This window comes from Parabacteroides sp. PM6-13 (assembly GCF_029892605.1).
Classification (GTDB): domain Bacteria; phylum Bacteroidota; class Bacteroidia; order Bacteroidales; family Tannerellaceae; genus QVMG01.
This window is the reverse complement of the sequence record NZ_JARXWF010000001.1, coordinates 115,343-173,013: the sequence shown is the minus strand read 5'-3', so window position 1 is coordinate 173,013 and position 57,671 is coordinate 115,343. Positions and strand designations below refer to the sequence as shown.

Below are 57,671 nucleotides of genomic sequence, written 5' to 3'. Positions count from 1 at the left end.
TCGATTCTTCCCGGTGGCACAACAGGCCGATAAGGGAAGTAGCTTGAATAATAACTTTGTAAACAGTCTTTATCAGGACGATAACGGCACCATATGGGTCGGCACCGAGAAGGGGGGCATCAACAAGATGATTCCTAAAGAGGTGATGTTTACCCAGTATGCTCACCACGATGCCGATCCGCGCTCCCTATCCGTTGGGCCGGCTAACTCTATCTATGAAGACTCGAATGGAAAGCTATGGATAGGTACGGTAGAAGGAGGGCTCAATAAGCGCGACGACCGCACGGGAGCTTTCGTTCATTACCGTCACGACTGGAACGATCCCCATTCGCTTTCTCACAATACGGTGAGCTATATCACCGAAGGGGGCGGCTATCTTTGGGTGGGTACCTGGGGACAGACCATCAATCGTATGCCACTCAACCGCGAGGGCTATTTCGACCGGGCGGAGGATTTATTAAGCGAAGGCTCCTTTCTTTCTCCGCTCATCTCCTGGATTCATTACGATGAAGTGTGGAACGGTCTTTGGATCGGTTCGCATACCGGCTTGGAATACTATGACATTGCCCGGCGAACGACCACGCCCGTCTTGCAGGATATGGAGTATGGAAAGCGGATCAAAGAGGTATTCGGGCTTTGCCTGGATCGCGAACGGCGACTCTGGGTCGGCACCGGATTTGGGCTCTATTGTCTTGATCTGAATAAAACGAATATCGAACAGGGTATTATCCATGCGGAGCGTTATAATATCCTTTCTGTGGGAACCAAGGGATCGGTGAACGAGAAGATCAACTGTATCTATGAATCTGCCCAAGGGGATATCTGGGTGGGAACCTACGGCTACGGGCTGGCACACCTGGAACGTGATGCGGACGGGAACCTCTTTTTTCGCCATTACAATATGGAGTCGGGTCTCTCCAATAATGTGATTTACAGCATCCAGGAGGGCGATAATGGTGATCTATGGATCAGTACCGATTCGGGGCTTTCCTGTTTCTCGCCGGAGAAAAAGAGCTCGATTAACTTTTACGCCTCCGACGGGTTTTCAACCAATCAGTTCTATTGGGTGGCTTCCTGTCGTCGACAAAATGGTGAGATGCTCTTTGGGAATCTGGATGGTGTCGTTGCCTTCCAACCGAAGATAACGAAAAACAATACGGATGCGGGACGGGTAACGATAACCAGGGCATCGCTCTACAACCAAAAGGTCAATCCGAAGCTCTTTGCCGATGGATGGCGTCTTCGGGAGAAAGATAAATCGTTTGCCTTGGAGTTCTCTTCGCTTTCTTATATCGCTCCCGAGAAGGTGCGTTATGCCTATCGTTTGGAAGGGTTTAGCTCGGAGTGGACAGAGGTGGATGCCAATCGACGCTATGCTGCCTATACGAACCTGCGCGCGGGTAAATATACATTCCAGGTGCGTTGTACGCTGCCGGATGGAGAATGGTCGGAACTTATTACGGAGCTGCCAATCCGGGTGATCCCACCATTCTACAAAGAGTCCTGGTTTCTGATCACGATGGCAATACTTGCTCTGTTGTTGCTCTATTATTTCAGTATGCGCCGGATGCGTTCCCTGCAAAAACAGAATATCCTGTTGGAAAAGAAGGTCGCCAAACGTACCGAAGAGATCCTGAATCAGAACCGACAGCTACAGGAACAAAACGATAAGATCACACGACAGAAAGAGCAGTTGGAGGTGTTGTCTGAACAACTTCGCCAGGCGACACAGGATAAGATAGACTTCTTTACGAATATAGGGCATGAGTTTAAAACGCCGATCACCCTGATACAAGGGCCGATCGAGCAGGCGTTGCGATTGAGTCAGAATCCCAAGGTGATCGATCAGTTGAATCTTGTTCACCGAAACTCGAAGTACCTCCTTTCGTTGGTTAATCAACTGATGGATTTCCGTAAGGCGGAGGAGATGGCGCTGAGGCTCTATAAGCGGCCGGGCAATCTGCAGGAGTTTACGGCCGTTCTGCTGGCGCCTTTCCGGGCGATGATGCAAAAGCGGGAGATCACTCTGCAGGAACGCTATCGGATCGGCCCGCGTATCTTCCGATTCGATTCCGATATGATACAACGTTTATTGACCAACCTATTGTCGAACGCGGTGAAATATACGCCCAACAAAGGCACGATCACGCTTTATATGGCTCTCTTCGATCGCGCGGCAGCCCAGGAGCAGTCCTGGCTCTATCTGGCGGTCAATGATTCGGGATGCGGTATTCCGGATGAGTATAAAGAAAAGGTGTTCGATAGCTTCTTCCAGACGGAGAATAAGGTGATTGCGCCGGTACAGGGACAGAGTGGTACGGGTATCGGTCTCTCGCTCTGTAAGCAGATTGTAGGATTACTCAACGGACGCATCTGGGTAGAGGATAACCCGTCGGGTGGTGCCTCTTTCCGTATCTTGTTGCCCTTGGCCGCGGAGGATATGGTCGCTGAGCCGTTGGCGGAGGAGGCGAAGCAGCCGGAGTTGATCGAAGAGGAGGTCGAGATAGAAGAATCGTTGGTAGACGACGATTCCAAACCGCGGTTATTGATTGTGGAAGACAATGCCGATATGCGTATCTATATTCGTTCGATCCTTGAAGATCAGTATTCGATTCTTGAAGCCTCGCAAGGTGTTTCCGGTTTTGAGAAGGCGTTGAAATATTTGCCGGACTTCATTATCTCCGATATTATGATGCCGGAGATGAACGGGTTGGAGTTCTGTAAGAAGATAAAACATAATTTCTCGACCTCCCATATCCCTGTGTTGCTATTGACGGCCAAGAGCTCAACGACGGTGCGGATCGAGGGCTATAAGGTGGGAGCGGATGGCTACATAGCCAAGCCGTTTGATGCCGATCTGTTGCGGGCACGGATCGAAAATATCCTGGAGTCGCGCTTACGCCTGCATAATGAGTTCCAAGACAACCTCGATGTGCGGAAACTGAAGATGGAAGAACGTTCGCCCGATAAGCTCTTTTTGGATAATCTGATGAATATCCTTCGGGATCATTACCAAGATGCCTCTTTTGATGTGTCGCAGTTGATGGATAAGATGAATATGAGCAAAAGTCTTCTACATTCCAAACTGCAATCGCTTACCGGGCAATCGGCGGTGAAGATTATTCGCAACTATCGCTTGAACAAGGCCAAGGAGCTGTTTGATAGTGCTGCCGACAGCGCCATGAATGTCTCGGAAATTGCTTACAAAGTAGGGTTTAATGATCCGAAATACTTTACGCGTTGCTTTACCAAATATTTCGGTATCGCCCCCAGCCAGTACATGAAAAAATGATCGAAGATCAATCCGCGGGGTGGCGGGATTGGTTGGTCAATTTTTATTCTCACCCGGATGAGAAAAAATTCTCACCCGCATGAGAATTTTTTTCCTGCTTCGGAGGGCAGGAAAAAAACGGAAAAAAATAGCGCGATCTCACCTAAATATATAACAGCAAAGGCGGCAAACTTGGAAATTATAGCTACTTTTGTGCTTCAAAAGAAATTTTTTATCAAAACGAACAGTGTAAATGACTACAACAAAGAAAATAAAACGCGCACTGGTATCTGTTTATTACAAAGAAGGTTTAGACGAAATCATTTTGAAACTCCATCGTGAAGGAGTTTCCTTTGTGTCTACCGGAGGTACGCAGGCGTTTATCGAATCATTGGGAGTGCCCTGTGATGCTGTGGAGGATTTGACCGGTTATCCTTCTATTTTGGGCGGACGCGTAAAAACATTACATCCGAAGGTGTTTGGTGGTATTTTGGCTCGTCGTGAGAATGAGCAGGATCGTGCCCAGTTGGAACAATATGAAATTCCTGAGATCGACCTGGTGATTGTGGATCTGTATCCTTTCGAAGAGACTGTTGCTTCGGGAGCGGAAGACCAGGCGATTATTGAAAAGATAGATATAGGCGGTATCTCGTTGATCCGGGGTGCAGCCAAAAATTATAAAGATGTGATTATTGTCGCTTCCAAGGCGCAATACGCTCCGTTGATGAGCCTGCTCAACGAAAAGGGAGCCAACTCCACGATCGACGATCGTCGTTGGTTTGCTAAAGAGGCCTTCGCGGTTTCTTCCGGCTATGACTCGGCGATTTTCAACTATTTCGATGCCGGAAATGGTTCCTACTTCCGCGCGGCGGTAGACGGACCGATCCCGATGCGTTACGGAGAGAACCCACATCAGGCGGCTGCCTTCTTTGGCCGTCTCAGCGATATGTTCGACCAGTTGCATGGAAAAGAAATATCTTACAATAACCTCTTGGATATCGATGCGGCGGTGAGCCTGATCGATGAGTTCGACGAGGTGACCTTCGCGATCCTGAAGCATAACAATGCGTGCGGTATCGCTTCCCGTCCGACAGTGCTCGAGGCTTGGAATGATGCCTTGGCGGGTGACCCGGTATCGGCTTTCGGAGGAATCCTGATTACCAATACCACCATTACCAAAGCTGCTGCGGAAGAGATGCATAAGATCTTCTTCGAGGTGGTGATTGCTCCGGCTTATGAAGAGGAGGCTCTGGAGGTATTGAAACAAAAGAAAAACCGTATTATCCTGGTGCGTAAGGACTGTCAATTGTCGACAACTCAATTCCGTTCGTTGTTGAATGGCGTATTGCAGCAGGAGAAAGACCTGAGCATTCAGGTGGCAACCGATCTGCAACCTTTGACAAAGAAGGCACCGACTGCCGAAGAGGTAGAAGATCTCTTGTTTGCCAATAAGATCGTAAAACACAGCAAATCGAATGCGATTACGCTGGTGAAAAATAAACAATTGTGTGCAAGCGGTATCGGTCAGACATCGCGTGTTGACAGTTTGCGTCAGGCTATCGAGAAAGCTCGCTCGTTCGAGTTCGATCTGCAAGGAGCGGTGATGGCTTCCGACGCCTTTTTCCCTTTCCCCGATTGCGTGGAAATAGCTTATGAGGCCGGAATCAGAGCGGTGATTCAGCCGGGCGGATCGGTAAACGATCAGTTGTCGGTTGACTATTGCGATGCGCACGACGTGGCTATGGTAAAAACAGGAGTTCGTCATTTTAAACACTAAAGAACAATGGGATTATTCTCTTTCACACAAGAGTTGGCGATGGACCTCGGAACAGCCAATACGATTATCATCAGCAATGGTAAGGTGGTGGTCGATCAGCCGTCGATGGTGGCTCTCGACAGACGCTCCGAAAAGGTGATAGCTATCGGGGAAATAGCGCGAAAAATGCATGGAAAAGCGCATGAGAATATAAAAACCGTACGCCCACTACGCGATGGTGTGATTGCGGATTTTTATGCAGCCGAGCAGATGATTCGTGGGATGATCAAGATGATCAACCCGAAAAACCGCCTTTTCTCTCCCTCTTTGCGTATCGTGGTATGTATCCCTTCCGGTTGTACGGAGGTGGAGATGCGTGCTGTGCGCGATTCGGCGGAGCATGCCGGAGGCCGCGATGTCTATATGGTTTATGAACCGATGGCTGCCGCGGTTGGTATCGGATTGGATGTGGAAGCCCCCGAAGGAAATATGATTGTGGATATAGGTGGAGGAACGACCGAAATTGCCGTGATCTCATTGGGTGGTATCGTTGCCAACAAGTCGATCCGTGTGGCGGGTGACGATCTGACGGAAGATATTCGCGAATATATGCGCAGACAACATAATATCAAAGTAGGAGAACGGACAGCGGAAGCTATTAAAATTAATGTCGGATCTGCTTTGACTTTCCTGGATAATCCTCCCGAAGACTATATCGTTCATGGGCCTAATCAGATGACGGCACTCCCGATGGAGGTACCTGTCTCTTATCAGGAGATAGCTCATTGTATGGAAAAATCTATTTCCAAGATGGAAGCGGCTATCCTGAGCGCCCTGGAGCATACGCCTCCTGAGTTGTATGCCGATATCGTGCGTAACGGTATCTACCTGGCAGGTGGAGGGGCGTTGATGCGCGGGCTCGATAAGCGATTGACCGATAAGATGAATATCAAGTTCCACGTGGCGGAAGATCCCTTGCATGCGGTAGCCAAAGGAACCGGTATCGCCCTGAAAAATATAGATAAGTTTAGTTTCCTAATGAGATAATAATGAATGAAGAATGAAGAATGGAGAATGAAAACTAATTCTTCATTCTTCATTCTTTATTCTTCATTTCCAAGAAATGCGTCAACTGATTGATTTCCTTGTTCGCAAACGTCACTGGCTTTTATTCTTTTTGCTGGAGGTGGTTGCTTTTCTGTTGATATATCAGAACAGCACCTACCAGCGAACCATACTGATCAGTTCAGCCAATGTGGTGACCGGACATATTGCCTCGTTGGCAGGATCAGTCATAAGCTATTTCAATCTGGGCGAGGAGAACCGGGAGTTGACCGTGCGCAACGGTGAATTGGAAATGGAGGTGATCGCCCTGCGTGATGAGATTGAGGCATTGCAGGCGAAAGAGCGTCCGTTTATGGGCTTTCTGCCCGACTCGACCGAACATTTTCCTTACTCGTTTGTGGCAGCCAAGGTGGTCAACAACAGCGTGACACACCTCTCTAACTATATCACGATCAACCGGGGACGCCAAGCTGGTGTCGAACCGGATATGGGGGTGGTGTCCGACCAGGGAGTGGTAGGCATTGTGACCAAGGTAGATGATTATTTTGCAGTCGTTATGCCGATGTTGAATCCTAAGTTCGGGCTGAGTTGTAAGCTGGCAGGAAATAATTACTTCGGTACCTTGAACTGGAACGGACGTGACCCGCGCCTGGTGCAGTTGAACGAACTGCCGCGCCATGTGGAATTCGAGAAGGGCGATACGGTTGTGACAAGCTCCTATTCGGGCATATTTCCTCCGGGCATTATTGTGGGAACCGTTGTGGATGCCCGTCGCCAGCATGATGATAATTTTCATGCCTTGGATATAGCTCCGTCGACCGACTTCCAGTCGCTGACAAATGTGCGCGTATTGATTAACCCGATGCAGGCGGAACAACGACGCCTGGAAAGCGAGATAAAAGAGAGATGATACAGGATGTTATACGAGGACTGATCTATTTTGTGGTGCTTGTACTTATACAGGTGCTCTTTCTGAATCACATCCATTTCCTACGGATGGTGACTCCTTTTCTGTATCTCTATTTTCTGTTGAAACTGCCTTACGATATCTCGCGTAACAATATGCTTCTGATTGCGTTTTTTACCGGCTTGGTGATAGACGCGTTCACCAATACACCCGGTATGCACGCCGCAGCCTGTACGCTGGCTGCTTTTTGTCGGGAGCCGCTGATTCGTTTCTGGGTGGGAAAGGATCTGCCGGATGGGGTATATCCCTCGTATCGCTCGTTTGGCTTCGGTAATTTCTTCAAATACACGCTCTCTTTTGTGTTGATCCACCATACGGCATTATTTCTTATTGAATCCTTCTCGCTTTTCGATCCGCTTTTCCTATCTTTACGCATTCTGGGAAGTAGCGTGATGACTATCCTGTTGATTTTAGCAGTAGAAGCATTTAATGTAGAGTCACAACAAAGTGAAGACAAACGATAAATTTAAGTTTGAAAACCGTAAATATATCATTAGCGGGGCTGTCGTAGTGGTGGTCCTTCTCTTTATTATTCGCCTTTTCATCCTGCAGGTATTGGATAACGACTACAAGATCTGGGCAGACAACAATGCCTTCCTGCGAAAAACCATTTACCCCTCCCGGGGAATCATATACGACCGTACCGGGCGACTGTTGGTCTATAACCAGCCGGCCTACGACGTGATGGTGGTGATGCGCGAGGTGCAACCCTTCGATACGCTTGAGTTCTGCAGTACAGTAGGCATCACCAAAGAGGTGTTCGATCGACGCATCGTGGAAATCAAGGATCGCCGCCTGAATCCGGGTTACTCCTCGTATGTCCCTCAGTTGTTTATGAACCAGCTTTCGGCGCAGGAGTATGGGATGCTGCAGGAAAAACTCTATAAATTCCCCGGTTTTTATATCCAGAACCGTACCCTGCGCGATTATGAATACCCGAATGCCGGCAATATCCTGGGTGATGTGGGCGAGGTAAACAAAAAAGATATCGAGAAAGATCCCTATTATGTGCAGGGTGACTATTCGGGACGCTCCGGCGTGGAGCGCTCGTATGAGCATGTATTACGCGGCGAAAAGGGAATTGAGATCCTGTTGCGCGATGCGCATGGGCGTATCAAAGGGAAATATGAAGAGGGTATTCACGATGTGCCTCCGGTGTCGGGAAAGAGCTTGAAATTGAGTATCGACATGGAGTTGCAGGCTTACGGCGAGAAGCTGATGCAAGGGAAGCTGGGCAGTATTGTGATGATCGAGCCTTCGACCGGCGAGGTGCTCTGTTTGGTGACCGCTCCTTCCTATGATCCTCGTTTATTGGTCGGCCGTCAGCGTGGTGCCAATCACATTATGCTGGAGAAAAATCCGCTGAACCCTTTGCTCGACCGTTCGATTATGGGCTTTTATCCTCCGGGCTCTACCTTCAAGCCATCGCAGGGACTTATCTTCTTGCAGGAGGGATCAACGACTATCCATACACATTACTCCTGTGCTATGGGGTATACGTTCCGGGGAGGAAAGCCTGCTTGCCATGCGCATGGTTCGCCGCTCACGCTGGTTCCCGCATTGGCCACCTCCTGTAACTCCTACTTCTGTTGGGGATTGCATGATATGTTAGACGACCGGAAGCTCTATCCTACCGTGCAGGAGGCTTTTGAGTCCTGGAAGAATCATATTGTCTCTATGGGCTATGGCTATCGTTTGGGTATTGACCTGCCGGGCGAATCCCGTGGTTTTATACCCAACAGTAAGTTCTATGATAAATATCATCCGACGCGTTGGAACTCCAGCACGATCATCTCTATTGCGATCGGACAGGGTGAGGTGACGGCGACGCCGTTGCAGATCGCGAACCTGGCCGCTACTATTGCCAACCGGGGTTATTTCTATACGCCGCATATGGTTCGGGAGATCGAAGATACCCCTTTGGATTCTATCTATACCACCCGTCGCTATACGACGGTGGATCGTCCGCATTACGAGGTTGTTGCCGAAGGGATGCGACAGGCAGTTGTGACCGGTACCTGCCGTCGCGCGGCTATTCCGGGCATCGAGGTGTGTGGAAAGACCGGTACGGCAGAGAACCCGCACGGGAAAGATCACTCCGCCTTTATCGGTTTTGCTCCTTATCAGAATCCGAAAGTGGCCGTTGCCGTTTATGTGGAAAACGGAGGCTGGGGTGCCAACTACGGGGTGCCCATCGGTCGTTTGATGATGGAGAAGTACCTGGAGGTGGAGCAATCGATCGAAAGCCGCTATATAGAAGAACAAATGATCCACTCTTCAACCATCTTACCCTATGCGCAACAGTAAAAAGAGCCTTTGGCAAACAGTCGACTGGATTACGATCCTCTTCTTTATCCTGTTGGTGGCAGCAGGGTGGTTTAGCATTTGCGGTGCCAGTTATGATTTTGATAACGCGGGACTGTTCGACCCCTCCGGTCGTCCGGGCTCTCAGTTGATATGGATCGGCTCCTCTGTGGTATTGATCTTTATCATTATGATGCTGGATGATAAGTTCTATAATGTGTTTGCTTACCTGATATACGGTTTTTTTATTCTCTTATTGATCGCAACGATTATCGGTGCGGTAGCCAATCTGCCCTTTGTCCCTGATATCAAAGGGTCGCGCTCCTGGTTGGTGTTGGGACCTATCCGTCTGCAGCCGGCCGAATTTGCGAAATTCGCTACGGCGCTTGCCCTGGCGAAGTTTATGAATGGCTATGGGTTTAAGCTTACTCCCCGAAATTTTTTCATTGCCCTATTGCTTATTCTCGTCCCCATGCTTTGCATTCTGTTACAGAAAGAGACCGGTTCGGCATTGGTTTACCTGGCTTTCTTCTTTGTGCTCTACCGCGAAGGCATGTCGGGCTATATTCTTTTGGCAGGCATTTGCGCCATTGTCTATTTTGTGACGGGTATTAAGTACTCGGAAGATGTGGTCGGTATCACCCCTTTGGGTGAGCTATTGGTTATGGTTATGACCCTGATCATCTCAGCCGCCCTGGTCGGGGCCGTGGCAAAAGACAAACGCAATATGTGGATTCTTTTAGGAATTGTGGCATTGGGTTATCTGGCGGCATATATAGTCTCTTTATATATTCCGTTGAATTTTGTCTGGGTAAGCTATGGGCTTATTGCCGTATTGGGAGTTTATCTTCTTGTCCTTTCGCTAAAGAAGTGGGTATGGTCGTACGCCGTCATTGCTTTGTTCTCCGTTTTATCCGTCGGTTTCCTCTATTCGGTCGATTATGTGTTCGATAATATATTGGAACCTCACCAGCAGGTACGTATCAAAGTCTCTTTAGGCTTGGAGGATGATCCCAGCGGTGCAGGGTATAATGTGAATCAATCGAAGATCGCTATCGGCTCAGGTGGCTTGACGGGGAAAGGTTTTCTGAATGGAACGCAGACCAAACTGAAGTATGTGCCTGAGCAGGATACCGACTTTATCTTTTGCACAGTGGGCGAGGAGCAGGGCTTTATCGGTGCTTCCGCTGCCTTGATCCTCTTTGGCTTGTTTATTCTCCGGCTTATCTGGCTGGCCGAACGGCAAAATAGTACCTTCGGAAGGGTCTACGGATACAGTGTCGCCTCGATCTTCTTCTTCCACCTATTAATCAATATCGGGATGGTTCTCGGCATTACGCCCGTGATCGGGATTCCTTTGCCTTTCTTTAGCTATGGCGGATCCTCGCTCTGGGGATTTACGATCCTGTTGTTTATCTTCCTGCGATTGGATGCCTCCCGGAAGGTGAAGCATTAATACGCCTTTTTGAACTATCTGTTAGATGTTTCGATGCGTAAGCCCAGCTGCTGAATACCGGGTAGAATCTCTTTGCGCATGCCTTGTCGGAAGCTGATCGAATAGGTGCCTGTGTCGGGAAACTGATAATGGGTGCGTAGCGGGAAGCTCAATTCATGAACCGACATGCCATCGCCCAGCCATTTGCCGAAGTCGTCGGCCAGCATACATTCCAGCGTGTCGCGTTTCACCTCGCCCGAAGGTTGCTGCTCTTCGATAAATACCCATAGGTTCTGAAACGGATACAGGTTGTTATTGCGCACCTCGAAGGTTAGATCGTAAGGGATGGTGTTATCGTCGATCTGAAACAGAAAGAAATACTCTTTCTCCTTATCCCAATTCCGTTCTTCCAGCGTCAGGTATTTGTCGTAGATCACCCGGTTGTCACAAGACGAAAGCAATAGACAACCTGCTCCTATCCATATGAGTATGTTCCCAATGCCTTTTTTCATGCGTCAGTCAACTTCTCTGATGATTAGTTCTCTGTCTTTTTGATAGGGCGCTTGAAGGAGCGGGGTGGCTGCTCGTTGTTGCCCCGGTTCTGGGACGGACGCTCATTGTTACCTCGGTTTTGAGGAGCACGCTCGTTGTTGTCCCGGTTCTGGTGACCGCGTTCATTGTTGCTCCGATTTTGGGGCGGACGCTCATTATGAGGCCGGTCGGCCGGTTGCGGTTCGCCTCCCTCAGGCTTTTTCTTTTTCTTTTTCTTCTTTTTCTTGACGTTGTCGAAGCGGGTCAAGCTGTCTTGTCCCAGGATGTCCATCGCGTCTCTCTTAGGTGTTTGTCGTTGCACCTCTTCGAGCGATTCGGGGCGTTCGCCACGCTTGTTCATGCGGATGATATCAAAAGCGCGATCGGCTGATATGGTGACCAGGTTCGACGCATACGCCTTTTCTGTCGAATAGGTGATGGTCTTGTTGAACAGGTCGCTCTTGAAATGAAAATAGTTCTTCTCTTTTGTCTCCAATACCACTTCGCGGGAGGGCAATTGCTTCTGCGCTTCCACATAGGTGTCAACCTCATAGTTGATACAACACTTCAGCTTGGCGCATTGTCCGGCCAGCTTTTGGGGATTCATGGAGATGTCTTGATAACGCGCCGCTCCGGTAGCCACCGATACGAAATTCGTCATCCAGCTCGAACAGCATAATTCGCGTCCGCATGGTCCGATACCTCCGATGCGTCCAGCCTCCTGACGTGCACCGATCTGTTTCATCTCAATGCGCACCCGGAACGAGTCGGCCAATACCTTAATCAGTTGGCGAAAGTCAACGCGCTCGTCAGCTATGTAATAGAAGATGGCTTTGTTGCCGTCACCCAGGTATTCCACGTCGCCGATTTTCATGTTGAGACCCAAGTCCGCGGCGATTTGGCGCGAACGGATCATCGTGTCGTGTTCGCGTGCTTTGGCTTCGGCATATTTGTCGAGGTCTGTCTGCTTAGCTTTGCGGTAGATTTTTTTAGGCTCTGCATCGATGCGGACATGGTTCTTCTTCATCTGAAGTTCCACCAGCTTCCCGGTAAGAGTGACTGTTCCGATATCATGTCCCGGACTTGATTCTACAGCTACTACATCCCCTTTTTCCAATGGGAGTTTTGCACTGTTTACGTAATACCCTTTACGGGTATTTTTGAATTGTACTTCCACATACTCCGTTGCCTCTTCCGCTCCCGGAACATCATAAAGCCAGTCGTAGGTGTTTAGTTTCTTATCTTGTTTTTTACAGCAACCTTTTGAACATATGCGAATGCTGCCGTTATTTAGCTTAAAATCCATGCGATTTGTTGAATTGATCTATGTATTCTATCAATACTCTCGTGCAAAAGTAGTTAATAATTCTCATATTTGGGCGAAATCATTTGATATTAAATAGATTTGTTTATATTTGCGTAATGTGTATTATGTACACTTATTTAAGCTCCCCTTGACTCTTTGTTATTGTGAAATAAATAAATCTGTATCATGAAAAATCTATTCTTTACCACCGTTTTGCTGTTAGCGGCAACCAGTTTGTCGGCGCAGAACAAGGCTCCGGTCAATATCGATATTGACGCGGGCGAAAAAGTAGCCACCGTTACAAAACTGTTTAACGGGACGAACATTGAAGACCTCAACAACCAGACCAATGGTGGTATGTTCAGCCAGCTGTTGCATGGCGAGGCTTTTGAAGAAAACATCGACGTGGACTTCCTGAAACTTGATCGGAAAGACTATTCTAAGGTGTATGTGGTGATCGACGAAAGAGGCATTCCTCACTTGTTGAGCCAGTCGGACATTTACACCCGTATCTCCTGGAACAACCTGGGCGAGAAGTATGATTTCAACTCGAACGACATCTATTCCGCCGGACGATTCGGTGGCGCGCCTCACAATCTCTCCGGATGGATTTTCCCGGGACGCTTCCTGGTGTATGACTCTCTTCCTCCCAACATTCAGCGTATCATGATGGATCGGATCAGCGGCAACGAACAGGTGTCGAAATACTGGTCGAAACTGACCGAGGGTAGTCCGCAGTACAAATACGAATTGGTGCGTGACGGCAAGGCTTATATGGGACGCCAGACACAGCGCATCAGCTTTACAGGCGGAAGTGGCGAAGTAGGTATTACCAACCATGGGCTGTACCGCTCGGGCATTATGTTTGAGAATGGTAAATCGTATGATGGCGTATTGCGCATAAAAGCCGAGAAACCGACCACCATTTTCCTCTCGCTTCGCGACGATAACAACAAGGTGTTGGCAGAAAAATCATATCAGCTCCGCGGAGACGGTTCGTATGAAAAGGTAACCTACGAACTGATCCCTAACGGTGGCACCATCAACGGACGCTTTGGCATCTCCCTGAAAGCGCCGGGCACCATCGATCTTGGTTTTGCCTTCCTGCAACCGGGCACCTGGGGACGCGTAGAAGGCGGATGGCCTATCCAGACAAAATTCACAGAGGCTTTGAAGAAGCAGGGCATCACGGCATTCCGTTACAATGGTTCCATGGTCGACGTAGGGGCAGACACCTACTTGTATCGTTGGAAGCTGATGCGCGGACCGATCGACGAACGCCGGGTTACTTTCCGCAGCGGATTTAATGCCTACGCAACGCATAGCTTTGGTTTTATTGAAATGCTGCAGGCGGCGGAAGCCATCGATGCCATCGCCATCATCGGGATGAGCATGAACGAATCGTATGAAGATATTCGTGACTTTGTAGAGTATGTAAACGGACCGGTTACCTCGAAATGGGGCGCGATTCGTGCTGCCGACGGACATCCGGAGCCTTACAACCTGAAATACATCCAGGTAGACAACGAACGGGGTATCTCCCGGGGGTATGTGGAATGTATGAAGAAATTTGCTAAGGCAGCCTGGGAGGTAGATCCGAATATATCGATCATGACCTCGTTGAATATTGGTGGTAATGGATATGTACGCGGTGGTTCGGAACAGCAAAAACAACAGGTTGAACGCCTGCGCGCGCAATTGGCGGAAATGGAAAAGGCGGCAGATGCCGATCAACGCCAGTTACGTAGACTGCAACAGCAACTACGACAGGAGGAAGAAAACCTGGGCAGCCAGTATCGCCTGGCGTCAGAACTCGCCGGATGGTTTGTTGCCCAAGGAAAAGGCGACAAATTGGCTTGGGACCCGCATTATTCAGGTGCCCGCGAGTTTGCCGATAGAGGCAATGCCTTCCTGAACGAGATGGGTATCAATCTGCAAAGAGAATTGGCAAAAGATCACCCCGGATTCAAACTGAACCTGCACCCGATGGAAGAAAACGGCTTCCGCTGTGACTGGGATCGCGGTTTGGCACACGCGCACAACTGGAACACCCTGCAACGCTATGGTGACTGCTTCCAGATGCTGGGAACAGCCAATACCTTCCAACCGCACGGATTACATTATATGTGGGATCAGGGACGTGTTCACTATACACCCGATGCCATTTGGTTCCAACCGTCGGCTCATATCGATGAGATGATGATGAAGACATGGAAACCAAATGTCGTGAAGGCTACCAGCAACGAAGAGCTGTTGGATGTAACGGCAAAGATCAATGACGCGAAGAACGAAATGACCATCTACGTAGCGAATATGTCGGATCAGCCTTTAGACGCAGTGATTAATATTGCGAATTTCCGTTTCGGCAGCCGTGCGGATGTACAAACGATCGGCAATTGCGAACTGACGGAATTCAATACCTATGAGAATAAGGACAATGTCGTATTTAAGCCATCGAAGGCGACCATCGCCCGCAAAAACGCGAAGTACACATTCCCCAAATATTCTTATACCGTCATCACGTTGAAGAGATAAGCAATAGTAAAAACAGGAAAAAACCATAGTCCCGACTTGGAACTGTGGTTTTTTTTTAATCTCTTTGCACGAAAAACAAGGTTTTTCAGATCGGTTAAACGAACCAAACGGGTCGAATTTTAGTTATACCATAAACAAAACACATTAAAAAAGAGCAGTATATGAAAAAGATGTTACAAGAGTTCAAAGATTTTGCCATGCGCGGTAACGTGATCGATATGGCTGTCGGTATTATTCTGGGGGGCGCCTTCGGAAAGATCGTTTCTTCGTTAGTGGGCGATATCATTATGCCGGCTGTCGGATTATTGGTGGGTGGTGTCAACTTCACCGACCTGAAGATCACCCTGAAGCAAGCCGTTTTGGAAGGCGGCGCGGAGATTGCTCCGGCGGTAACCATTAATTACGGAGAATTCCTGCAGGTTACCTTCGATTTTATCATCATCGCCTTTGCTATCTTCCTGATGGTAAAGGGTATCAATAGCTTCCACAAAAAGAAGGCGGAAGAACCGGCTGCTCCGGCTGCCCCTCCGGCAGATATTCAATTGCTTACGGAGATCCGCGACCTGTTGAAGGAAGAGAAGAAGTAAATAAGCGGATTTTGCTATATTTGTACCCTTATAAAACAAATGTAGCATGAAATCAGTTTGGTTGATTATAGTGGCGTTGCTTGTCGGAAGTCAGATGACTTATGGACAGACAACCGTTGATGATTCCACGACTATCACGTATGAAATAGAATTGGCCGGTTCGGCGGCAACAGGCGATCTCACGCCTTTCTGGACCACCAGCAACCGCTGGGGAGTGGTTCCTGCCGAGTCGGGCAATTTATTTTTGCGCCCTCAAATCAAACACCAGCAGTTGTTCGGGAAAGGGTTTTACTGGACAAACCATATCGATGCAGTCGTGGTAACTCCCCGCTACCGAAATATCTATCTTCAGCAACTCTATACCGAACTGGGCTATAAAAAGCTCTCCCTTCGCATCGGTAGCAAACAGGAATATTCCTCACTCTGGGACAAAGACCTGAGCACGGGGGATCTTATCCTCTCGTCGAATGCACGCCCTGTCCCGGAAATCAATATCTCCCTGACCGACTTCGTGCCCATTCCGTTTTCTATGCAACGGTTGCACATAAAAGGGAATGTCGCTTTCGGGCGCTCTTTCGAGACCGCTTTTCTGGAACAATCGATTGACGCGGAGCGCTTCGACTACATTAAAAACGTGTTATGGCATCATAAGTCTTTTCATCTCCGCTTCAAAGATGCCAAAGGAGAGATTCCTTTCTATGCCACTGCCGGCCTGCGTCATATCGCGCAATGGGGCGGCACCTCTACCAACGAGAACTTAGGGAAACAGCCTCAGTCGTTGAAAGATATGGTTCGTATATTCTTCCTCAAAAGCGGTGGAGAGGGGGCAAGTCTGTCTGATCAGATCAACGTATTGGGGTCGCATCACGTCTCGTACGACTTTCAGGTGGGGTACGAAAAAGAGACATGGGGCATACAGGCCTATTATCAGCACCTCTCGTACGATAAGTCAGGCATACTGTTCTATAACAAAACAGATGGTTTATGGGGTTTGCAGTTGGATCTGCCGACTTTCCCCTGGCTAAAGAGTGTTGTGTTGGAATATATGAATACCAAAAACCAGAGTGGTCCACTCCATTATATCGATTTCGACCACGACGCGCATCCCGGCCGTGGTGGAGGAAACGACTGTTATTACAACAACGGAGAGTATACCACCGGCAACAGCTATTTCGCCAGAGGAACAGGCTCTCCACTTCTTCCTTCACCGGTTTATAATCAAAATGGCATTCCCGGCTTCCTCTGCACCCGTGTGGAAGACTTGCATATAGGGGCGAAAGGAAGTCTGTTGCCTACGCTCGACTACCGCGCGATGTTTACCGTTATGAAAGGATGGGGAACGCATAAGGCTCCGTTCCTGGAGATGAAACAGGGTTGCTCTTTTCTGGTAGAAATAGATTACAGGCATCCGCGTTGGGCAGGATGGAGCCTCTGCGGATTGCTGGCAGGCGATACGGGTGATATGTTCGGAAAACAGAGCTACGGATTCAGCTTAGGGATTCGTAAGGCGGGGATTATTCGGTAGGCTCTTCGTCGCGAAACTCCGGCCATAGGGCAGAGGCAATGATTTCTCTTGTTTCATCCGCCAAATGTTGCAATCCCTTCAGAGACGTATCGATCCCTTCAGTCGAAATAGGTTCGTGTATGATCATTTCCATCCGATGGCGGTGTAGGTTCAAGGTGCCGATCGGCAACACATGGAAAGGACCATTCAGGGTGATGGGCACAATGGGTAGTTGCTGCTCGTCGGCCATCTGGTAAGCACCGCGTTTGAAACGAATCATCTTGCCATCGTATGTGCGCGAACCCTCCGGGAACACAGCAATCGAAGCACCATTGCGCAGACTCTTTCGCGCTTCTACTACACTACGGGCAGCCGCCTTTTTCGTTGAGTTATCGACAAAGATAAATCCCGCCGCGCGGCAGGCGGCACCCACCAGCGGTATTTTCCCGATACCGGCCTTCATCACCCATTTGATAGGCACTCCCAGGAATCCATATATCAGAAAAATATCGAAGGCGCCCTGGTGGTTGGCAACAAATACATAAGACTTCTTCCGGTCGATATGTTCTCTTCCTTTGATTTTTACCGGGCATAAGGCGAGATAACAGGTCAGGCGCGACCAGATCATACCGGGGTAATAGGCAAAGATCTTCTCTCCGCCCAACAGGCATCCCAGAATGGTTGTCAGTGCCGTAAGAATAGTCAATATCAAAAAAATAGGCACAAAGATCAACCAGGTATAAAGAATATAAAATAGTCGTAGCATCTTGTGTATTTGTTTAAGGCAAAGATAACGACAACTAAAGAATAATAGCAACCTAAAAGCCAAGAAATTCTTCGAATTGAGAACCTAAACAGGACTCTTTCAACATTTTTAGTCTAAAATATTTTCGCAATCGGGTTATTATTACTTTATTTGCGAGAGAAAAAGAGAAAAAAAGAAACAATAATAAAATTTATCGATAAACCATGAACGCATTGATTAAAAATCTTGGAGTACTTATCCTCCTGATCGGGGTTGCTATCTTGGCAGTGCCGGCGATTACCAACAGTATGAGCAACACGCTTCTTGTGACTGGATTAGTAGTAATCATCATCGGTTACTTAGGCCATATTTTCCTGAATAAGAAAGTAGGATAATTAGTCGAAAAACGAAATTGAAAAGGCTGTGTCTCCTGGGAGGTACAGCCTTTTTTCATTTCTTCTCGATGGCTTTGTAGATCGCATCCTGAATGCGCGTGCGCGTCTCTAAAGAAAAGAGTTTGGTATTGGCCCGGCTCGGATGCAGACGGTTGGTCAGAAAGATATAGACCAGTTGGTTGTCGGGGTCTACCCAGAAACAGGTGCCGGTATACCCCGTATGCCCGAATACCCCGGCTGGCGCCAACGCGCCACAAGGTGAGTTGCGTACATTGCCCCGATCGGGCTTGTCGAATCCCAATCCGCGGCGCGAACTGGGTGATTTGCTTTGTGTAAACAACCGGGCCGTCTCCTGAGTAATCAAGGTATCCCTGCCGTATGTCCCTTGGTTGAGGTAGAGCTGACACACCTTGGCCAGGTCGTGCGCTGTCGAGAAAAGCCCCGCATTGCCCGATACGCCCCCCTGAAAGGCAGCCGCCTCATCGTGTACATAGCCTCGCAACAGCTGACGGCGAACAAACTGATCGTCTTCCGTCGGTACGATCCGTCGCATCTCTATCTTCCCGACGGGGTTATACATCGTCGTTTGTGCTCCCAGGCGGGAGAAGAACTCCTCTTGCAACAATTTGTCCATCGGCTGCGACATCTCACGTTCCACAAGCATTTTCAACAGGATGAAGTTGATGCAGCTATAGCGGTAACGCCCTTTCGCCCCCAGACGGGAGTCGATGATAGAGGCCATAATGCTGTCCTGAAATGTCTCCGCGACATAGAAATCTTTGGCTACCTGTGTTCCGAATCCCGCTTTGGGCGTGGTAGAGACCTGATCCGGCAAATAGGTGAAATCATTTCGTACATAGGTTTTCGCGTCGAAGCGTACCGGATGGGTGGCCCGGCGTGTTCCACTGTAAAGACTACCGGTATAACTATCCTTATCGATTGCCTTCAGGTAGAAATTGATCGAGGAGACCAAGCCCGACTGGTGATATAATAGTTCACGGATGGTGATATCTTTCTTATCAGTGCCTTGCAGTTCCGGGATATAGGCCGACACCTTCTGGTTGAGCGTAAACTTCTTTTCATCATACGCCTTCATGGCCGCCAATAATGTACCGGCTGCTTTCGAGACAGAGGCCAGGTCGTAGACCGACTCGAGGGTGACAGGCTCCGTTTTTTTCTCGTCCTGATAGCCGAAGGCTTTATGGTAGACCACCATACCCTCTTTCGCTATCAATACCTGGCAACCCGGATAGGCTCCTTCGTCGAGCCCTTCTTGCACGATCGACTCGATCACATCCAGCCGCGCCGGATCCAGTCCTACCTCTTCGGACTCCTGATAGCCCAGGCGGCTCTTTTCGGTAAAGAGTCCCGTGCCGGCAAAATAAAGACCGGGAATAGAGACCGGCAGTTTGCCTTTGGCGGCAATTCCTCCCATAATAAGCTGAGCGGCGTATTCCTGCGCGAGCGGTGTCGCTTCGTAAGCTATGATAGCTGCTTTTGAGCGCTCGATGCTCTGGCGATACTGCCGGCAGGAATAAGGCAGAGTGAAGAAGGTAAATACCACCTCTTTCCGGGCAGCCAACTGGCGTAGTTGCTCGCTCTCGGCAACGCGTATCGTATGTACGGCGCATAAGATCACGTCGTATTTTTCCAGTTGGCGGTAGACTTCGCGCACCTGTGCCTCCGTGCTGGTGCGCAATAGCTGGAAACGATCGATCTTATCGTAACGGCTAAGCATCTGCATATAAGGCGTCTCAACCCCATCGCCAAGCGACAGTGCTGCGATCTTTTTCTTTCCGATCCCTTTCAGTGGAAGATAATCATCGCTGTTCTTCATCAGGGTGATCGCTTCGGCATTGAGCTTTGCTACCAGCCAGGCGGCATGAGGCGTGTTCAATCGTTCCGACAAGCCTTTCAGCTCGATCGGTTGATAGTTGTGCAGGCCGGCAATGTATTTATATTGTAATACCTTGAGGCATTTCGCTTCAATCTCGCTCCGGTCTAACACACCCTCCTGAACGGCTTTTCGCACTGCGTCCACATCGGTAAACAACGAAGCCGGAGCCAGTAATATATCATTCCCCGCCAATAACGCCTTGACGGAAGGATTCTCGGAACTCTTGGTCGACGCTCCCTTCATGGCCAGGGCATCGGTGAAGCAAAGCCCCTGAAAGCCCAGTTTTTCTTGCAGCAAACCGGTGACGATCGGTTTCGAAAGCGATGAGGGCTGATTGGCTGTCTTGTCGAGCGCCGGCACATAGAGGTGTCCGGTCATCACGCCCGCAAAGCCTTCATATATATAACGCTTGAATGGTAATAGCTCGACACTGTCCAAGCGCTCCATTGAATGGCGGACAGCCGGCAGCGTGTGATGCGAATCGTCCGAGGTATCGCCGTGCCCCGGGAAATGCTTGGCCACCGAAAGAACTCCTTTCTTCTCAATCCCACGGGCATAGGCAATGCCCTTTTCCGCCACCGCGTCAGGATCTTCCCCAAACGAACGGATGCCGATCACCGGATTGGCCATATTGCTGTTCACATCCACATCGGGCGCGAAATTGATATGAATGCCCATTTCATTGCATTGTCGCCCCACCTCTTCGCCATAGGCTTCGATCAGGTTTATATCTTCAATAGCACCCAGCATCATGTTTTTGGGAAATCGCGTCGTGCCGTCCAAGCGCATCGAGAGTCCCCACTCGCCGTCTAAGGAGACAAGCATCGGGATTTTGGAGGCTTTCTGTATCCGGTTGGTCACTTCAGCCTGTGTCACGGCATCGCCCTTGTGAAACAAGATCCCACCGATCTTGGCCTCGTTCACATAACGCATCAATAGTTGTATGTTACGATTGTCGGTGGTCGGATTGGCGACCGGCATGAATAGTTGTCCGATCCGCTCGTCCAAAGTCAAGGTGTCGAAAACAGAGTCTACCCAGTGATTCATCTTTTCTTTGTCGACCTTACGATATAGTTCCGGAACGGTTTGGGTAAATCCGGAAATCACACAGCTACAAAAGCTTAACAGAAATATCAATCTTCGCATTGTTCTTTCATCATTTTTATAAATCAAAGGTACATAATTCTTCTTAGTTTTTTGGTTACCTTGCGCCGTGTTGTGAAAAAAGTTTGAAAGCATGAGTGAGACAAAAGAAAAAAAGAGAGCAGAACGAAATAGAACATTGACAGTAACGGATGAAGAGCGAAAACTATATAGCGATAGGCTTTGCCGACTTGATCGTGATGATTCTCTGGCTGTTGATGATATAATGAATAGAACGATACATGCCGATCTGTTTGACGCGTTGGATAAGTTGCCCAACGGATTTGCCGATCTGGTCGTTATCGACCCTCCTTATAATCTTGACAAAGATTTTCATGGTTTTAAGTTTAAGTCTTCAGATAACACCGGCTATTTGGAATACCTCAGATCCTGGTTCCCTAAAGTGGTTGCTTTGTTGAAAGATAATGGATCTCTTTATCTATGCGGAGACTGGAAATGTACCTCCGCCTTGCAGCAGGTCATGGAGGAGAATATGACGATCATGAACCGAATCACCTGGCAAAGGGAAAAGGGTAGGGGCGCCTTGACTAATTGGAAAAATGGCATGGAAGATATATGGTTTGGTGTGAAAAACAAGAATAACTATTATTTTGATGTCGAATCGGTCAAGATGAAAAGAAAGGTGATTGCCCCGTATAAGGTGGATGGAAAACCGAAAGATTGGGAAGAGACAGAAAGCGGTAATTTTAGACTGACCTATCCTTCAAATTTTTGGGATGACATAAGTATCCCCTATTGGTCCATGCCGGAAAATACAGACCATCCGACACAGAAACCGGAAAAACTTATCGCTAAATTGATATTAGCCTCCTGCCCCAAAGGCGGCCTTGTTTTTGATCCATTCTTAGGCTCCGGAACCACCTCTGTTGTGGCAAAAAAATTAGCGCGAAACTATGTAGGCGTGGAACAAAATGAAGCGTATTGCATCTGGGCCGAAAAACGTTTGCAAATGGCCGAAAACGATAACACCATCCAAGGATATACCAACGGCGTTTTTTGGGAAAGAAATACGCTTAGTGCTCAGCAGGCAGAGATGAAAGAAGGGAAAAGCTAACCTTTCCGAACGATATGCGCATGAATTAAACATTGCTTGCTTTGCATCTTCATTTCTCGTCGATTGCTAAGAAAATGCCGAATATCATTTTGTAAGCAAAAACAACGTTTTGCTTTACAATATGATACGTTAAAAAGTGTTACTCCTGCGGGTAATTTTAAAAACCCCTACGTTTACGGAAAAAAAGTCGGGCGTTTTTGACAAAATGTAAGTTTCGCTTAGCGCAGCGTAAAGCAATTTTGGCATGGCCTTCCTCTTTTTGCATACACTTGCGATTTTGTCTTTTTTGCCGGTTTAGGATGGGTGTTTTATCGCTTATCGGCCACGGCTTTTTCGAGTTGTTGAAGCGCTTTGTCGATAACGGAACGCGGACAGCCGATATTCATGCGCATAAATCCTTTGCCTTCGGGGCCGAACATACTGCCGTCGTTCAGTGCCAATTTGGCTTTCTGGATGAAAAACGCCACCAGCTCCTCCTGCTCCATGCCTAATTCGCGGCAGTCGAGCCATACAAGGAAAGAGGCTTGTGGGCGGTAGATCTTGATTTGTGGGATGCGTTTTTGAAGATATTCATCGATATAATCGACATTGCGCATCACATATTGGCGCATCTGCTGTAGCCATTCCGCTCCGTAGGTATAGGCGGCGATGGTGGCTTCATAGGCAAAGATCGTTCCGGCATTCAGTTCACGGGCTTCGAGGTAGCCAAAGAACTTCTCGCGCACAGCGGGATCGGGCACGATGGCATAGGAGGAAACAATCCCGGCGATGTTGAATGTCTTGCTGGGAGCCATAAAACTGATGCTGTTGGCTGCGGCGGCTTCAGACACGGCCGAGAAGGGGATATGCTTATTGCCCGGAAAGGTCATCTCGGCATGTATTTCATCGGATATAATAAGGATCTGATGCTTCAGACAGAAATCGGCTAACCGCATCAAGGTCTCTTTCGGCCAAACGATTCCTCCCGGGTTGTGCGGGTTGCACAGGATGAATAGCTTACATTTTTCATCTACCAGCGTCTCCAACTGTTCGAAATCCATCTCATACCTTCCGTTGACGAGGCGAAGCGGATTACAGAGCACCTCACGCCCCATGCCTTCGGGTATCAGGCGGAAAGGATGGTAGACAGGCGGTTGTATGATTACCTTGTCGCCTTCGTTCGAGAAACAATCGACAACAAACGAGATGCCTTTAACGATTCCGGGGATATAACTGATCCAGTCGCGCTCCACGCGCCAGCCATATTTATAATCCAGCCAGGCGAGAATGCTGTTGTAATACTCGTCGGAGGCAAAGGTGTATCCGAACACCTCATGCTCGCAACGTTTGCGGAGGGCATCAACGATAAAGTCCGGCGTGCGGAAATCCATATCGGCTACCCATAGGGGAAGAAGGTCTTCGCTTCCAAACACCTCTTTTAACTGATCGTGTTTTACGGATGAAGTACCATGACGCTCAATCACTTCATCAAAATGGTATTGTTTCATATTGTATCCCTGTATAATGTCTTTAAGCCGGGAGCCAAAGATACAAATTTTCGTCTAACCATCTCTTTTGTTTCGAGGAAGCAAAGAAGGATTTGCCGGAAAAACTGTTTTGACGTACATTTGTCCGGACAGAAAAAAGAGATCGACAGATGAAGAAGATAGGGTTGCTTTCAGACACGCATGCGTGGTGGGATGAGAAGTACGAACTGTATTTTAAGGACTGTGATGAGATATGGCACGCGGGCGATATCGGATCGGACACGGTGGCCTACCGACTGGCGCAGATCAAACCATTGCGCGCGGTGTATGGCAATATCGACGGGCAGCCACTTCGGCAGCAATATCCGTTGATTGCGAAGTTCGAGGTAGAGCAGGTGCGTGTGATGATGACCCATATCGGTGGCTACCCCAATCGCTATGCGCCGGGCATCAAGCAGGAACTGTTGACCTATCAGCCTACCCTGTTTATTTCAGGACATTCGCATATATTGAAGGTGATGTATGACAACGCGCTGAAGTGTTTGCATATCAATCCGGGAGCGGCCGGGAAAAGCGGGTTGCATCAGATACGTACCTTGGTGCGTTTTGTGATCGATGGAGATCAGATTAAAGATCTGGAGGTGATTGAGATTGGTTAATTCTCTTGTTTCTCGGGGAGGGGAGTCTCTTTTTTGGTGGCGTTGAGGTTGTAGTTTTCAGCGAATAGGACGGTGTTCTTTAGGTAAGGATATTCGGATTCGAAATAGCTGCTAAATACCCCTTTGCCAATATTCTCTTCGATCTGCTTCATGGTCCATAGTTTACCATGTGTATGCATCAATTTCTTCATGGTGGCCTCGTCGCGTACACAAATCGCATGCAGCGATACGAGGTGTTTTACCTTTTCATCTTCGTGGGTGTAACGGATCAGAAAACGTGGTTCGATAGGTTTTCCGATATGTCGGCCGATTATCTCTTTGATCGTGTTTTCGATGGTGTGGCGGAAAAGGATGTAGGCATGTAGAGGGTAATCTAATGTTTCGGGCGATACATAGTCTGTTTTCGGGCGTTTCACCAGGTAGAGCATACCGTTGTAGATGACAGCGATCCGTACGATCGGATGGTAATACTTCTTGGGGGAGGTGCGGCTGACCGAACGGGCTATACAACCAATTACCTTCCCCTTATCGTCCAATACCGGTAGCCACATCTCTTTCTTTAGGCTTCCCTGCATCCAGGAGATACGTATCTGTTCGTAAACGATAATGGCCACCCCGATGACAATGCCCAGATAGCGATACAAGAAATGTTCGAAATGCGGATTCTGCATCGACTCCGGTAGGAAGGTGAAGAAGAGAATCACAAACAGATGGAGCGTATACAGGTTTTGTACGAGGGGCACAAGGAAATAGAATTCGTTTAAGGCGGTGCGCATCAGCGTACGCTTATATGCCGGTGCCTTCGATTGACGGATACGCCGGAGCATCGAGTGTTTGGAGAAGCCGATAATGGCCAGTACCATAACAAACAATACCTCTACCAATACCGGTGAGTAGCCAAACAGAACAGGGTCTAATTTGAGTAAAATAAACAGGACATAGAGTATGAGTGTGGCCGAGGCCGGCAGCAAAAGGAATTGATAGATTTTATCTTTACTCAACATCCGGTAAAGCCCCAGACAGAAGATGCAGAAAACGACGGCAATAAAGAACGATAATCGGTAAGAGAAGAAATTGTCCAAAAACATGAACAATAGGATTGGTATCAACCCCACCGCCTGATTCTGTACGTTTCGTTTTATTGTATTCATCGCAATAACTCTACCCCTTTCCTTTTAATAACAGTTATGAACGGTAATTGTTCTCGTTAGAGGTGATTTTCTGCGTGATAAGAAGAGCGAACCAAGGGGGCGCTTTCTACTTTGTTAAATCCTTTCTTTAGTGCTTCTATCCGATATATTTCAAACTGTTCGGGTGTAACGTATTCGGTTACAGGGAGATTCTTGCGGGAGGGTTGTAGGTATTGTCCGATGGTTAACACGGAAACATCGGCGGCTAATACCTCATCCATTAATTCATATACTTCGCTTTCTGTTTCGCCCAGCCCCACCATAATACCTGTTTTGGCGGTGACGCCGTTGGCAGCGATATGGCGAAGCACCGAGAGGCTGACATCATATTTGGCAGCGCTTCGGACCTCCGGCGTAAGACGCCGTATGGTTTCCATATTATGCGAGATGATTTCCGGCGCGGCTTCGATCACGATATCGACCAGATCCAGTTTGCCCTGGAAGTCGGGAATCAATACCTCAACCGTTGTTTGCGGATTGACCCGTTTGATGGCGCGTATGGTAGCTGCCCAGTGGGCAGCGCCTCCGTCGGGCAGGTCGTCGCGGTCGACCGAGGTAATCACCGCGTGTTTCAGTTCCATCAGGCGAATGCTCTCGGCTACATTCTCCGGTTCCTGCGGATTGAGCGGAAGAGGTCGTCCGGTCTGTGTGTTACAAAAACGGCAGGAACGGGTGCAGATATCCCCTCCGATCATGAAGGTGGCGGTGCCCCGGCTCCAACATTCGCCCATATTCGGGCATTTCCCGCTGGTACATATCGTATGCAGGCAATGGGATTCAACAATGCTTTTCGTACGGGTGAAATTCTCATTCCCGCCTAACCGGATCTTTAACCAGTCAGGCTTCTTAACATGCGGTACACTCATCTTGTTTATAGATTATCGAAGAGGAAATTACAGATTTTAGTATAGAGATGCAAACGGGTATTTCCACCGGAGATACCATGGTTGCGGTCTTTATAGATATGCATATCGAACTGCTTACCGGCTTGCACCAAGGCTTCGGCATAGACCATCGACTGGGCAAAATGCACGTTATCGTCGGCTGTTCCGTGGATAAGCAATAATTTACCCTGCAGGTCGGCAGCTCTTTCCAACGGAGAGGTGAGGGCATACCCTTCAAAGTTTTCCTGCGGTGTGCGCATGAAACGTTCGGTATAGATCGTGTCGTAGAACTTCCAATCGGTCGGCGGAGCAACGGCAATACCTGCTTTGAAGGTGCCGTCTCCGGTGGTCATTGCCATCAGGGTGTTGTATCCGCCGAAGCTCCATCCGTAGATAGCCATGCGTTTGCCATCGATATAGGGCAGTTTGCCTAACGCCTGCGCCGCCTCTACCTGATCACGCGATTCGAGTTCGCCCATGCGGAGGTAGGTGCATTTGCGGAAGGCTTCGCCACGGGCGCCTGTGCCACGTCCGTCTACAGCGACGACGATGATGCCGTTGGCTGCCAGGTATTGTTCCCAATCCATGCCGTACCGGTCGAGCACCTCTTGCGAATTAGGCCCGCTGTATTGAGTCATCAACACCGGATATTGGCGGGAAGGATCGAAATTGGTCGGTTTCACCATCCAGGCATTCAGTTCGATGCCCGAAGCGGTCTCAATGGTCATAAACTCTTTTGGTGAGAAAGCGTATTGAGTGAGTTTCGTTTTCAGGGATTCATTGTTTTGCAATACGCGCAGTTCTTTCCGCGATTTGGTTTCATGTACGGTGATGCGTGCCGGTGTCTGTACGCTTGAATAGGTATTGACAAAATAGGCAAAATTGTTGCTGAATGCTGCGTTGTTGGTTCCTTCCTGCACGGATAGCTTTATTTTATTGCCTTTGGCATCGATGCTGTAGACCGAACGGCGCATCGGACTCTCTTCGGCCGATTGGTAATAAACCGTATTCGTTGCCTCATGGATGCCCAGGAAAGCTGTCACGTCCCAGTTTCCTTGTGTGATCTGACGTTGCATCACGCCGGTAGGGGAATACTGATACAGGTGGGCATAGCCGTCTTGCTCGCTGACATAATAGAATCCATTCGCTGTGAACGTGAGGGAATACAACCATTCCGAATCGATATACGCTTTGTTTTCTTCGCGCAGAATCAGGCGGAACACACCGCTTTTCGGATTGGCGTAATACATATTAAAGAGGTTCTGATGGCGGTTCAAGGTCAAAACAGCCAACTGATCCGAATGAGTCGTGAACAGAATGCGGGGGATATAGCTCTCTTCATCCACAGGGACGTCGAGCTTCTTGGTGTCTTTCGAATTGACATTGTAGGCATGAAGCGTTACCCGTGAGTTGCGTTGTCCGGCTTTCGGGTATTTGAAGTCATAGGTAACCGGATAGAGTCCGTCGCCATACATCTGCATATTGTATTCGCGAACAGCCGATTCGTCGAAACGAACGAATGCCAGTTGTTCATTGTCGGGCGACCAGGCCATCAGGTTCGTAACGGCAAACTCTTCTTCATAGCCCCAATCGGTGATGCCGTTCAGTATCTTATTCGCTTCGCCGTCGTTGGTCACCTGTATCTCCGTATCGAAATCGAATTTCTTTAACCAGATATTATTGTCAATCACGTAGGCACACATTCGTCCGTCAGGGGAGAAGGTCGGGATCATTAGTTTCTTGCCCGTGTCGCTTAATGGTTTAACGTAGTTGCGGCGCACGTCGTAATCATAGAACTCTGCCTTCCACGAGCGGCGGTAGATCGCTTCCCGTTCGCGCCATACCAGGATGCGATGTCCTGTGGAGGCTATCTGATACCCCTGGAAGGTGTCGAAGGAGCATTCACGGGCGGTAGCGGTATTAAACAGGGTGTCGACCGGTTGCCCTGTGCGGTAGGCATAGCGAACGATCATCGTCCGTTCCGGGTTCATAGCGGTATAATGTTCCCCGTCGGGCAGGGAGCGCATTTCTCCGATAGCCGTTGTTTGACGGAACTCGCCGTTTATGATTTCATGCAGATTGATGCGCTTGTTTCCTTGTTGTGCCCAGGCACCTGTTATAACCAATAGACTTAGTAAGATAGGTATGGCTGTCTTTTTCATGTTTTTCTGTTATTTTCGATTTGTCGGCAAAGGTAAGTAATTAATTAAAAAGAGTGGTAAGGGGGGAAAGGACTTTCAGGTCTTTAAAGGCTATAAGGTCTTTAAAGTCCTTAAAGACCTTAAAGACCTTAAAGACCTTAAAGACTTTAAAGACCTTCAAACCTCATCTTCCCCCAAACCCAGTAAACGCGCGGCGTCCATAGATAGCCACCACGATAAAACAGATAAAAGGCAGGAAAAACGACAGATTCACCGCCGGCATACCCAACAACACGCCCTGATCGATGATCATAGCCTGAAGCGGAGGAAGAATAGATCCTCCCAAGATGGCCATGATAAGCCCGGCGGCACCGAATTTGGCATCATCGCCCAGGCCTTTCAACGCAATACCGTAGATGGTCGGGAACATCAATGACATACAGGCGGATACGCCCACCAGACAATAGAGCCCGTTGATATCCTGGAAGAAGATAACACCCAACGTGAAAGCCCCTCCGGCTATAGCCAGAATCATCAACAATTTGCCCGGATTGAGGTAGCGCAACAGGAAGGTGCAGATAAAACGACTGACGCAGAAGATGATCATCGCCACAATATTGTATTTCTGCGACAATACCTCCGCCGCCTTTTCTGTCATGCCCTGCTCCATAAACAGGCGGGTGCCGTACTGGATGATAAAGGTCCAACACATGATCTGCACGCCCACATAGAAGAACTGAGCTATCACTCCTTCCCGGTAACGCGGCAGGGAGAATATCCGTTTCAGCGTAGGGAGGAAGTCGATGTTGTGCGATTGATCCTGGTTTTTCGGCATCTTGGTGAAGCGGATCAACAGGAACATCGCCAGAATGACCAGGCCAATAATAATATAGGGTGTGATCAATACCGACAGGTCTGCCTCCTTTACGGCGGCAAATTCGGCCTCATTCAGTAACGCCCGTTCTGCCGTATCCATAGGATTCAGTCGTGCCTGAATGAAATTCATGGCAACAAACATGCCCAACAGAGAGCCCATCGGGTTGAACGACTGTGCCAGGTTTAATCGTCGGGTGGCTGTCTCTTCGGTGCCCATCGACAGGATATACGGGTTGGCACTTGTCTCAAGAAAAGAGAGCCCGCAAGTCAGGATGAAATAGGCAAAGAGAAACGGATAGTATTCGCCTATGGCTTTAGCCGGAAAGAAAAGGAAGGCGCCGATCGCATAGAGTCCTAAGCCCAACAGAATCCCCGCCTTATAGGAGTATTTCCGGATAAACATAGCCGCCGGAAAGGCCATGGCGAAGTAGCCTCCGTAGAAGGCTACCTGCACCAAAGCACCATCCGTTACGCTCATGCGGAAAATCTTCGAAAAGGCTTTCACCATGGGGTTGGTAATATCGTTGGCAAACCCCCATAGGGCAAAGCAGAAGGTGATGAGGATAAACGGTATCAGGTAGTTTACCCCGTCGCTACCGGTCAGCAACGATGATTTTTTCTGTGTTTTCATGTCGGGAAGGCTTATTTATAAAGCGGTCCGTAAGTCTGACAAGCGCGATAATCTGCCCCCTCTTTATCCATACCGAAGGCATTCCATGCCGCCGGACGGAAGATATCTTTCTCGTCTACATTGTGCATGCAGACAGGAATACGCAACATAGAAGCCAGCGTAATCAGGTCGGCACCCACATGTCCGTAGCTGATCGCTCCATGGTTGGCTCCCCAGTTGTTCATCACGGAGTACACATCCTTGAAGGCATCTTTCTCTGTCAGGCGCGGCGCAAACCAGGTAGTCGGCCAGCCTTTGTCGGTGCGGTCGTCCAGTATTTTGTGTGCATCCGGATCGAGTTCTACCGTCCATCCTTCGGCAATCTGCAAGACCGGACCCAGTCCTTTCACCAGATTGAGGCGAACCATGGTGCAGGGCATGCCTTCACGTGTCAGAAATTTAGACGAAAAGCCTCCTCCCCGGAAGTATTCACGGTTGGCAGGCACCCAGGTTGTTGCGTCTAAACAGGCCTGTGCCTCCTCGTTATTGATCTCCCAGAAGGGTTTCATCGCCGGATTGCCTTCCGCATCGCTCTGACGAGCTGATCCGTCGAGGGAAGCAGCACCCGAGTTGATCAGGTGGATAATACCGTTTGCGGCACGTCCTTCCAGCTTCTTGCCCGTAACCCGTTCGACCGCGTCGGGACTCCAGTAGGTGCGTACGTCGGCAAAGATCTGCGCTGTATTGGTCAATAGATAACTGAACAACATGGCAGTTCCGTTCAACGCGTCGTTTTCGGTAGCCAATACGAACGGTTGGCGCACGCCCGTCCAGTCGAACGATGAGTTCATGATGGCTTCGGTAAAGTCGCCGTTCGGATAGAAGTCGGTCCATTGGCGTTGTCCCTGGAATCCTGCTGCCAGTGCATTGTGCCCTAACGACTCTTCTCCGAATCCCATCTCTTTGAGTTTCGGGTTGCCAATCATCAGGTCGCGCACAATCAAGGTCATTTTTACAATGAATTCCCAATCCTGGTCTTTCTCTTCGCGGCTCTTTTGCAAGTCGGAACGGTTGCAGGTGTCTGCACCCTCCTTACAGTTAGCTTTTGCCCAGGCCAACGCCTTTTCGAATTCTTCTTTGTCATAGATACCTAATGTCATGCGGCGAATGATTTCCACCTCGTCGATGCCTTCGCAACGCATACCCAGATACTCTTCGAAGAAGTCGGGGTTGACGATTGAACCGGCAATACCCATACAAACGGCACCAATGGAAAGATATGATTTCCCACGCATAATAGCGACCGCCATGGCAGCGCGTGAGAAGCGCAACAGCTTTTCGGTGACATCAGCCGGTATCTCTGTCGTACCCATATCCTGCACATCGTGGCCATAGATACCGAATGCCGGCAACCCTTTCTGTGCATGAGCCGCCAGCACGGCCGCCAGATAGACCGCTCCCGGGCGCTCTGTTCCGTTGAATCCCCAAACGGCTTTGATGGTGTGCGGATCCATATCCATCGTTTCACTGCCGTAACACCAGCAAGGAGTGACGCTAATGGTAACGGCTACATTCTCTTTTTTGAATTGATCGGTGCAGGCAGCACTTTCGGCTACACGTCCGATGGTCGAGTCGGCAATGACGCATTGCACCGGAGTCCCGTCCGGGTATTTCAGCGTGGACGAGATTAGTTCAACCACGCTTTTTGCCATATTCATGGTTTGTTCTTCCAATGATTCGCGAACGCCGCCCATGCGGCCGTCAATTGTCGGGCGGATGCCGATCTTAGGCCAATCGCCTTTCCATCTGTTTGTGTTCATGGTATAATCTATTTTATGTGTTAATATGATATGTCTGATATAAGGGATAGCCGAGCGCCATCAAGCTTGCTTGAATGGCCAAGGCGCATCCTGTATTCTGCAAATATAAAGATTATCAGCACCTTTTCTTTATAGAATACCGACAAACAATAACACTATTTCGATATAATCCTGTATTTTTGTCTGTACGTTTTCTTTATTTGATATGCGCGAAACAGATAATTTGCAGCTTATTCTATTGAATATCGGTCGGTCGTCTCACGATGGCGACTGGAACTGGAAGGGAATAAACAGTCCCTTTGCCCGGTTGTATTATGTGATGGAAGGATGCGCCCGTGTTGACCTTCCGCAGGGGATACAGACGCTTCGGCCGGGCTCGCTCTACCTGATTCCGCCTTTCACGTTGCATAGCTATGCCTGCGACGGCCTGTTTTCTCATTTCTATATACATATCTATGAGACGCCCTCTTCGCCCAGGCATCTGTTGGAAGAGTGTCATTTCCCGGTGGAGATCCCGGCTAATCCGTTGGATTTTTCATTGATAAATCGTTTGTTGGAGATCAATCCGGATAGGGAATTGTTGCAATATGACCCGGGACTCTATGACAACCAGCCTACCTTGTTACGGAATATAGCGACTGAAGCTCAACAGGCAGAATACGCAGCCTTGGAGACAAGAGGCATCCTTGCCCAACTGCTTTCCCGTTTTCTGCGCTACGCCACACCGAAAACCGAAGTAAATGATAAGCGGATTGCCAACGTATTGCGCCATATTCGCAAACATATCGACCAGCCTCTTCGTATCAGTCAGTTGGCGGCGATCTGCCATCTGTCGGACGATCACTTTATCCGTTTGTTCAAAAAAGAGATGGATTGTACGCCTATTGCCTATATCAACCAGAAGAAGATAGAGCGTGCCCAGTTGATGCTATTGGTTGAAAACGTGCCGGTCAAAGACATCGCCTATCGTCTCTCCTTCGACAATATCTCCTATTTCAACCGGGTGTTTAAGCAGATCACCCGGTTTACGCCCACGCAGTACTGCGAGCGTCTGTACGGACAATAAAATGTTATAGCTGTTCCGCTTTGAATCCCGCCGCTTTGACTGCCGCGATGATCGCTTCCGCCGGATAGTCGCCTTCGACGGTCAGTGTTTTATCCGGTGAGTTCAGGTCGATCGACCACTCGGTTTCAGGCACCACTTCGTTTAGTTTGGTACGGATTGCGGCTACACAACCACCGCATTTCGCGTTTGTTTTGAATTGCATAATAAAGATTGTTTTAATTATTTCATGAATTTAAGTCGCAAACTGTTCAGTACCACAGAAACGGAACTGAATGCCATCGCCGCGCTTGCCAGCATCGGGTTCAACAGAATCCCGAAGAAGGGATAGAGCAGCCCGGCAGCGATCGGAATGCCGATCAGGTTATAGATAAAGGCCCAGAACAGGTTCTGCCGGATCAGTTTGACCGTTTGCCGGGAGATACGGATCGCTTCGGGCAACAACAAAAGGTCGGAGGTCAACAGGGTCACCATAGCCACATCCATGGCGATGTCTGTTCCTTTGCCCATGGCGATGCTCACATCTGCACGTGCCAATGCCTGCGAATCGTTAATCCCGTCGCCAACCATCGCCACCTTTCGCCCTTTTTCCTGCAGGCTGCGGATGTATTGATCTTTCTCATCAGGCAATGCCTGCCCTTTGTGGTGCGGTATGCCGGTGGCCTTTGCTACATACACCGCGGTGCGGTTGCTGTCGCCCGTCAATAGATGCGTTTCTATACCGTGATTGCGCAAGGCCTGTATCGCCGGAAACGAGGTGGGTTTGATCGGATCCGCAATGGAAAAAACAGCCAATAACTGCCCGGCCTTTCCAAAGTAAATAATCGTTTTCCCCTCGGCCTCCCATTGCGAAACCACCTCCGGCACGGATGCCTTCTCCGGCAATAGGCGATAGCTGCCTACCCAGTAGGTATCAGTTCCCAGATCAAGGGTGATCCCCTGCCCGGTCAGGCTCTGGAAACGGTCGGAAACGACCGCTTTGGCTCCCTCTTTCTCCAGCCAGCGCAGGAGAGCCGAAGCCAATGGATGCTCCGAGTGCATCTCCGCCGTATATAAGATATTTCGAAGTTTGGGGCTCTCTTCCCCAATCCAACAGGCGTTGATCACCTCCGGTTTGCCTTCTGTCAATGTACCTGTTTTATCCAATACGATGGTGTCTATTTGGCATAGGTTTTCCAACGCGAAAGCATCCTTTATCAGGATATGTTTTCCCGCCGCTTTGCCCACGCCCACCATCAAGGCGGTGGGGGTAGCCAGTCCCAAAGCACAGGGACAGGCAATCACCAGGACGGACACCGCCGAGAGCAACCCGTAGGAGAAGGCATTGTCGCCTCCCCATATGATCCAAATAATAAAGGTCACTAACGATAATCCGATCACAGACGGCACGAAGATGGCGCTTATCTTATCCACGATGCGTTGCACAGGCGCTTTGCTTCCCTGTGCCTGTTGCACCATCTGTACGATCTGCGCCAACACGGTCGCGTTGCCCACACCGGTTGCTTCCATCGTGAAGGCTCCCTGTTGGTTGATCGTTCCCGCCATGGCTTTGTCGCCGGTTTGTTTTTCGACCGGCAAGGATTCGCCGCTCAGCATACTTTCGTCGATAAATGAATGGCCGTGTGTAACGATCCCGTCGACGGGAATACGCTCGCCCGGTCTGACGGCAACGAGGTCGCCGGCTTTCAATACAGCGATCGGCACCTCTGTCTCTTCCCCCTCCCATACACGACGGGCTGTTTTAGGCTGTAGCCCCATCAGGCCGCGGATGGCCGACGAGGTGCTGTGGCGCGCCCGCTCTTCCAATAATTTTCCGAGCAAGACGAAGGCGATAATCACCCCGGATGCCTCGTAATAGACATGCGGTTCGATGCCTCTCGATGTCCAAAAGGAGGGATAGAGTGTATTGAACAGGCTGAAAAGGAAAGCAATCGTCGTGCTCAGCGCCACTAACGTGTCCATATTGGCTTTTCCCCGGATGGCATGCCGGAAGCCGTTGGTATAGAAATGACGGCCGAAGGCAATCATAATCGCAAGAGCCAACCCCATCATCACCCAATTGGCGTAGGGTGCATGCATAAAAAACATGCCGAGAACAGCCAATGGAAGTGCCAGAATCCAGGCACCGATCGTGCGTCGCTTGGCCTGTTCGTAGCGCAGGCGCGACATCTCCTCCTGTTTCCCGACAGGATCCTCCTCTTCAATGATCAGATCATATCCCGCTTTTTGCACGGCATCGCGTATATCCTCCGGTGATAATAGGTCAGGTTGGTAGGTGACCGTCAGGGTGCCTGCCGCGAAATTAACCGCCGCTTCTACGACCCCCGGCATATGTTGAACGGTTTGCTCCACATTGGTTGCACAAACCGCGCAGCTCATCTCCAGTACAGGAAGTGTTTTGGTGTCTAACGTTTTCATTTGATTTGCCAGTTTTATAAGGTGATTCCTTCCAAATAGGTTAGGATCTCGCCTTCGTTATCGGGATGAAACCAGGTGATTTCCGGATCGCGCTTGAACCAGGTCATCTGCTTTCGGGCATAGACCCGGCTGTTGCGTTTGATCTTTTCGACGGCCAGATCGAGCGACCAGGTGCCATCGAAGTATTGGAATAGTTCTTTGTAGCCTACGGTGTTCAATGAGTTCAGGTGGCGATAGGGGTAGACGGCGCGTGCCTCTTCGAGCAATCCATCTTTCATCATTTGGTCGACGCGTTGGTTGATACGCGTGCATAATTCATCGCGCTCCCGAGTTAGTCCGATTTTAATGATCCGGAAGGGTCGCTCTTTATGGCTCTTTGTACGAAAAGTGGAGTAGGGGAGTCCGGTTTGTCGGCATATCTCAACGGCATGGATGACCCGTTTGTAGTTGTGGCGGTCGACCTCTTCGTAGTGTTGCGGATCCCTTTGTTGTAGTTCTTCGAGGATCGGTTGCAGCCCTTCACGCTCGTATTGCGCATAGAGGGCCTCCCGAATCTCGGGAAGAACGGTTGGTATCTCATCGATGCCCCGACACACGGCATCGATATACATCATAGAGCCACCTGTCATCACGACTACCTCTTGTTGTGTGAACAACTCTTCCAATAGCGAAAGAACACGCTCCTCGAAGAGGCTGGCACTGAAATAATCGGTCAGAGAGAGCATGCCTACCATATAATGGGGCACACGGGCTGTTTGCTCCGGAGTAGGAGCAGCCGTTCCTATCGGTAATTCTTTATAAACCTGGCGGGAATCGGAAGAGATAATAGCAGTTTGATACTTCTCGGCCAGGCGCAGACTCAGCTCGGTCTTCCCCACACCGGTCGGTCCCAACAACACAAGAAGTGTTTTCATCAGAAGCTCTCGTCGCTGAACATCTCGTCACTGATACTGTCCAGTCCTTCAAATCCGGCTCCGTCAAGCTCGTCCATGTCGTATTCGGAGTCTCCGTAGAACTCCTCACCTACGCTGCCGGTGACAATCGTCTTGGTGTCGATTTCATCAAAGGCCATCAGTTGGGGAGGCGCTATGCCGATGGATTTGCTGACGATCGGTTCGGAGAGATCTTGTCCGGGAATGATCTCGCGCAGCTCCATAAAGAAGGCGCGCTCGGTCATATAGTCAAATACAAACAGAAGCTTCTGGTGCTCGTCTTCCAACAAATCTTCGAGCAGTGTTTCCTCCATAATGTAGTTATCGACTTCAGAAGAGGTGTCCATTTCTACACGGGTCACTTCCATTTTCTTACTCCAGTCGTCGTCGCAAATAAAGAAGGAGGTGATCTGGTCACGGCTGTATCCGACGGAGTCGAGCAAGATATCATGCAACTCTAAGAAAGTGGCTTCAGCATCGATGCGGATCTCGCGTTTGAAGTCATCGACTTCATCTGATAAGATAAGAAATCTGAATATCATATTTGTAACTGTTTAGGTTCTTCAAATGTAGTGAAAAATGAATGTAAAATCAAACACGCTTGGGCGATGCCGAAACACATCCTATATTCGACAAAAGTAGAAAAAAATATCTGATGAAACAACTGCGGAAATATGATATTTATAAAGCAGAAAGCCCTTAAAGACATTGATTCTTTAAGGGCTTTATAAATAGGATGGATGGACGTAAGCCTATCCGCGTTTCTTTGTTGTTTTTTTGGCCGGTTTCGGGTTTTTATCAGCCTCTTCTATGATCTGGCGCACCTCTTCCAAGGTTAAGTCCTCTGGTTTGGTGCCTTTGCGCGGGATCTTATAGTTCTTACCTTTATAGGCGATATAGGGGCCAAAGCGACCATTCAGTATTTCCAACTCCGGCTCTTCCTCGAACTTCTTGATGAATCGCTGTGCCTCTTTCTGTTGCTTCTCTTCGATTAGGGCGATCGATTCTTCGAGCGTGATCGACAATGGATTCAATGTTTTCGGGATAGAGACAAATTTACCGTCGTGACGAATAAATGGTCCGAAGCGCCCCACGGCTGCCACCACCTCTTGACCGTTGTACTCCCCGACAGTGCGTGGCAGGTCGAAAAGCTTCAGCGCCTCTTCCAGTGTGATGGTTTCAATGGATTGTCCCTTCATCAGAGAGGCAAATTGCGGTTTCGGTGCCTCTTTGTCGTCGGGGTTAGCCTGGCCGATCTGTGCGATGGGACCATAACGTCCGATCTTCACGAACACAGGATTTCCGCTTTTGGGGTCAATGCCCAATTGGCGTTCGCCAACTTTGTGCTCCGTACGGATGGCTTTTACCTCGTCCACTTTCGGGTGGAAGAACTTATAGAACTTATCAATGGCTTTCGTCCATTCCAGTTCCCCATCGGCAATCGTGTCGAACTCTTTCTCTACGCTTGCGGTGAAGTTATAGTCTAAGATGTCGGGGAAGTATTCCAACAGAAAATCATTCACCACCGTGCCAATGTCGGTCGGCATCAGTTTGTTGCGATCAAACCCTACCTTTTCTGTCTTGGTTACCTCGCTTATCTTGTCGTTTTCCAACGATATGATTTCGTAATCGCGGTTGATGCCCTCCTTATCGCCCTTCACAACATACTCGCGGTTTTGCACCGTCTGAATAGTCGGTGCGTAGGTAGAGGGGCGTCCGATGCCCAGCTCTTCCAAACGGCGCACCAGGCTGGCCTCCGTATAGCGGGGCGGACGCTGTGTGAAGCGTTCGGTCGCTACAATATCTTTGGCCAAAAGCACATCGTTCAGGTTTACTGCCGGCAACAAACCGTTGTCCTGTTCGTTTTCACCCTCCTCGTCGTTGCTCTCCAGGTAAACCTGCAAGAAGCCGTCGAAGGTGATCACTTCGCCGGTAGCAGCGAATTTCTCTTTTTTGTTGTTGCTGATGGCCACGGTGATGGTCGTACGTTCCAACTCCGCGTCAGCCATCTGAGAAGCGATCGTGCGTTTGCGGATCATGTCGTACAAGCGCTTTTCCTGGGCACTGCCGCTGATCTCCGTCTGAGAAAGATAGGTGGGACGGATCGCTTCGTGTGCCTCTTGTGCTCCTTTGGTTTTTGTATTGTATTGGCGGAACTTATAGTATTTCTCGCCGTATTCTTCTATGATAGCCTCTTTTGCCGCACCCAGCGCCAGGTTGCTCAGGTTGACCGAGTCGGTACGCATATAGGTGATGAATCCGGACTCATACAGTCGTTGTGCCAGCGTCATCGTTTGCGAAACAGAAAAGCCCAGCTTGCGTGCCGCCTCCTGTTGCAAGGTGGAGGTGGTAAACGGTGGTGCCGGCGATTTCCGTACCGGTTTACGTGTAATATCTTCTATGGAGAAGGCGGCGTTCCGGCATGATTCCAGGAAGGCCAATACCTCTTTTTTGTCTTTCAATCGTTTGTTGAGCTCTGCCTTCAATAGTGTGGTGCCGTCGGGCAACACAAACGTGGCGATCACCCGGTAGGATGCTTCCGATACAAACGCGTTGATATCGCGTTCGCGCTCTACGATCAAACGAACAGCTACCGACTGCACACGTCCGGCAGACAACGCCGGTTTCACCTTCTTCCAAAGGATCGGCGAAAGCTCAAACCCTACGATACGATCGAGTACGCGACGTGCCTGTTGCGCATTCACTAAGTCGATATTGATCTCGCGCGGTGTCTCAATCGCATGCAAGATGGCATTTTTGGTGATTTCGTGAAAAACGATTCGTTTTGTCTTTGCCGGATCCAATTCGAGCGCCTCGCTCAGATGCCATGAGATGGCCTCCCCTTCGCGGTCCTCATCGGAAGCAAGCCAGACAACTTCAGACTTCTTTGCCTCTTTTTTCAGTTCGGTTACCAGTTTCTTTTTATCCGTGGGAATAACGTATTCGGGTTTGTAGTTGTGTTCAAAATCAATACTTATTTCTTTTGCTTTTAGGTCACGGATATGCCCATAGCTTGAGAGTACCTTAAAGTCTTTACCAAGGAATTTTTCAATGGTCTTTGCCTTTGCTGGTGATTCTACAATAACCAGGTTTTTATTCATTTTACTCAAATTTTTTGAAATCGAGTGCAAACATACGCAAATAATTCACGCCAAGAGGCACACGACTGTAAAAAACCGCTTTTTTTAATAATGTATAAGATTTGACTACCCGTTTCCTTGGAGAGGAAATTATGGTATCGGAAGTAAAACATAGAAGGTAGAACCAACTCCTAATTGAGAGGTAGCCCAGATCTCTCCATTCATTTTGGTGACCAGCCCTTTACAGATAGCCAAGCCAAGTCCGACCCCTTTCTGGCCGTTCTGCAATTGGGTGAACCGCCCGAAAATACTCTCCAGTTGGTTCTCCGGAATCCCTTCGCCGGTGTCTTCTACGTAGAAGCGTACATTCTTCTCTTGTATCTCATAGCCGAAACGAATAGAGCCCTGTGGCGTATGCTTGATGGCATTGGTCAGTAGGTTAGTCAATACTTGTATCAGGCGGTTACGATCCGTATTCAACGTCAATGCTTCGCATGGTGAAAGGACAAACGATACATTTTCAGGCACCCGGAATGAAAGCATATTATATACATCTTTCATTAAAGTAGGAATATCTTGCATGGAATAGACCAGCGACATCGAGTCCGACTCGATTTTAGAGATATCCAGTACGTCACTGATCAGGCGTTGTAATAGCTCGTTATTGCTTTGAATAATACCGGCAAACTCTTCCCGTGCCTCCTTGTCTTCCTCTTCAATCAGTATTTGCGAGAAGCCGACGATCGCGTTCAGCGGTGTCCGGATCTCATGATTCATATTGGCCAGGAAGGTCGATTTCAAGGCATCCGCCTCTTCCGCTTTCTCTTTAGCGACGCGTAGTTGCTCACGTCTACGACGAAGTGTATGCATCATCTTGATCAATACAAATATGATCAGGAGTAGAAGCGTGCATCCGAGCAATAAGATAGTCGTCATCTGACGGGCCTGTTTCGCTTTCGCCTCCATTTGTTGGCTTTCCAGTTCCAGACGTTCCACCTCGTTTTTTGTTCGGATACCTGCCAGTGTCGTATTGAACTCCTGGCGGTTTATCGAGTCTTTTAATACGAGCATCTCGCGAGATACTTGTAGTGATTCATCTAAGCGACCAAGCTGTTCCAATGCTTTTGATTTAAAAGATAGCGCATTGTAAAGCTGTTGGTTGTATCCTCTGGATCGATTGTTTTTTTCTAAGCTCAGAATATAGGGCATAGCATTTTCGTATTCGCCTTTTTGCAGATAATAAAGCGCGTAGATGCTGTTAAATTCTGATTTGGCTCGTTGCAAATTCTCCATGTCAGCAATCTTCTGTGCTTGCTGTATTTGCTCCCAGGCATTCTCTAACTGTTTTGCGGCAATATACTCACGGGCTAAAAACCGATGGATCACATATTCCTGCTCAAGAATACTGTTTTCCTTATCCAAATGGGTAAGTCCTTGCTTTTTGCAATTCTCGAGAAATTCGATCCCTTCCCGCAAGTAGACAATCCGTTTCTCGGACGTAGGAGGGCGGTTGAATAACTGGCGGTAAATGTTGAATATCTTCACCGGAGGGGCATTTCTTGCCTCCATACGTCGCATAACCTCTACATAGAGTTGTTCTGCCTCATCATTCATATCGTTCGCGAAATAGAAATCGGCCAGTGCCTGATCGGCAATCTCTATCCCTTCCGGAAAATCATATTCCTTGCTCAATGTTCGCAACTCTTCGATAACAGCCAATGCTTCTTCTTTATTGCCTCGTCGATTACTCATGTAGACATCCCATGCCTTAATACGGAAAAATTCATCATAACGCTGCTGTTTCAATAACAATGGATAGAGCTGTTGCGATCTGTTACGCATACTGTCCTGGCTGACCCCATAGAAATGTTTCACCAGTCCAAACAGGGCATTGGCCAGGTAAGTTTCATTTTTCTGTTTTAGTGCCTCTTCTTCGAGCCAATAGGCATAGATCTGGCGATTGGTGTTGACGATGTTTTCGTCTAAGCGGTCATTCAGATAGGCTAAACGCTCCGAATCGGGTACCGATTCGAGCTGTTGTTTCAGACTATCAACCGTTGCCGGGTTTTGTCCTTGGATAGGTATGAAAGAAAGCAATAGCAGACAAAATACTATTACCGGGATACCTTGTCTTTTTTTCATCTATTAAGTTTGAGGCCTTTTCTGAGGCACCTCTACATAGAAGGTCGATCCTTCTCCCTCCTTGGAGTGAACCCAAATTGATCCGGCCATTTTAGTTACCAGCCCTTTACATATGGCTAAGCCCAATCCGACTCCTCTCTTCCCATTGGTCAACTGGACAAAGCGATCAAAAATACTACTCTGTTCTTCTTCCGGAATTCCCTCACCGGTATCTTCCACATAAAAGCGAACATTTTTTCCTAATAATTCATAGCCAAAACGAATAGAACCACCCTCCGGAGTATGCTTCATAGCGTTTGTCAACAGATTCGTCAGTATCTGAATCAAGCGGTTCCTGTCTGTGTCTATGGTGCATGCTTCGCAGGGATCCAAAGCGAAATTTACTTTCGTTCGGGTCTGCTCTATCCGCATCCGGATCATGTCATACACCTCTTTCATCAGCCCCGGTAATTCCTGCGGGTAATAGATCAACGACATCGAGTTGGACTCAATCTTCGATATATCCAATACATCGGCAATCAGCCGCTGCAACAATTCGTTGTTATGCTGGATGATCTGGGCAAACTCCTTCCGGGTCTCTTTCTCTTCCTCTTCGATCAATACCTGGGAGAAACCAACAATGGAATTCAGCGGCGTACGAATCTCATGATTCATATTAGCCAAAAAGGCCGATTTCAATTGATCCGACTCCTCCGCTTTTTCCTTGGCAATCTTCAGTTCTGCCTGGTTTCGCTTGATGATTCGTATCAGGTAGATCAGCCCCAGGATCACAATAAACAATACGAGACATCCTAACACTAAGAACATCATGCGCTGATGCGACTGCTTCGCTTTGGCTTCCATGCGCTCTTTTTCTAACTCCAGCCGTTCTACCTCATATTCCGTACGCACATTCGCGAGCGTTTCATGAAAAGACTGTCTGTCTAACGAATCTTTCAGGTTCGTAAGCTGTATGACCGTTTCGTAAGCCTCTTTCGAGCGTCCCAACTCATTGAGCATATCCGCCTTATGCGTCAGTTCTTGTACGAGAAGATCCAAATGACCTTTGGTTTGCGCATTGTGGATTGACTGGTTGACATATTCGATCCCTTTTTGGTAATCGCCCGTAAAATAATAATACTGGTAATAGATCTGCTCCAGCTCGCTCTCTTTATAGGGCAGGTGATGAAGTGTGCCTATCGAATCGGCTTTCTGAAGATAGGTCCATGCCAGTGGGTATTCCCTCAATTGCACATAGGTGTGCGCATAGGTTCGGTAGATTACATATTCCAGCGAATGCAGCGGATTCTCCGAGTCGAGTTCTGTCTCTCCCCGTTTCCGGCTATCTTCTAATAGCTCTTCCGCTTTGGCTAAGTAATCGACCTTTCTCTGCAGATTACTCATTCGGGTGATCAGTTGCCGTATGATATAATAACGCTTGACTGGTGGGGCGTTTCGTTTTTCCATCCGATCGATCACGCTTAGGTAGAGTCGTTCGGCATCTTCCTGCAGATTGTTGGAAAAATAGAAATCGGCCATTGCCTGATCTGCCATCTCCCGGCCTTGAGGGAATCCTACTTTGTCGCTGAATGTTCTTAGCGCTTCTACCGCTGGCAGTACTTCTTCAAAACGCCCTCCCTTATTCAACAGGTAGATGGCCCATGCTTTCATCCGGCAGATATCCTCCAGGCGTTCGAGTTTGACGAACAGAGGCTCCGCTTTTTCGATCCAATACATCGCGCTGTCAACATTGGTTCCGTAAAAATGGCGCGACATGAAATAGATCGCATCCGCTTCTGCCTCTTCGTTGTGCTGACGTAATGCCTCAGGGTAAAGCAAGCGGGCATACACCAATCGGGCGGGAGTCAGTCCGTATTTCTCCAACTCTCCCTGTAGATAGGGGATACGCTCATTCTCTGGCATGTTCTGCACAATATTTTCCACACTATCCGCAAAAGCAGTTTGCTGGGCAAATGCACTTGACACACTCAAGAGAAGAAGTAATATAGAAATACAGAACCTCATAATGGACAAATATACAAATATTTATTAGCTTAATGCAGCAATGCTATCTTTTAACGATTGAATTTTGCTTTCTGCATCGGCCTGTTTTTTTCGCTCCGTTTCAATTACATTGGCTGGCGCTTTACTAACAAAATTTTCATTGCTTAGTTTTTTTATGACCGAAGCAAGGAATCCTTCCTGATAGGTAAGCTCTTCGTTCAGCTTCGCCAACTCTTCTTCCACATTCATCAGGTTGCCCAGCGGAACAGCATATTCGGTCGTTCCAACGAGGAACGAAACCGCTCCGGCAGCCTTTTCTGCTGCTTTGTTGATGGCCGACAGGTTACACATCTTGCTGATCACCGGGTCAAGTGCCTCGTTGTGATTGCCCAGTATCTGCAGCTCCAGCGTTTCCTTGTTTGGTATATTCTTTTGCAAACGGATCGTACGCACCCCGCTGACAATCTCTTTTACGGCTTCGAAGGCCGCCAGGTAGTTGTCGTCTGTTTCGCCTCCCTTTGGCATAATAGCCATCATAATGCTCTCTCCCGCATGGCGTGGAGCAAGTGCCTGCCAGAGCTCTTCGGTGATAAACGGCATAAACGGATGCAACAGGCGAAGCAATGAGTCAAAGAACGAAAGGGTCGCTTCGTAGGTCGCTTTGTCGATTGGCTGTTCGAATCCCGGTTTTACCATTTCCAGGTACCAGGCCGAGAACTCATCCCAGAAGAGTTTATAGACCGTCATCAGCGCTTCGCTCAGGCGATATTTATCTAATAGGTCATCCATCTCGGCAGCCGTCTTGTCGAGCTGCATCTCAAACCATTTCACCGCCGACGCCGCCGCCTCGGGCTGAGCGATCGTCTCGTCCACTTTCCAGCCTTTTACCAAGCGGAAAGCATTCCATATCTTATTATTGAAATTACGTCCCTGTTCGCAAAGTGATTCGTCGAAGGGGATATCGTTTCCTGCCGGAGCCGTCAGCATCAAGCCCATACGAACGCCATCGGCTCCGTAGGTATCGATCAAACCCAGCGGGTCGGGTGAGTTACCAAGCGATTTCGACATCTTACGTCCCTGCTTGTCGCGCACCAGACCGGTGAAATAGACATTGCGGAACGGCATCTCCTTTTCATATTCGTATCCCGACATGATCATACGTGCCACCCAGAAAAAGATAATATCCGGGCCGGTCACCAGGTCGTTGGTCGGATAATAATACTTCATCTCCTCGTTTCCGGGATTGTTGATACCGTCGAAAAGCGAGATCGGCCATAGCCAGGAAGAGAACCAGGTGTCCAGGCAGTCTTCATCCTGACGCAGATCCGTCAATTGCAGGGCTGCGTTGCCGCTCTTCTCCCGTGCCAGTTGTAAGGCTTTCTCGGCTGTTTCGGCCACAACAAATCCGCCTTCCGGCAGGTAGTAGGCCGGGATTCGGTGTCCCCACCACAATTGGCGGCTGATACACCAATCCTTTATGTTTTCCATCCAGTGGCGGTAGGTGTTCTTAAACTTGGGCGGATAGAATTTCAACTCATCATTCATCACCACCTCCAGAGCCGGCTTGGCCATCTCCTCCATTTTCAGGAACCACTGCATCGATAGTTTCGGTTCGATCGGCACATGGGTACGTTCCGAATAGCCCACCTTATTGTCGTAATCTTCTACCTTTTCCAGCAGTCCGGCTGCCTCCAGGTCGAGTGTGATTTGCTTTCGCACATCAAAACGATCCATACCGATGTATAATTCACCGGCTTCGTTGATGGTTCCGTTGTCGTTGAATATATCGATCGACGGCAGGTTATATTTCTCGCCCAACACATAGTCGTTCACATCATGCGCCGGAGTCACTTTCAGTCCTCCGGTACCGAATTCCATATCCACATAATCGTCCATGATCACCGGAATGGAGCGGTTCACCAGCGGCACAATCACCCGTTTCCCCTTCAGAGAAGTATAACGCGGGTCGTTCGGGTTCACGCATACGGCCGTATCACCCAGGATCGTCTCCGGGCGGGTGGTGGCGATCACGATATGTGCATCTCCTTCGCCTTCTATCTTGTAACGCAGATAGTATAGTTTGCTATGCTCTTCTTTGTAGATCACCTCTTCGTCGGAAACGGCAGTCAATGCCTGCGGATCCCAGTTTACCATGCGGATGCCACGGTAAATCAATCCTTTATTGTACAGATCGGTAAACACCTTAATCACGCTTTCTGAACGGATCTCGTCCATCGTAAAGGCGGTGCGATCCCAGTCACAGGAAGCACCCAAGCGGCGTAACTGCTGCAGGATAATGCCCCCGTGCTCTTCTTTCCACTCCCAGGCATGTTCCAGGAAGGCTTCGCGTGTAAGGTCGTTTTTGCTGATACCCTTCTCCGCCAGTTTGCCTACTACTTTGGCTTCCGTGGCGATAGAGGCATGGTCGGTACCCGGTACCCAGCAGGCATTCTTTCCCTGCATACGGGCGCGGCGCACCAGAATATCCTGAATCGTATTGTTAAGCATATGCCCCATGTGAAGCACCCCGGTGACGTTTGGCGGAGGAATGACGATTGTATAAGGTTCCCGCTCATCGGGTTCCGACTTGAATAATTGATTGTCTAACCAATACTGATACCATTTTCCTTCCACTTCCGCGGGATTGTACTTACTTGCGATTTCCATACTACTTAATACGATGTATCTTATACTTTATTTATCAAACAGGTATAGGCATTTTGCCTGCCTACCCAAAAAGAGCACAAATGTATAAAAAAAAACAACTTCCTTTACTATTCTATTGATTCATTTGGAAATATGAGGAAGCCGAGGCAAAAGCGCATGGCTTTTTTGGCTTACATTTTGATCTTACTGTTATCTTTGCCGGAAATAGGCTATTCGATCGATTTCAACTATAATAAGCATGATTTTAATAAACCGTCTGTTCCTTCTCCTGTTTGCTTTTTCCCTTTTTGTCTTACCCTCAGAGGCACAAGAGCAGCGCTTCACTATCAGTGGGCGTGTGACGGATGCATCGAGTGGTGAAGATCTGATCGGGGCAGGAGTGATGGTGAAGGGCACCCGTTTAGGGACGGTAACCAACGCCTACGGTCATTATGCCTTGCCACTACCAACCGGCGAATACACCCTGGTCTTCTCCTACCTGGGCTATGAAACCAAGGAGGTAGAGATCCTTCTGGGTGAGGATCAGCGTTTGACGGTTCGCCTAACGCCCGGCGTGAACCAGCTCTCGGAGGTGGTGGTCTCCGCCGAGGGGCAGAATGCGCATGTGAGCAAGGTGGAGATGAGCACGGAGCGATTGACTGTCAAAGAGATCAAGCGTATTCCCGCCCTGATGGGTGAGATCGATGTGATCAAAGCGATCCAGTTGCTGCCGGGTGTCCAGGCGGCTGCCGAAGGTACCTCCGGTTTCAGTGTCCGTGGTGGTGGGCATGATCAGAACCTGATCCTTTTAGACGAGGCTACGGTCTATAATGCTTCCCATCTGATGGGTTTCTTCTCGGTGTTTAATAACGATGCCATCAAAGATGTGACACTCTATAAAGGCGATATCCCCGCCAGCTTTGGGGGGCGGCTCTCTTCTCTGTTGGATATCCGGTCGAAAGAGGGCAACACGCAGCGTTTCGCAGCCACTGGAGGGATTGGGTTGATCTCCAGTCGCCTGACGTTAGAAGGGCCGGTCGTCAATGAGAATGCCTCTTTCCTTGTCTCGGCGCGGCGCACCTATGCCGATCTCTTTCTGAAGTTGTCTAATAATGAAGATTTGCGTAAGTCGAGCCTTTATTTCTATGATATGAATGCCAAATTAAACTATAGGATCGATGATAACAACCGTATCTTCCTTTCCGGTTACCTGGGCAAGGATCATTTTGGGAATGAATTTGCAGGCATGGATTTTGCTAACAAAACCCTAACTGCCCGCTGGAATCATCTTTTCTCGCCCCGCCTTTTTTCTAACTTCTCGCTATTGGCCAGTGTGTATGACTACGCCATGTTGATGGATATCGATACTCAAATCAATCAGGAATGGAAATCGCAGATGCAGGACTGGGGGCTGAAAGCGGACTTCGCCTATCAACTTCATACCAACCATCAGCTGAAATTCGGTTACAACCTGCTCTATCATAACTTCATGCCCGGAGAAGGTGGCGGAATGACTGAGGAATCGATCATCGCACGTTTTGGCATGCCCCGCGAGTATGCACTGGAACATGGGCTCTACCTCTCTGCCGAATCGACCATTGCCGACCACTTGAAACTAAAGTATGGGCTGCGCTATTCGCTCTTCCAGAACATAGCCAACGGAGAGGAGCTCGACTGGTTGACAGACTATAAGGTAGCTTACAGCAAGACCTATGACCGCGGCACCTTCTATCACAACCAGGGACATCTCGAACCGCGCCTGGGAGTTGCCTACCTTTTCAACGATGAACACTCCGTAAAGGCCAGCTATTCGCGTACTGTACAGTATATCCAGTTGGCTTCCAACTCAACAGCCGGATCGCCTTTGGATATCTGGTTTCAGACATCCCACAATATCCGTCCGCAGATATGCGACCAATGGGCCTTGGGGTATTTCCGCAACTTTATGGGTAATCAATACGAAGCATCGGCGGAGCTCTATTATAAAAACCTGCGTCAGGTGATCGATTTCAAAGACCATGCGCAACTGATCGCCAACGAAAACCTGGAACAGGAGGTTCGTTTCGGTCGGGGGTATGCGGCTGGTTTGGAATTGATGGTTCGCAAAAACGAAGGGCCATTGACCGGTTGGGTGAGTTATACCCTTTCTAAAAGCCGTAGGCAGATAAGCGATATCAATGATGGATTGTGGTATCGCTCCCCTTACGACAAACCACATACGGTTTCTGTTGTCGCCAGTTATGAACTTTCTCCCAAATGGAATATCTCGGCCAACTGGGTATATGCCAGCGGTACGCCGGTGACCTATCCGACAGGGCGTTTCCAGATCGAAGGCACTTATATACCGATCTATTCGGGACGTAATGAATATCGCTATCCTGATTACCACCGGATGGATCTATCGGCCACCTGGCAACTCTCCAAGCCCGGTGCTCGTTTGCGGCATGAATTGAATATCTCCCTCTATAACGCGTATGGACGAAAGAACGCCTGGGCGATACGTTTCCGGCAAGATGCCGAGCGCCCCGATATGACCTATGCGGAAATGATCTACCTCTTCTCTGTTGTACCCTCCATTACCTGGAACTTTACCTTTTAACCGATCATAAGATGAATAGAATACGTCACATATTACCTCTCTGTTGGATCCTTTTTCTTGTTGTATCTCTGTATGCTTGCAAGGAAACAATCGACATTGATACTGATAATGCCCCGGAACGATTGATTATCTATGGTACCTATTCCAACGAAGTAAAGCGGCACTCTATCCGCTTGACCCGTTCAACAGGCTATTTTGAGACGACGCCTCCCCGAGGTGTATCAGGTGCCGTTGTGACGCTTCATAGCGGAGATAAATCGATCGAACTGTATGAATTATTGACCGAGCCGGGCACCTACCTGATGGATACTGCCCGCAAAGGAATAGAGGGGCAGGCGTATCGCCTGCATGTAGCGGTAGACTTTGATGGTGATGGCGAGACAGAAGAGTTTGAGGCCTCCTCTTATCTGCCATATGCTGCGCAACTTGATTCGATCGCTTTCCGGAAAGTTACCCTGATCAATGATATGATAGAGATCAAGCTCTATGGTCTGTTGCCTGATAATGAAGAGAATTATTTCAGTCTGCATGCTTCGCGCAACGGCCGTTTAATCAACGACTCCCTGGATGGCTATTTTATTATCAGCGATGAACACCTCGGCAAGAAGGAGTTCGATGGCGTCTCCTGCTTCTATTTGAACCAGAAAAATGAAGAGACATTGGTGCAACCGGGTGATGTGATTGAATTGACGGTGGATGTAATCAACAAGGACTACGCCGACTTCCTCTCTCATGCGCAAAGCGAAGCCGAAGGATCCATCCCGTTCTTTGGAGGTCCTCCGGCTAATGTCGAAACCAATTTTAGATCGCTGTATAACCCCGGGCAGGTGCCTGTGTCGGGCTTTTTTGCCGCCTATGCCCGGTCGACAGTGACGCGGGCATATGAATAGTTATCGTCCGCCTGCCGGCAGGTAATCGAGCCAATATTTCTCCATACTTTTGCGTAGGTGGCGGGTAGTGCCTTTCCCTTCGCTGATGCTATGGCTACGCATGGGGTAACTTATCTGGGAGAATACCTTTTCGTGTTCGATTAGTTTATTGACCAATAGTTCGCAATTCTGGTAATGCACATTGTCATCACCTGTTCCGTGGATCAACAATAGATTCCCCTGTAACCCTTCTACATACGTAATGGGAGAGCCTTTGCGGTAGCCTTCCGGATTAGCCTGTGGCGTATTCATATAGCGCTCTTGATAAATAGTGTCGTAAAGGCGTTGGTCGGCAACAAAAGCAACCGCGATGCCTGTGAGGAACACATCCGGGTAGCGGAACATACAGTTGAGTGTTTGGCTGCCGCCTCCACTCCATCCGGTAATGCCGATTCGCGATGGGTCGATGTAGGAGAACTGTCGCACCATGTCCATAATACCCCGGCATTGATCCTCGGAGGCAAAAGTACCTACCTCGCCATAGATACATTTGCGCCATTCTCTTCCGCGCGGCGTATTGGCACCCCGGTTTTCGATACTGACAATCAGGTATCCCAGGTTGGCAAGGTATTGGTGCCAGAGGTCTCCACCTCCCCAAGCGTCCTGTACGGTGGCACTGGCGGGCTCGCCATATACATCGATAATAACAGGGTATTTCTTTGTTGCATCGAAGTGGATTGGTTTGATTATCCAGGCATCCAACAGGAGGTCACCCGAGCGCACTTTCAGAAACTCTTTCGGGCGCAATCCCAGGGCGTCGTATTGCTCTTTGCCCTTTTGGTTGTCTACAATCACACGTGCCGTCTGGTGTTTCGGGAAAGAGACCATGGAGATAACGGGCGGTGTCACCGCATTATGGAAAGTATGTACCGCCCATTTGCCGGTGGGCGACATGGTGTAACGGTGCTGTCCCGCTTGGTCGATGGGTGAAAGCCGTTGCACTTCTCCTTTGCCCATCAGACGAGCCGAATAGAGATAACGCTGTGTGAAGTTATCGGGTGAAGCCATGAAATAGACCAGCCCCTTTTGTTTATCCATGCCTACGGGTGAAATATAGTCGAACTCCCCTTGGGTGATCGGCAGGATCTCTTTTCCGTCACGGCTCACCCGATAGAGGTGGCGCCAACCACTTCGCTCACTTTCCCAGGTGAAGTATGTATTGTTTTGCAACCATTGGATATTATCATTGGTATCCAGCCAGGCATCATCCCGGTCGGTAAAGATATTTTGCGGAGTCGGATTGTTCAGATCAACGATCCAGACAGTATTGGTGTTCTGTGGACGGTTGAGCTGCTGGATAAATAGTTCGTTGCTTTCCGGGATAAATTCCATGCGTGGCAGGTAGTTATTGCGTGGATCACCCGGTATATCGATCCAGGTAGTCTTCCCCCCCGTTGCCGCGATAAAGCCGACCTTCACCGCCGAATTGGCCGTGCCTGCTTTCGGATAGGGGAAATGTAGGATGGTGGGGTAGAGCTGATCGACGTTGTTGATAATGTCGAATACGCCCGTTCCTTCCGTATCGCTTTGCCAGTAGGCGATCTGCTTTCCGTCAGGACTCCACCGGAAGCCGTCTCGACAGCTGAACTCTTCTTCGTAGACCCAATCGAAGGTGCCATTAACAATTGTCTCATTGCCGTCGAAGGTGAGTTGAGTAATTGTTTCCGAGGCCAGCTCTTCCACATAAATATTGTTTTTCGATACATAGGCTACGCGGGTAGCGTCGGGCGAGAATTTGGCAAACATCAGGGAAGACTCCGGCAAGCCCTTGCCGATCTGTTGCAACTTGTTGTCGGTCAGATTGAGCACCCAGTAGTCACCCCGTGTGTCATAGCGCCATACCCGTTGGGTATTATTGTAGATCAATACTTTCTGATTGTCGTCGCTCCAAGTGATACTGCGTATCGGTAGGGGCTTTCCGGTTGCCTTATTGATAAAGAGCGAGGAGGGAATCAACAGCTCCCGTTTGTTGTCTTTGGCTCGGTAGGCCACCACGTCCATACCTCCTGTTTCGGCATTGTATTCCAAGCGGCTGTAGCGCTCGCCGTCTTTTAGCCAGTTAATTGTTCCGCTTCCTTCGGTCTGTATTAGCCGGCCTGAGAAGACATCGTCGAAACGTAATGGATTTTGCGCAGTCGCGGCTGTGCCGTGGAGGCATAGAAATAGTGTCAGCGTAAAGATAAAAATCTGTTTCATGGTGTTTTTTGTCAATCTAATTAAACAAACGAATAATAATGGCTCAAATATAGTGAAAAAATAATCCACACAGATAGGCGTAGGGATACGTTCGTTAGTTCCATTTTTTACAGGAATGCTAAAATGCAAAATGTAAGCAAAAACCCCGTTTTGCTTTACAATATGATACGTTAAAAAGTGTTACTCCTGCGGGTAATTTTAAAAACCCCTACGTTTTCGGAAAAATACTCCCGCGATTTTGACAAAATGACAAATTGGGAATCTTCGGATTTTGGAATACTTGGAGGGAGAAGGAGAAGGGAGAAAGGAGAAAGGAGAAAGGAGAAAGGGGTGTCTTCAAATATTGTAAAAATTGAAGATTTGAAGGAATTGGGATATATATTCATGGCTGAAGGCCACAGCGGGCCTGGAAGGCCGAGTCCCAGCGGGACGAAGACTTAGCCCACGGGTAAGCAGGCTGAAGGCCTGCGCCACCCTGGGACTCTATGGACATGTAAAAATGAGTTCTGTAAGAACGAAAGAAAAATCCACTATTACAGCCTCCGCTATCAGCATATATCCTATCATACTATCTATCGTTCCTTCAGAACTCAACTTCTTGTATTTTCATGATACCCAGGGTGGCGCAGACCTCTGGCCTGCTTACCCGTGGGCTAAGTCTTCGTCCCGCTGGGACTCGGCCTTCCAGGCCCGCTGTGACCTTCAGTCATATAAAGAAAATCTTCCAATTTTGTAAGATTGGAATATGCTGAAGTCCGGAAGGACTTAGATGTGGATAACCCCGTGCAAGCCGTCAGGCGCAGCTCGGGGGACGAGAGTATAATAAAAACAGCTCCGTAGGGGCTCAACAGTTGACCTCCTACGGAGCTCATTATATAGACATTACTTCAGCCCCGAGCTGCACCTACGGTTTGCACGGGGTTATCCAAGTTGAAGCCCTTTCGGGCTTTCTAAAATCTTCCCATTCCCTCCGATTTGATTCCCAGGGAGCGCTGCAAGCGCGATTCAACCCAGCCCATGGGTGACCGTAGGGAACCCTGGGTCGTTTAGGTTACACTAAATGGAACTCTGAAGGAGTGACTATTGAGTATTTGTATATATACAGTCGTTCTTTCAGAACTCCATTGTTGTCGCATACTGATACCCAGGGTTCCCTACGGTCACCCATGGGCTGGGTTGAATCGCGCTTGCAGCGCTCTGTGGGACTCTTCACATATTGGAAGAATTGAAGTTTTTTTTCATTCTTTAATGCAAGCCTCGCAGGGGAAATGCAGCATCAGTTTTAGTAAGATGGGAAGGTGGGGATATATATCAATTAATACCCACTCTCTTAAAAGCGCGAATAAGCGGAAAAGAAGGCCGAAGAATCCCAATAATAGACAATGATAAATTATTTTATAAAATTCAAAAGCAGCTTCTTATTATTTTTTCAAATTTATTATGTCTGAAAATTTGTTATTATATAGTTATATTTATATATTCGCAAAATCAGCCGTATGTAAGGCTGCTTATTAACTAATGTCCATAATCAAAACAACTAAACTAATCGCTTATGAGACATCTATCTTATCTGTTGTTATTTTTTCTATTTGCCATGCTCTCCGGAGGCTGCTCCAAGGATGATGATATGCCCCAGGAACTTGTCGGCACCTGGCAATGTGTTGGCTTTGGTGAGCGCAACAATGCAGAGATCAAAGCTATTGAACCGCAGGACTGTACGTCCTGTTACATGCTTGTTATAAAGGAAAATGGAGACTTCTCAGGTAGTTGCACTTCTTCTAATTTGACAATAGAAAGGTCATTTTCGATAAACGGGAAAAAGAAAACAATTAAAATCCCCGGGGACTATACTCCTGATGATATGTTGAGACCAGGAGATGGGAACTTATATCTGAAATGCCTTTATGATGTAAGATCCTACTCTGTTACATCCTCTGATTTACAGCTTTTCTACACCGATAACAATTACTTACTTTATAAACGAATTACACCCTGAAAAAGAATTGCTATATAAAAGGCCAATTATTAACTAATGTCCATAATCAAAACAACTAAATTAATCGCTTATGAGACATCTATCTTATCTGTTGTTGTTTCTATTTGCCATGCTCTCCGGAGGCTGCTCCAAGGATGATGATATGCCTCAGGATCTTGTCGGCACCTGGCAATGTGTTGGCTTTGGCGAGCGCAACAATGCAGAGATCAAAGCTGTTGAACCGCAGGATTGTACGTCCTGTTATGTACTGGAAATAAAAGAAAATGGTGACATATCCGGAGCAACAACAACAAATTCCTTTTCCGGTAAAATTTCATATAAAAGTCAAAGCATAAAAATAGTTGATATTCTTATAACAAAAGTAGGTGAAAAAGGAGATGGATATATCTATTTTGATCGCTTTTTAGAAACCAATTCATACATCCGTACACTCAATGATTTACAGCTTTTTTACGAAGACAATAGCTATTTACTTTATAAACGAATTACACCATAAAGATGTAACTATTGGGTCTTTGAAAAAAACTTTTTGCCTGTAAGGAAATAAATCCGAAAATTTCTCTTGCCTTCTATTCACCTCTCCGCCGGATAATATATCGAATGTTTTTTTAGTTCTGCTCTCAAGGCCTTGGCCTTGTTGTCGGTTACGCTATCCATAAGTGCCCAGAAGCGGGGGCTATGGTTCATTTCGCGGGTATGGCAGAGTTCATGCAGGAGTACATAATCAATCAGGTGCCAGGGGAGTTGCATCAGGTAGAGGGAGAGGTTGATATTCTTTGCCGACGAACAGCTACCCCAACGGGTGTGGCTGCTGGTGATGCGGAGGTTGTTGTAGGTGAATCCGTGTTGGCCTGCCAACAGGCTGAGGCGTATAGGCAGGAGGCGTTTGGCTTCCCGGCGGAAGATGTTTTTGAGTATTTCGCGGATCTGCTGCTGGATAGGAGGTTGAGCCATGTCGATGTGCGCCGGAAAGCGTAGGGTCAGTAATCCGTTTTGCAGGGCAAGGGCTATGTCTTTTCGCTCCTCGCGCAGGATGGAGAGGCGGAAGGAGGCGGTTTGCAAGTCGGTGTTTTCGTCGATGATCGCGGGAGGTGGTGTCTGTTGTAGTTTTTCGGTCAACTTCAGGCGGTTCTCTTCGATAAAGCCCATGATGCGTGGCTCATCCCGTAAGGAAGGCATGGTGCCGATCAGTTCGCCCCGGACTATTTTGAGGGTGATGCGTTTATAGCGCGTTCCCCACCGCAAAGTGATCGTTCCCAGATCCCTGTCTGTTATCTTCTTTTCCGCCATAGGTGGGACAAAAGTACGCTATTTATTACTATCTTTGCAGTCGCGTTTTCGAATAATCAATAAACAATATAAAAAAGCAAGTTATGAACAAAAAAGCACTTCTTATTATCTGCGATGGCTGGGGCATCGGTTCAAAAGGAAAGAACGACGTGATCTATAATACGCCCACTCCTTACTGGGATTATCTGTTGGAAAATTATCCTCACTCACAATTACAGGCATCGGGCGAAAATGTAGGTCTGCCCGATGGACAAATGGGAAACTCTGAAGTGGGTCACCTGAATATCGGCGCAGGACGTGTAGTTTACCAGGATCTGGTAAAGATCAATATCGCCTGCCGTAAGAACACCATCCTGGAGAATCCGGGTATCCAACGCGCTTATAGCTATGCGAAGGAAAACAACAAACAGATCCATTTCCTGGGGCTGGTATCCGACGGAGGCGTACATAGCTCGATGGAGCACCTGTTCAAACTGACGGAAATAGCTAAGGAATATGGAGTAGACAAAGCCTACGTGCATTGCTTTATGGACGGACGCGATACCGACCCGAAAAGCGGAAAAGGCTTTATCGAGCAGTTGGAAAACCATCTGAAAACAACCGGTGGCAAGATCGCTTCGATCATTGGCCGCTATTATGCCATGGACCGCGACAAGCGGTGGGATCGCGTGAAAGAGGCATATGACCTGTTGACCGCAGGCAAAGGGAAAGCCTCAGAAGATATGGTGGCTGCTATGCAGGAATCGTATGACGAAGGGGTGACCGACGAGTTTGTGAAACCAATCGTGCATGTAGAAAATGGCCAGCCGGTAGCTAAAATCGAAGAGGGTGACGTGGTGATCTTCTTCAACTTCCGCAACGACCGCGCCAAAGAACTGACGATCGTACTGACTCAGCAGGATATGCCGGAGGCAGGTATGCAGATCATTCCGAATCTGCAATATTTCACCATGACACCGTATGATGCTACTTTTAAGGGGTTGACCATCCTGTTTGATAAGGATAACGTAAACAATACCTTAGGTGAATACCTGGCGCATGTAGGCAAGACGCAATTGCATATCGCCGAAACAGAGAAATACGCGCATGTGACCTTCTTCTTCAACGGCGGATTGGAAACACCATTCGACGGGGAAGACCGTATCCTGGTGCCTTCACCTAAAGTGGCTACCTACGACCTGAAGCCGGAAATGAGCGCCTTCGAAGTGAAAGACAAATTGGTTGAAGCCATCGAAAAGAATAAATACGATTTCATTGTTTGTAACTATGCGAACGGGGATATGGTAGGACATACAGGTGTGTATGAAGCTATTGAAAAAGCGGTAGTGACAATCGACGCTTGCCTGAACGATACCGTAGAGGCAGCGAAGGCCAATGGGTATGAGGTGATAATCATTGCCGACCATGGGAATGCCGATAATGCGTTGAATGAAGATGGCTCGCCCAATACGGCTCACTCTTTGAACCCGGTTCCTTTTGTCTATGTGACAGAAAACAAAGAGGCCAAAGTGAAAGATGGTATCCTCGCCGACGTGGCTCCTTCGATCCTTTACATCATGGGATTGAAGCAACCGAAGGAGATGACGGGGGAGAATCTTATTAAATAAATAGTAAATTGATAGTTGATAATTGATAATTGATAGGGATGCTCTATTGTTATCAATTATCAATTATCCATTCGTATTAATATGTTACAGATAGACGACACCCTTATCAGCTTTGATCTGATAGAGAAGCAATTCCTTTGCGACTTGTCCCAGTGTAAAGGGGCTTGTTGTGTGGAAGGGGATGCGGGAGCTCCGCTGGAGAAAAGTGAATTGGTTGTATTGCGACGGATATTACCTGAGATATGGGATGACCTGTCGCCTGAGGCGCAGGCGGTGATCGATAAGCAGGGCGTGGCCTATATCGATGCCGGTGGCGAGACGGTGACCTCTCTGGTCGATGGCAAGGACTGTGTCTTTACCTGTTACGATGAGGCGGGTATCTGTAAATGTGCCATTGAGAAAGCCTATCGGGAGGGGCGGGTAGATTTCTACAAACCGATCTCCTGCCATCTGTATCCGGTGCGCATAAAGCATTACCAGACCTTCTCGGCTGTGAACCTCGACCGCTGGAGCATCTGCAAAGCGGCGGAGCTACTGGGGAAGAAAGAGGGCTTGTCGGCCTATCGCTTTCTGAAGGAGCCGCTAACGCGAAAGTTCGGCGAGGAATGGTATGAAAAGCTGGAAACAG

At 48.6% G+C, this 57,671-nt stretch carries 41 protein-coding genes (2 of these 41 running past the window's edge); 21 read left to right on the top strand and 20 right to left on the bottom strand.

The window, feature by feature from the left end; translation table 11 throughout:
- From M2134_RS00685 to rodA, 7 genes are all read left to right on the top strand, one after another.
- Positions 1 to 3,292 carry the 3' portion of a two-component regulator propeller domain-containing protein gene (locus M2134_RS00685; protein WP_280758100.1) on the top strand. It extends 884 nt beyond the left edge of the window, so 3,292 of the gene's 4,176 nt are visible here — the last part of the coding sequence; its start codon lies off the left edge, out of view; the stop codon is at positions 3,290 to 3,292.
- A 232-nt stretch (positions 3,293 to 3,524) separates the two neighbouring features.
- Positions 3,525 to 5,048, top strand: a complete 1,524-nt coding sequence (gene purH, locus M2134_RS00680) for a bifunctional phosphoribosylaminoimidazolecarboxamide formyltransferase/IMP cyclohydrolase (protein WP_280749474.1) — start codon at positions 3,525 to 3,527, stop codon at positions 5,046 to 5,048.
- Positions 5,049 to 5,054: 6 nt separating this feature from the next.
- Positions 5,055 to 6,074: a rod shape-determining protein gene (locus tag M2134_RS00675; protein ID WP_280749473.1), complete on the top strand. Its 1,020-nt coding sequence runs from the start codon at positions 5,055 to 5,057 to the stop codon at positions 6,072 to 6,074.
- Positions 6,075 to 6,150: 76 nt separating this feature from the next.
- Positions 6,151 to 7,002, top strand: a complete 852-nt coding sequence (gene mreC, locus M2134_RS00670; RefSeq protein WP_280749472.1) for a rod shape-determining protein MreC — start codon at positions 6,151 to 6,153, stop codon at positions 7,000 to 7,002.
- Positions 6,999 to 7,523 (top strand): rod shape-determining protein MreD, encoded by a 525-nt coding sequence (gene mreD / locus M2134_RS00665; RefSeq protein WP_280749471.1) that lies wholly within the window; start codon positions 6,999 to 7,001, stop codon positions 7,521 to 7,523. The genes mreC and mreD overlap by 4 nt, the downstream gene beginning before the upstream one ends.
- Positions 7,507 to 9,366, top strand: a complete 1,860-nt coding sequence (locus M2134_RS00660) for a penicillin-binding transpeptidase domain-containing protein (protein ID WP_280749470.1) — start codon at positions 7,507 to 7,509, stop codon at positions 9,364 to 9,366. Before mreD ends, M2134_RS00660 begins: the two co-directional genes overlap by 17 nt.
- The gene (rodA, locus tag M2134_RS00655) at positions 9,353 to 10,819 is read left to right on the top strand and encodes a rod shape-determining protein RodA (protein WP_280749469.1); all 1,467 of its coding nucleotides are present in this window, start codon (positions 9,353 to 9,355) and stop codon (positions 10,817 to 10,819) included. The genes M2134_RS00660 and rodA overlap by 14 nt, the downstream gene beginning before the upstream one ends.
- 14 nt (positions 10,820 to 10,833) lie before the next feature.
- Here the strand turns inward: rodA and M2134_RS00650 are convergent, their stop codons facing one another.
- Together M2134_RS00650 and ricT are read right to left on the bottom strand one after the other, a co-directional pair.
- The gene (locus tag M2134_RS00650) at positions 10,834 to 11,310 is read right to left on the bottom strand and encodes a gliding motility lipoprotein GldH (RefSeq protein WP_280749468.1); all 477 of its coding nucleotides are present in this window, start codon (positions 11,308 to 11,310) and stop codon (positions 10,834 to 10,836) included.
- 23 nt (positions 11,311 to 11,333) lie between these two features.
- Positions 11,334 to 12,635 (bottom strand): regulatory iron-sulfur-containing complex subunit RicT, encoded by a 1,302-nt coding sequence (ricT, locus tag M2134_RS00645; protein WP_280749467.1) that lies wholly within the window; start codon positions 12,633 to 12,635, stop codon positions 11,334 to 11,336.
- 186 nt (positions 12,636 to 12,821) lie between these two features.
- On the opposite strand from ricT, the gene M2134_RS00640 reads away from it, so the two are divergent.
- The 3 genes from M2134_RS00640 to M2134_RS00630 all read left to right on the top strand — a co-directional run bounded on the left by M2134_RS00640 (position 12,822) and on the right by M2134_RS00630 (position 17,282).
- The gene (locus M2134_RS00640) at positions 12,822 to 15,170 is read left to right on the top strand and encodes an alpha-L-arabinofuranosidase C-terminal domain-containing protein (protein WP_280749466.1); all 2,349 of its coding nucleotides are present in this window, start codon (positions 12,822 to 12,824) and stop codon (positions 15,168 to 15,170) included.
- A 161-nt stretch (positions 15,171 to 15,331) separates the two neighbouring features.
- Positions 15,332 to 15,757, top strand: coding sequence for a large-conductance mechanosensitive channel protein MscL (gene mscL / locus M2134_RS00635; protein WP_280749465.1), 426 nt, complete (start codon positions 15,332 to 15,334; stop codon positions 15,755 to 15,757).
- A 46-nt stretch (positions 15,758 to 15,803) separates the two neighbouring features.
- A complete protein-coding gene (locus M2134_RS00630) occupies positions 15,804 to 17,282 on the top strand; it encodes a capsule assembly Wzi family protein (RefSeq protein ID WP_280749464.1) in 1,479 nt (492 codons plus the stop codon).
- On the opposite strand, the gene M2134_RS00625 is transcribed toward M2134_RS00630, so the two are convergent.
- The gene (locus tag M2134_RS00625) at positions 17,272 to 18,027 is read right to left on the bottom strand and encodes a lysophospholipid acyltransferase family protein (RefSeq protein ID WP_280749463.1); all 756 of its coding nucleotides are present in this window, start codon (positions 18,025 to 18,027) and stop codon (positions 17,272 to 17,274) included. The two genes, M2134_RS00630 and M2134_RS00625, sit on opposite strands and share 11 nt — an antisense overlap.
- 203 nt (positions 18,028 to 18,230) lie before the next feature.
- On the opposite strand from M2134_RS00625, the gene M2134_RS00620 reads away from it, so the two are divergent.
- Positions 18,231 to 18,401: a hypothetical protein gene (locus M2134_RS00620; RefSeq protein ID WP_280749462.1), complete on the top strand. Its 171-nt coding sequence runs from the start codon at positions 18,231 to 18,233 to the stop codon at positions 18,399 to 18,401.
- 55 nt (positions 18,402 to 18,456) lie between these two features.
- Here M2134_RS00620 and M2134_RS00615 read toward each other — a convergent pair whose 3' ends face one another.
- Positions 18,457 to 21,444 (bottom strand): glycoside hydrolase family 3 N-terminal domain-containing protein, encoded by a 2,988-nt coding sequence (locus tag M2134_RS00615; RefSeq protein ID WP_280749461.1) that lies wholly within the window; start codon positions 21,442 to 21,444, stop codon positions 18,457 to 18,459.
- A 91-nt stretch (positions 21,445 to 21,535) separates the two neighbouring features.
- On the opposite strand from M2134_RS00615, the gene M2134_RS00610 reads away from it, so the two are divergent.
- Positions 21,536 to 22,516, top strand: coding sequence for a site-specific DNA-methyltransferase (locus M2134_RS00610; RefSeq protein WP_280749460.1), 981 nt, complete (start codon positions 21,536 to 21,538; stop codon positions 22,514 to 22,516).
- Between the two features lie 308 nt (positions 22,517 to 22,824).
- On the opposite strand, the gene M2134_RS00605 is transcribed toward M2134_RS00610, so the two are convergent.
- Complete coding sequence (locus M2134_RS00605) at positions 22,825 to 24,003, bottom strand: PatB family C-S lyase (RefSeq protein ID WP_280749459.1); 1,179 nt, start codon at positions 24,001 to 24,003, stop codon at positions 22,825 to 22,827.
- Positions 24,004 to 24,152: 149 nt separating this feature from the next.
- On the opposite strand from M2134_RS00605, the gene M2134_RS00600 reads away from it, so the two are divergent.
- Positions 24,153 to 24,641: a metallophosphoesterase family protein gene (locus tag M2134_RS00600; protein WP_280749458.1), complete on the top strand. Its 489-nt coding sequence runs from the start codon at positions 24,153 to 24,155 to the stop codon at positions 24,639 to 24,641.
- Here the strand turns inward: M2134_RS00600 and M2134_RS00595 are convergent.
- The 5 genes from M2134_RS00595 to M2134_RS00575 all read right to left on the bottom strand — a co-directional run bounded on the left by M2134_RS00595 (position 24,638) and on the right by M2134_RS00575 (position 32,162).
- Positions 24,638 to 25,792, bottom strand: a complete 1,155-nt coding sequence (locus M2134_RS00595) for a hypothetical protein (protein ID WP_280749457.1) — start codon at positions 25,790 to 25,792, stop codon at positions 24,638 to 24,640. The two genes, M2134_RS00600 and M2134_RS00595, sit on opposite strands and share 4 nt — an antisense overlap.
- 56 nt (positions 25,793 to 25,848) lie before the next feature.
- Positions 25,849 to 26,697, bottom strand: coding sequence for a lipoyl synthase (gene lipA / locus M2134_RS00590; RefSeq protein WP_280749456.1), 849 nt, complete (start codon positions 26,695 to 26,697; stop codon positions 25,849 to 25,851).
- A 5-nt stretch (positions 26,698 to 26,702) separates the two neighbouring features.
- Positions 26,703 to 28,877, bottom strand: coding sequence for a S9 family peptidase (locus M2134_RS00585; protein ID WP_280749455.1), 2,175 nt, complete (start codon positions 28,875 to 28,877; stop codon positions 26,703 to 26,705).
- 163 nt (positions 28,878 to 29,040) lie between these two features.
- The gene (gene fucP / locus M2134_RS00580) at positions 29,041 to 30,363 is read right to left on the bottom strand and encodes an L-fucose:H+ symporter permease (RefSeq protein ID WP_280749454.1); all 1,323 of its coding nucleotides are present in this window, start codon (positions 30,361 to 30,363) and stop codon (positions 29,041 to 29,043) included.
- Between the two features lie 11 nt (positions 30,364 to 30,374).
- Entirely contained in the window at positions 30,375 to 32,162 is a 1,788-nt protein-coding gene (locus tag M2134_RS00575) for an L-fucose isomerase (RefSeq protein WP_280749453.1), read from the bottom strand.
- A gap of 205 nt (positions 32,163 to 32,367) precedes the next feature.
- Between M2134_RS00575 and M2134_RS00570 the strand changes: the two genes are divergently transcribed.
- Positions 32,368 to 33,228, top strand: a complete 861-nt coding sequence (locus M2134_RS00570) for an AraC family transcriptional regulator (RefSeq protein ID WP_280749452.1) — start codon at positions 32,368 to 32,370, stop codon at positions 33,226 to 33,228.
- 4 nt (positions 33,229 to 33,232) lie between these two features.
- Here M2134_RS00570 and M2134_RS00565 read toward each other — a convergent pair whose 3' ends face one another.
- The 8 genes from M2134_RS00565 to M2134_RS00530 all read right to left on the bottom strand — a co-directional run bounded on the left by M2134_RS00565 (position 33,233) and on the right by M2134_RS00530 (position 46,447).
- Complete coding sequence (locus M2134_RS00565) at positions 33,233 to 33,439, bottom strand: cation transporter (protein ID WP_280749722.1); 207 nt, start codon at positions 33,437 to 33,439, stop codon at positions 33,233 to 33,235.
- Between the two features lie 8 nt (positions 33,440 to 33,447).
- Entirely contained in the window at positions 33,448 to 35,643 is a 2,196-nt protein-coding gene (locus M2134_RS00560) for a heavy metal translocating P-type ATPase (RefSeq protein ID WP_280749451.1), read from the bottom strand.
- A gap of 14 nt (positions 35,644 to 35,657) precedes the next feature.
- Positions 35,658 to 36,557, bottom strand: coding sequence for a tRNA (adenosine(37)-N6)-dimethylallyltransferase MiaA (gene miaA / locus M2134_RS00555; RefSeq protein ID WP_280749450.1), 900 nt, complete (start codon positions 36,555 to 36,557; stop codon positions 35,658 to 35,660).
- Positions 36,557 to 37,117, bottom strand: coding sequence for a hypothetical protein (locus tag M2134_RS00550; protein ID WP_280749449.1), 561 nt, complete (start codon positions 37,115 to 37,117; stop codon positions 36,557 to 36,559). Before M2134_RS00550 ends, miaA begins: the two co-directional genes overlap by 1 nt.
- A 210-nt stretch (positions 37,118 to 37,327) precedes the next feature.
- On the bottom strand, positions 37,328 to 39,676 hold the full coding sequence (topA, locus tag M2134_RS00545) for a type I DNA topoisomerase (RefSeq protein WP_280749448.1): 2,349 nt from the start codon (positions 39,674 to 39,676) through the stop codon (positions 37,328 to 37,330).
- Between the two features lie 129 nt (positions 39,677 to 39,805).
- Positions 39,806 to 41,797: a HAMP domain-containing sensor histidine kinase gene (locus M2134_RS00540; RefSeq protein WP_280749447.1), complete on the bottom strand. Its 1,992-nt coding sequence runs from the start codon at positions 41,795 to 41,797 to the stop codon at positions 39,806 to 39,808.
- A gap of 3 nt (positions 41,798 to 41,800) precedes the next feature.
- Positions 41,801 to 43,699 carry an ATP-binding protein gene (locus M2134_RS00535; RefSeq protein ID WP_280749446.1) on the bottom strand — a complete coding sequence of 633 codons (1,899 nt, stop codon included), beginning with the start codon at positions 43,697 to 43,699 and terminating at the stop codon, positions 41,801 to 41,803.
- Positions 43,700 to 43,825: 126 nt separating this feature from the next.
- Positions 43,826 to 46,447 (bottom strand): valine--tRNA ligase, encoded by a 2,622-nt coding sequence (locus M2134_RS00530; protein ID WP_280749445.1) that lies wholly within the window; start codon positions 46,445 to 46,447, stop codon positions 43,826 to 43,828.
- A 238-nt stretch (positions 46,448 to 46,685) separates the two neighbouring features.
- On the opposite strand from M2134_RS00530, the gene M2134_RS00525 reads away from it, so the two are divergent.
- Positions 46,686 to 49,025: a TonB-dependent receptor gene (locus M2134_RS00525; protein WP_280749444.1), complete on the top strand. Its 2,340-nt coding sequence runs from the start codon at positions 46,686 to 46,688 to the stop codon at positions 49,023 to 49,025.
- 11 nt (positions 49,026 to 49,036) lie between these two features.
- Entirely contained in the window at positions 49,037 to 49,915 is an 879-nt protein-coding gene (locus tag M2134_RS00520; RefSeq protein ID WP_280749443.1) for a DUF4249 family protein, read from the top strand.
- Here the strand turns inward: M2134_RS00520 and M2134_RS00515 are convergent, their stop codons facing one another.
- Positions 49,916 to 52,150, bottom strand: coding sequence for a S9 family peptidase (locus tag M2134_RS00515; protein ID WP_280749442.1), 2,235 nt, complete (start codon positions 52,148 to 52,150; stop codon positions 49,916 to 49,918).
- Between the two features lie 177 nt (positions 52,151 to 52,327).
- Between M2134_RS00515 and M2134_RS00510 the strand changes: the two genes are divergently transcribed.
- The 3 genes from M2134_RS00510 (at position 52,328) to M2134_RS00500 (ending at position 54,642) form a co-directional block, all read left to right on the top strand.
- The gene (locus M2134_RS00510; RefSeq protein ID WP_280749441.1) at positions 52,328 to 52,591 is read left to right on the top strand and encodes a hypothetical protein; all 264 of its coding nucleotides are present in this window, start codon (positions 52,328 to 52,330) and stop codon (positions 52,589 to 52,591) included.
- A 1,111-nt stretch (positions 52,592 to 53,702) separates the two neighbouring features.
- Entirely contained in the window at positions 53,703 to 54,146 is a 444-nt protein-coding gene (locus tag M2134_RS00505; RefSeq protein WP_280749826.1) for a hypothetical protein, read from the top strand.
- Positions 54,147 to 54,216: 70 nt separating this feature from the next.
- Positions 54,217 to 54,642, top strand: coding sequence for an META domain-containing protein (locus M2134_RS00500; protein ID WP_280749825.1), 426 nt, complete (start codon positions 54,217 to 54,219; stop codon positions 54,640 to 54,642).
- Between the two features lie 77 nt (positions 54,643 to 54,719).
- On the opposite strand, the gene M2134_RS00495 is transcribed toward M2134_RS00500, so the two are convergent.
- Positions 54,720 to 55,436, bottom strand: coding sequence for a SprT family zinc-dependent metalloprotease (locus M2134_RS00495; protein WP_280749824.1), 717 nt, complete (start codon positions 55,434 to 55,436; stop codon positions 54,720 to 54,722).
- A gap of 83 nt (positions 55,437 to 55,519) precedes the next feature.
- Between M2134_RS00495 and gpmI the strand changes: the two genes are divergently transcribed.
- Positions 55,520 to 57,043 (top strand): 2,3-bisphosphoglycerate-independent phosphoglycerate mutase, encoded by a 1,524-nt coding sequence (gene gpmI / locus M2134_RS00490; RefSeq protein WP_280749823.1) that lies wholly within the window; start codon positions 55,520 to 55,522, stop codon positions 57,041 to 57,043.
- A gap of 81 nt (positions 57,044 to 57,124) precedes the next feature.
- Positions 57,125 to 57,671 carry the 5' portion of a DUF3109 family protein gene (locus tag M2134_RS00485; RefSeq protein WP_280749822.1) on the top strand. The gene runs 35 nt beyond the window's last position, so only the first 547 of its 582 coding nucleotides appear in the window; the start codon lies at positions 57,125 to 57,127; the stop codon falls past the right edge of the window.

What these genes read in the sequence shown, in the direction of transcription:
- purH (WP_280749474.1), top strand. Translation starts at nt 3,525, where the DNA reads ATGACTACAACAAAGAAAATAAAACGCGCACTGGTATCTGTTTATTAC.
- miaA (WP_280749450.1), bottom strand. Translation starts at nt 36,557, where the DNA reads ATGAAAACACTTCTTGTGTTGTTGGGACCGACCGGTGTGGGGAAGACC.
- M2134_RS00515 (WP_280749442.1), bottom strand. Translation starts at nt 52,150, where the DNA reads ATGAAACAGATTTTTATCTTTACGCTGACACTATTTCTATGCCTCCAC.
- M2134_RS00625 (WP_280749463.1), bottom strand. Translation starts at nt 18,027, where the DNA reads ATGCTACGACTATTTTATATTCTTTATACCTGGTTGATCTTTGTGCCT.
- M2134_RS00560 (WP_280749451.1), bottom strand. Translation starts at nt 35,643, where the DNA reads ATGAAAACGTTAGACACCAAAACACTTCCTGTACTGGAGATGAGCTGC.
- M2134_RS00620 (WP_280749462.1), top strand. Translation starts at nt 18,231, where the DNA reads ATGAACGCATTGATTAAAAATCTTGGAGTACTTATCCTCCTGATCGGG.
- M2134_RS00615 (WP_280749461.1), bottom strand. Translation starts at nt 21,444, where the DNA reads ATGCGAAGATTGATATTTCTGTTAAGCTTTTGTAGCTGTGTGATTTCC.
- mreC (WP_280749472.1), top strand. Translation starts at nt 6,151, where the DNA reads ATGCGTCAACTGATTGATTTCCTTGTTCGCAAACGTCACTGGCTTTTA.
- M2134_RS00530 (WP_280749445.1), bottom strand. Translation starts at nt 46,447, where the DNA reads ATGGAAATCGCAAGTAAGTACAATCCCGCGGAAGTGGAAGGAAAATGG.
- M2134_RS00540 (WP_280749447.1), bottom strand. Translation starts at nt 41,797, where the DNA reads ATGAAAAAAAGACAAGGTATCCCGGTAATAGTATTTTGTCTGCTATTG.
- M2134_RS00525 (WP_280749444.1), top strand. Translation starts at nt 46,686, where the DNA reads ATGATTTTAATAAACCGTCTGTTCCTTCTCCTGTTTGCTTTTTCCCTT.
- M2134_RS00495 (WP_280749824.1), bottom strand. Translation starts at nt 55,436, where the DNA reads ATGGCGGAAAAGAAGATAACAGACAGGGATCTGGGAACGATCACTTTG.
- M2134_RS00600 (WP_280749458.1), top strand. Translation starts at nt 24,153, where the DNA reads ATGAAGAAGATAGGGTTGCTTTCAGACACGCATGCGTGGTGGGATGAG.
- M2134_RS00650 (WP_280749468.1), bottom strand. Translation starts at nt 11,310, where the DNA reads ATGAAAAAAGGCATTGGGAACATACTCATATGGATAGGAGCAGGTTGT.
- gpmI (WP_280749823.1), top strand. Translation starts at nt 55,520, where the DNA reads ATGAACAAAAAAGCACTTCTTATTATCTGCGATGGCTGGGGCATCGGT.
- fucP (WP_280749454.1), bottom strand. Translation starts at nt 30,363, where the DNA reads ATGAAAACACAGAAAAAATCATCGTTGCTGACCGGTAGCGACGGGGTA.
- ricT (WP_280749467.1), bottom strand. Translation starts at nt 12,635, where the DNA reads ATGGATTTTAAGCTAAATAACGGCAGCATTCGCATATGTTCAAAAGGT.
- mreD (WP_280749471.1), top strand. Translation starts at nt 6,999, where the DNA reads ATGATACAGGATGTTATACGAGGACTGATCTATTTTGTGGTGCTTGTA.
- M2134_RS00610 (WP_280749460.1), top strand. Translation starts at nt 21,536, where the DNA reads ATGAGTGAGACAAAAGAAAAAAAGAGAGCAGAACGAAATAGAACATTG.
- M2134_RS00520 (WP_280749443.1), top strand. Translation starts at nt 49,037, where the DNA reads ATGAATAGAATACGTCACATATTACCTCTCTGTTGGATCCTTTTTCTT.
- rodA (WP_280749469.1), top strand. Translation starts at nt 9,353, where the DNA reads ATGCGCAACAGTAAAAAGAGCCTTTGGCAAACAGTCGACTGGATTACG.
- M2134_RS00630 (WP_280749464.1), top strand. Translation starts at nt 15,804, where the DNA reads ATGAAATCAGTTTGGTTGATTATAGTGGCGTTGCTTGTCGGAAGTCAG.
- mscL (WP_280749465.1), top strand. Translation starts at nt 15,332, where the DNA reads ATGAAAAAGATGTTACAAGAGTTCAAAGATTTTGCCATGCGCGGTAAC.
- M2134_RS00640 (WP_280749466.1), top strand. Translation starts at nt 12,822, where the DNA reads ATGAAAAATCTATTCTTTACCACCGTTTTGCTGTTAGCGGCAACCAGT.
- M2134_RS00570 (WP_280749452.1), top strand. Translation starts at nt 32,368, where the DNA reads ATGCGCGAAACAGATAATTTGCAGCTTATTCTATTGAATATCGGTCGG.
- M2134_RS00605 (WP_280749459.1), bottom strand. Translation starts at nt 24,003, where the DNA reads ATGAAACAATACCATTTTGATGAAGTGATTGAGCGTCATGGTACTTCA.
- lipA (WP_280749456.1), bottom strand. Translation starts at nt 26,697, where the DNA reads ATGAGTGTACCGCATGTTAAGAAGCCTGACTGGTTAAAGATCCGGTTA.
- M2134_RS00550 (WP_280749449.1), bottom strand. Translation starts at nt 37,117, where the DNA reads ATGATATTCAGATTTCTTATCTTATCAGATGAAGTCGATGACTTCAAA.
- topA (WP_280749448.1), bottom strand. Translation starts at nt 39,676, where the DNA reads ATGAATAAAAACCTGGTTATTGTAGAATCACCAGCAAAGGCAAAGACC.
- M2134_RS00505 (WP_280749826.1), top strand. Translation starts at nt 53,703, where the DNA reads ATGAGACATCTATCTTATCTGTTGTTATTTTTTCTATTTGCCATGCTC.
- M2134_RS00595 (WP_280749457.1), bottom strand. Translation starts at nt 25,792, where the DNA reads ATGAATACAATAAAACGAAACGTACAGAATCAGGCGGTGGGGTTGATA.
- M2134_RS00500 (WP_280749825.1), top strand. Translation starts at nt 54,217, where the DNA reads ATGAGACATCTATCTTATCTGTTGTTGTTTCTATTTGCCATGCTCTCC.
- M2134_RS00585 (WP_280749455.1), bottom strand. Translation starts at nt 28,877, where the DNA reads ATGAAAAAGACAGCCATACCTATCTTACTAAGTCTATTGGTTATAACA.
- M2134_RS00675 (WP_280749473.1), top strand. Translation starts at nt 5,055, where the DNA reads ATGGGATTATTCTCTTTCACACAAGAGTTGGCGATGGACCTCGGAACA.
- M2134_RS00535 (WP_280749446.1), bottom strand. Translation starts at nt 43,699, where the DNA reads ATGCCAGAGAATGAGCGTATCCCCTATCTACAGGGAGAGTTGGAGAAA.
- M2134_RS00575 (WP_280749453.1), bottom strand. Translation starts at nt 32,162, where the DNA reads ATGAACACAAACAGATGGAAAGGCGATTGGCCTAAGATCGGCATCCGC.